This is a genomic window from Acidimicrobiia bacterium (assembly GCA_041394025.1).
GTDB lineage: Bacteria > Actinomycetota > Acidimicrobiia > IMCC26256 > JAOSJL01 > JAOSJL01.
In genome coordinates this window covers 690001-747671 of sequence record JAWKJA010000002.1, presented here as the reverse complement: position 1 = coordinate 747671, position 57671 = coordinate 690001, and the positions used below count along the sequence as shown (strand labels likewise).

At 70.7% G+C, this 57671-nt stretch carries 59 protein-coding genes and 1 pseudogene (1 of these 60 running past the window's edge); 55 read left to right on the top strand and 5 right to left on the bottom strand.

Annotated features, from left to right (window positions below; all coding sequences use genetic code 11):
* Window positions 1–9: 9 nt before the first annotated feature.
* The 35 genes and pseudogenes from aroC (at window position 10) to R3A49_03295 (ending at window position 31851) form a co-directional block, all read left to right on the top strand.
* Window positions 10–1161, top strand: coding sequence for a chorismate synthase (gene aroC / locus R3A49_03465; GenBank protein MEZ5169786.1), 1152 nt, complete (start codon window positions 10–12; stop codon window positions 1159–1161).
* Entirely contained in the window at window positions 1158–1712 is a 555-nt protein-coding gene (locus tag R3A49_03460; GenBank protein ID MEZ5169785.1) for a shikimate kinase, read from the top strand. The genes aroC and R3A49_03460 overlap by 4 nt, the downstream gene beginning before the upstream one ends.
* Window positions 1709–2821: a 3-dehydroquinate synthase gene (gene aroB, locus R3A49_03455; GenBank protein MEZ5169784.1), complete on the top strand. Its 1113-nt coding sequence runs from the start codon at window positions 1709–1711 to the stop codon at window positions 2819–2821. Before R3A49_03460 ends, aroB begins: the two co-directional genes overlap by 4 nt.
* A 30-nt stretch (window positions 2822–2851) precedes the next feature.
* Complete coding sequence (locus tag R3A49_03450; protein MEZ5169783.1) at window positions 2852–3298, top strand: type II 3-dehydroquinate dehydratase; 447 nt, start codon at window positions 2852–2854, stop codon at window positions 3296–3298.
* Window positions 3295–4422 carry a Xaa-Pro peptidase family protein gene (locus tag R3A49_03445; GenBank protein ID MEZ5169782.1) on the top strand — a complete coding sequence of 376 codons (1128 nt, stop codon included), beginning with the start codon at window positions 3295–3297 and terminating at the stop codon, window positions 4420–4422. Before R3A49_03450 ends, R3A49_03445 begins: the two co-directional genes overlap by 4 nt.
* Entirely contained in the window at window positions 4419–4979 is a 561-nt protein-coding gene (gene efp / locus R3A49_03440) for an elongation factor P (protein MEZ5169781.1), read from the top strand. The genes R3A49_03445 and efp overlap by 4 nt, the downstream gene beginning before the upstream one ends.
* Before the next feature lie 3 nt (window positions 4980–4982).
* Window positions 4983–5378 carry a transcription antitermination factor NusB gene (gene nusB, locus R3A49_03435; protein ID MEZ5169780.1) on the top strand — a complete coding sequence of 132 codons (396 nt, stop codon included), beginning with the start codon at window positions 4983–4985 and terminating at the stop codon, window positions 5376–5378.
* Window positions 5379–5440: 62 nt separating this feature from the next.
* On the top strand, window positions 5441–5725 hold the full coding sequence (clpS, locus tag R3A49_03430; GenBank protein MEZ5169779.1) for an ATP-dependent Clp protease adapter ClpS: 285 nt from the start codon (window positions 5441–5443) through the stop codon (window positions 5723–5725).
* A gap of 30 nt (window positions 5726–5755) precedes the next feature.
* Window positions 5756–6292, top strand: coding sequence for a DUF2017 family protein (locus tag R3A49_03425; protein MEZ5169778.1), 537 nt, complete (start codon window positions 5756–5758; stop codon window positions 6290–6292).
* An 89-nt stretch (window positions 6293–6381) separates the two neighbouring features.
* Window positions 6382–7281, top strand: coding sequence for an SDR family oxidoreductase (locus R3A49_03420; protein MEZ5169777.1), 900 nt, complete (start codon window positions 6382–6384; stop codon window positions 7279–7281).
* Window positions 7282–7342: 61 nt separating this feature from the next.
* Window positions 7343–7999: a bifunctional pyr operon transcriptional regulator/uracil phosphoribosyltransferase PyrR gene (gene pyrR / locus R3A49_03415; protein MEZ5169776.1), complete on the top strand. Its 657-nt coding sequence runs from the start codon at window positions 7343–7345 to the stop codon at window positions 7997–7999.
* Window positions 7996–8919: an aspartate carbamoyltransferase catalytic subunit gene (locus R3A49_03410; protein MEZ5169775.1), complete on the top strand. Its 924-nt coding sequence runs from the start codon at window positions 7996–7998 to the stop codon at window positions 8917–8919. The genes pyrR and R3A49_03410 overlap by 4 nt, the downstream gene beginning before the upstream one ends.
* Complete coding sequence (locus R3A49_03405) at window positions 8912–10240, top strand: dihydroorotase (protein ID MEZ5169774.1); 1329 nt, start codon at window positions 8912–8914, stop codon at window positions 10238–10240. Before R3A49_03410 ends, R3A49_03405 begins: the two co-directional genes overlap by 8 nt.
* A gap of 10 nt (window positions 10241–10250) precedes the next feature.
* Window positions 10251–11369, top strand: coding sequence for a glutamine-hydrolyzing carbamoyl-phosphate synthase small subunit (gene carA / locus R3A49_03400; protein MEZ5169773.1), 1119 nt, complete (start codon window positions 10251–10253; stop codon window positions 11367–11369).
* Between the two features lie 2 nt (window positions 11370–11371).
* Window positions 11372–14659 (top strand): carbamoyl-phosphate synthase large subunit, encoded by a 3288-nt coding sequence (carB, locus tag R3A49_03395; protein ID MEZ5169772.1) that lies wholly within the window; start codon window positions 11372–11374, stop codon window positions 14657–14659.
* 3 nt (window positions 14660–14662) lie between these two features.
* Window positions 14663–15661 carry a dihydroorotate dehydrogenase gene (locus R3A49_03390; GenBank protein MEZ5169771.1) on the top strand — a complete coding sequence of 333 codons (999 nt, stop codon included), beginning with the start codon at window positions 14663–14665 and terminating at the stop codon, window positions 15659–15661.
* Complete coding sequence (gene pyrF, locus R3A49_03385) at window positions 15658–16350, top strand: orotidine-5'-phosphate decarboxylase (protein MEZ5169770.1); 693 nt, start codon at window positions 15658–15660, stop codon at window positions 16348–16350. The genes R3A49_03390 and pyrF overlap by 4 nt, the downstream gene beginning before the upstream one ends.
* A gap of 39 nt (window positions 16351–16389) precedes the next feature.
* On the top strand, window positions 16390–16710 hold the full coding sequence (mihF, locus tag R3A49_03380) for an integration host factor, actinobacterial type (protein MEZ5169769.1): 321 nt from the start codon (window positions 16390–16392) through the stop codon (window positions 16708–16710).
* Window positions 16707–17318, top strand: coding sequence for a guanylate kinase (gmk, locus tag R3A49_03375; protein MEZ5169768.1), 612 nt, complete (start codon window positions 16707–16709; stop codon window positions 17316–17318). The genes mihF and gmk overlap by 4 nt, the downstream gene beginning before the upstream one ends.
* 88 nt (window positions 17319–17406) lie before the next feature.
* Window positions 17407–17640: pseudogene (gene rpoZ / locus R3A49_03370) on the top strand (DNA-directed RNA polymerase subunit omega).
* Between the two features lie 196 nt (window positions 17641–17836).
* Window positions 17837–19078: a bifunctional phosphopantothenoylcysteine decarboxylase/phosphopantothenate--cysteine ligase CoaBC gene (gene coaBC, locus R3A49_03365; protein MEZ5169767.1), complete on the top strand. Its 1242-nt coding sequence runs from the start codon at window positions 17837–17839 to the stop codon at window positions 19076–19078.
* A gap of 56 nt (window positions 19079–19134) precedes the next feature.
* Window positions 19135–20325 carry a methionine adenosyltransferase gene (gene metK / locus R3A49_03360; GenBank protein MEZ5169766.1) on the top strand — a complete coding sequence of 397 codons (1191 nt, stop codon included), beginning with the start codon at window positions 19135–19137 and terminating at the stop codon, window positions 20323–20325.
* The gene (locus R3A49_03355; GenBank protein ID MEZ5169765.1) at window positions 20274–22160 is read left to right on the top strand and encodes a hypothetical protein; all 1887 of its coding nucleotides are present in this window, start codon (window positions 20274–20276) and stop codon (window positions 22158–22160) included. Before metK ends, R3A49_03355 begins: the two co-directional genes overlap by 52 nt.
* 30 nt (window positions 22161–22190) lie before the next feature.
* Complete coding sequence (gene def, locus R3A49_03350) at window positions 22191–22712, top strand: peptide deformylase (protein ID MEZ5169764.1); 522 nt, start codon at window positions 22191–22193, stop codon at window positions 22710–22712.
* Window positions 22713–22730: 18 nt separating this feature from the next.
* A complete protein-coding gene (gene fmt, locus R3A49_03345; GenBank protein ID MEZ5169763.1) occupies window positions 22731–23633 on the top strand; it encodes a methionyl-tRNA formyltransferase in 903 nt (300 codons plus the stop codon).
* 87 nt (window positions 23634–23720) lie between these two features.
* The gene (locus tag R3A49_03340; GenBank protein MEZ5169762.1) at window positions 23721–25091 is read left to right on the top strand and encodes a transcription antitermination factor NusB; all 1371 of its coding nucleotides are present in this window, start codon (window positions 23721–23723) and stop codon (window positions 25089–25091) included.
* 4 nt (window positions 25092–25095) lie between these two features.
* Window positions 25096–25746, top strand: a complete 651-nt coding sequence (gene rpe / locus R3A49_03335; GenBank protein ID MEZ5169761.1) for a ribulose-phosphate 3-epimerase — start codon at window positions 25096–25098, stop codon at window positions 25744–25746.
* Window positions 25734–26666: a response regulator gene (locus R3A49_03330; GenBank protein MEZ5169760.1), complete on the top strand. Its 933-nt coding sequence runs from the start codon at window positions 25734–25736 to the stop codon at window positions 26664–26666. Before rpe ends, R3A49_03330 begins: the two co-directional genes overlap by 13 nt.
* Before the next feature lie 31 nt (window positions 26667–26697).
* Window positions 26698–27192 carry a MogA/MoaB family molybdenum cofactor biosynthesis protein gene (locus tag R3A49_03325; protein MEZ5169759.1) on the top strand — a complete coding sequence of 165 codons (495 nt, stop codon included), beginning with the start codon at window positions 26698–26700 and terminating at the stop codon, window positions 27190–27192.
* Window positions 27193–27285: 93 nt separating this feature from the next.
* Window positions 27286–28410: a bifunctional diaminohydroxyphosphoribosylaminopyrimidine deaminase/5-amino-6-(5-phosphoribosylamino)uracil reductase RibD gene (gene ribD / locus R3A49_03320; GenBank protein MEZ5169758.1), complete on the top strand. Its 1125-nt coding sequence runs from the start codon at window positions 27286–27288 to the stop codon at window positions 28408–28410.
* On the top strand, window positions 28410–29015 hold the full coding sequence (locus tag R3A49_03315) for a riboflavin synthase (protein MEZ5169757.1): 606 nt from the start codon (window positions 28410–28412) through the stop codon (window positions 29013–29015). The genes ribD and R3A49_03315 overlap by 1 nt, the downstream gene beginning before the upstream one ends.
* 1 nt (window position 29016) lies before the next feature.
* Entirely contained in the window at window positions 29017–30243 is a 1227-nt protein-coding gene (locus R3A49_03310) for a bifunctional 3,4-dihydroxy-2-butanone-4-phosphate synthase/GTP cyclohydrolase II (GenBank protein ID MEZ5169756.1), read from the top strand.
* Window positions 30244–30714: a 6,7-dimethyl-8-ribityllumazine synthase gene (gene ribH / locus R3A49_03305; protein ID MEZ5169755.1), complete on the top strand. Its 471-nt coding sequence runs from the start codon at window positions 30244–30246 to the stop codon at window positions 30712–30714.
* 31 nt (window positions 30715–30745) lie between these two features.
* Window positions 30746–31627, top strand: a complete 882-nt coding sequence (hisG, locus tag R3A49_03300) for an ATP phosphoribosyltransferase (protein ID MEZ5169754.1) — start codon at window positions 30746–30748, stop codon at window positions 31625–31627.
* On the top strand, window positions 31624–31851 hold the full coding sequence (locus R3A49_03295) for a cold-shock protein (GenBank protein MEZ5169753.1): 228 nt from the start codon (window positions 31624–31626) through the stop codon (window positions 31849–31851). The genes hisG and R3A49_03295 overlap by 4 nt, the downstream gene beginning before the upstream one ends.
* A gap of 59 nt (window positions 31852–31910) precedes the next feature.
* Here the strand turns inward: R3A49_03295 and R3A49_03290 are convergent, their stop codons facing one another.
* Window positions 31911–32564 carry a TetR/AcrR family transcriptional regulator gene (locus R3A49_03290; protein MEZ5169752.1) on the bottom strand — a complete coding sequence of 218 codons (654 nt, stop codon included), beginning with the start codon at window positions 32562–32564 and terminating at the stop codon, window positions 31911–31913.
* A gap of 17 nt (window positions 32565–32581) precedes the next feature.
* Here R3A49_03290 and R3A49_03285 point away from each other — a divergent pair, with 17 nt between their 5' ends.
* Genes R3A49_03285 through R3A49_03275 form a run of 3 tightly spaced genes read left to right on the top strand, consistent with a single transcriptional unit; the run spans window position 32582 to window position 33881 of the window.
* Complete coding sequence (locus R3A49_03285; GenBank protein ID MEZ5169751.1) at window positions 32582–32935, top strand: cupin domain-containing protein; 354 nt, start codon at window positions 32582–32584, stop codon at window positions 32933–32935.
* Window positions 32925–33278 carry a nuclear transport factor 2 family protein gene (locus R3A49_03280; protein MEZ5169750.1) on the top strand — a complete coding sequence of 118 codons (354 nt, stop codon included), beginning with the start codon at window positions 32925–32927 and terminating at the stop codon, window positions 33276–33278. Before R3A49_03285 ends, R3A49_03280 begins: the two co-directional genes overlap by 11 nt.
* Before the next feature lie 42 nt (window positions 33279–33320).
* A complete protein-coding gene (locus R3A49_03275) occupies window positions 33321–33881 on the top strand; it encodes a TIGR03086 family metal-binding protein (GenBank protein MEZ5169749.1) in 561 nt (186 codons plus the stop codon).
* A gap of 20 nt (window positions 33882–33901) precedes the next feature.
* Here the strand turns inward: R3A49_03275 and R3A49_03270 are convergent, their stop codons facing one another.
* Entirely contained in the window at window positions 33902–34342 is a 441-nt protein-coding gene (locus R3A49_03270; protein MEZ5169748.1) for a hypothetical protein, read from the bottom strand.
* A 284-nt stretch (window positions 34343–34626) separates the two neighbouring features.
* Here R3A49_03270 and infC point away from each other — a divergent pair, with 284 nt between their 5' ends.
* The 15 genes from infC (at window position 34627) to R3A49_03195 (ending at window position 49248) form a co-directional block, all read left to right on the top strand.
* Window positions 34627–35211 (top strand): translation initiation factor IF-3, encoded by a 585-nt coding sequence (gene infC / locus R3A49_03265; protein MEZ5169747.1) that lies wholly within the window; start codon window positions 34627–34629, stop codon window positions 35209–35211.
* The gene (gene rpmI / locus R3A49_03260; protein MEZ5169746.1) at window positions 35211–35405 is read left to right on the top strand and encodes a 50S ribosomal protein L35; all 195 of its coding nucleotides are present in this window, start codon (window positions 35211–35213) and stop codon (window positions 35403–35405) included. Before infC ends, rpmI begins: the two co-directional genes overlap by 1 nt.
* A 55-nt stretch (window positions 35406–35460) precedes the next feature.
* A complete protein-coding gene (gene rplT / locus R3A49_03255) occupies window positions 35461–35823 on the top strand; it encodes a 50S ribosomal protein L20 (protein ID MEZ5169745.1) in 363 nt (120 codons plus the stop codon).
* A gap of 40 nt (window positions 35824–35863) precedes the next feature.
* Complete coding sequence (locus R3A49_03250) at window positions 35864–36667, top strand: RNA methyltransferase (GenBank protein ID MEZ5169744.1); 804 nt, start codon at window positions 35864–35866, stop codon at window positions 36665–36667.
* Window positions 36664–37695 (top strand): phenylalanine--tRNA ligase subunit alpha, encoded by a 1032-nt coding sequence (pheS, locus tag R3A49_03245; protein ID MEZ5169743.1) that lies wholly within the window; start codon window positions 36664–36666, stop codon window positions 37693–37695. The genes R3A49_03250 and pheS overlap by 4 nt, the downstream gene beginning before the upstream one ends.
* Before the next feature lie 15 nt (window positions 37696–37710).
* On the top strand, window positions 37711–40104 hold the full coding sequence (gene pheT, locus R3A49_03240) for a phenylalanine--tRNA ligase subunit beta (GenBank protein ID MEZ5169742.1): 2394 nt from the start codon (window positions 37711–37713) through the stop codon (window positions 40102–40104).
* 70 nt (window positions 40105–40174) lie between these two features.
* On the top strand, window positions 40175–41212 hold the full coding sequence (gene argC / locus R3A49_03235; GenBank protein MEZ5169741.1) for an N-acetyl-gamma-glutamyl-phosphate reductase: 1038 nt from the start codon (window positions 40175–40177) through the stop codon (window positions 41210–41212).
* 28 nt (window positions 41213–41240) lie between these two features.
* Complete coding sequence (gene argJ, locus R3A49_03230) at window positions 41241–42437, top strand: bifunctional glutamate N-acetyltransferase/amino-acid acetyltransferase ArgJ (GenBank protein MEZ5169740.1); 1197 nt, start codon at window positions 41241–41243, stop codon at window positions 42435–42437.
* 86 nt (window positions 42438–42523) lie between these two features.
* Entirely contained in the window at window positions 42524–43333 is an 810-nt protein-coding gene (argB, locus tag R3A49_03225; GenBank protein ID MEZ5169739.1) for an acetylglutamate kinase, read from the top strand.
* A complete protein-coding gene (locus R3A49_03220; GenBank protein ID MEZ5169738.1) occupies window positions 43330–44565 on the top strand; it encodes an acetylornithine transaminase in 1236 nt (411 codons plus the stop codon). The genes argB and R3A49_03220 overlap by 4 nt, the downstream gene beginning before the upstream one ends.
* A complete protein-coding gene (argF, locus tag R3A49_03215) occupies window positions 44562–45512 on the top strand; it encodes an ornithine carbamoyltransferase (GenBank protein ID MEZ5169737.1) in 951 nt (316 codons plus the stop codon). The genes R3A49_03220 and argF overlap by 4 nt, the downstream gene beginning before the upstream one ends.
* Complete coding sequence (gene argR, locus R3A49_03210) at window positions 45512–45982, top strand: arginine repressor (GenBank protein MEZ5169736.1); 471 nt, start codon at window positions 45512–45514, stop codon at window positions 45980–45982. The genes argF and argR overlap by 1 nt, the downstream gene beginning before the upstream one ends.
* Before the next feature lie 19 nt (window positions 45983–46001).
* Window positions 46002–47237 (top strand): argininosuccinate synthase, encoded by a 1236-nt coding sequence (locus tag R3A49_03205; GenBank protein ID MEZ5169735.1) that lies wholly within the window; start codon window positions 46002–46004, stop codon window positions 47235–47237.
* A complete protein-coding gene (argH, locus tag R3A49_03200; protein MEZ5169734.1) occupies window positions 47234–48649 on the top strand; it encodes an argininosuccinate lyase in 1416 nt (471 codons plus the stop codon). The genes R3A49_03205 and argH overlap by 4 nt, the downstream gene beginning before the upstream one ends.
* On the top strand, window positions 48628–49248 hold the full coding sequence (locus R3A49_03195) for a DNA-3-methyladenine glycosylase (GenBank protein MEZ5169733.1): 621 nt from the start codon (window positions 48628–48630) through the stop codon (window positions 49246–49248). Before argH ends, R3A49_03195 begins: the two co-directional genes overlap by 22 nt.
* Before the next feature lie 61 nt (window positions 49249–49309).
* On the opposite strand, the gene R3A49_03190 is transcribed toward R3A49_03195, so the two are convergent.
* Window positions 49310–51547 (bottom strand): MMPL family transporter, encoded by a 2238-nt coding sequence (locus tag R3A49_03190; GenBank protein ID MEZ5169732.1) that lies wholly within the window; start codon window positions 51545–51547, stop codon window positions 49310–49312.
* A 217-nt stretch (window positions 51548–51764) separates the two neighbouring features.
* Between R3A49_03190 and R3A49_03185 the strand changes: the two genes are divergently transcribed.
* On the top strand, window positions 51765–52421 hold the full coding sequence (locus tag R3A49_03185) for a TetR family transcriptional regulator (GenBank protein ID MEZ5169731.1): 657 nt from the start codon (window positions 51765–51767) through the stop codon (window positions 52419–52421).
* Between the two features lie 123 nt (window positions 52422–52544).
* On the opposite strand, the gene R3A49_03180 is transcribed toward R3A49_03185, so the two are convergent.
* Both R3A49_03180 and R3A49_03175 read right to left on the bottom strand, forming a co-directional pair.
* Window positions 52545–54659, bottom strand: coding sequence for an FG-GAP-like repeat-containing protein (locus R3A49_03180; GenBank protein ID MEZ5169730.1), 2115 nt, complete (start codon window positions 54657–54659; stop codon window positions 52545–52547).
* Window positions 54660–54750: 91 nt separating this feature from the next.
* Window positions 54751–57036 (bottom strand): PBP1A family penicillin-binding protein, encoded by a 2286-nt coding sequence (locus R3A49_03175; GenBank protein MEZ5169729.1) that lies wholly within the window; start codon window positions 57034–57036, stop codon window positions 54751–54753.
* A 70-nt stretch (window positions 57037–57106) separates the two neighbouring features.
* Between R3A49_03175 and tyrS the strand changes: the two genes are divergently transcribed.
* Window positions 57107–57671: the 5' end (the start) of a tyrosine--tRNA ligase gene (gene tyrS, locus R3A49_03170; protein MEZ5169728.1), read on the top strand. It continues 662 nt past the right edge of the window; only the first 565 of its 1227 coding nucleotides appear in the window; the start codon lies at window positions 57107–57109; its stop codon lies off the right edge, out of view.

Below are 57671 nucleotides of genomic sequence, written 5' to 3'. Positions count from 1 at the left end.
GGAGGACCGGTGCTTCGATATCTGACCGCGGGTGAGTCGCACGGACCCGCCCTCACGGTGATCGTGGAGGGCCTCCCGGCAGGCCTGGGCGTGACGGTCGACGACATCGCCTCGGAGCTGGCGCGCCGTCGGCTCGGCTTCGGTCGCGGTCCCCGCATGCGCCTCGAGGCCGACGAGATCGAGCTCCTCGGCGGCCTCCGGCACGGTCGGACCCTCGGCTCGCCGGTGTCCGTCGTGGTCCGGAACACGGAGTGGCCGAAGTGGTCGGAGGAGATGTCACCGCACCCCGGTGCTCCGTCCCGGCGCGCCACCCAGCCCCGTCCGGGTCACGCCGACCTCGTCGGAATGCAGAAGTACGGCTTCGACGACGCGCGCGACGTTCTCGAGCGTGCCAGCGCCCGCGAGACGGCGGCGCGCGTCGTCGCCGGGACCTTCGCCAAGAAGCTCCTCGCCGAGGTCGGGACGACGGTCATCAGCCACGTCGTCGCCATCGGGGCGGCCGAGGCGAGCCGAGATGTCCGCCCGGGCCCCGACGATCTCGAGGCGGTCGACGCCTCCCCGGTCCGCTGCTTCTCGGCCGACGACGAGGCGGCGATGATCGCCGAGATCGAGACGGCGGCCGCCCAGGGCGACTCGCTCGGCGGCGTCCTCGAGGTCCTCGGCTTCGGCGTTCCCACGGGGCTCGGCTCCCACGTGCACGGCGACCGGCGGGTCGACTCGCTTCTCGCAGGCGCGCTCATGAGCATCCAGGCGATGAAGGGTGTCGAGATCGGCGACGGCTTCGCGGGAGCCGCGCGCCGGGGGTCCGAGGCCCACGATGAGATCGTGTGGGATCCCGACGACGCCGCGTACACGCGTGCCTCCTCGCGTGCCGGCGGCACCGAGGGTGGGATGACCACGGGCGGTCTCCTCGTCGCTCGCGTGGCCATGAAGCCGCTCTCGTCGCTCAACCGCCCGGTGCTGCGCACTGTCGACGTCGACACCAAGGAGGAGACGGTGGCATTCAAGGAGCGCACCGACGTCACAGCCGTCCCGGCCGCCGGCGTCGTGGCCGAGACGATGGTGGCCCTCGTCCTGGCCGACGAGGTGACACGGAAGTTCGGGGGCGACTCCGTGGCCGAGCTCACGACCAACCACCGTGCGTTCGTCGCCACGCTGTGACGACACCGCACGCACCGCACCTGCTCCTCGTCGGGCTCATGGGTGCCGGCAAGTCCACCGTCGGTGCCGCGTGCGCCAGGCGTCTCGGCCGTCGTTTCGTCGACGTCGACGACCTCGTCGAAGACGACGCGGGCATGAGCGTGGCGGAGATCTTCGAGCAGTTCGGTGAGGAGGACTTCCGCCGACGCGAGCGCGGGGCCCTTCACAGCGCCTGTTCGCTCGCCGAGCCCCTCGTCGTGGCCCCGGGAGGTGGAGCCGTCCTCGACCCCGTCAACCGGGAGACTCTCGGGGCCGCGGGGGTCGTCGTCTGGCTCCGGGCGCCGGTCTCGGTGCTGGCGCAACGGGTGGAGGGGAGCGGCTCCCGACCGCTCCTGGCCGACGGGGCGCTGCCCACGCTGACCCGTCTGGAGGAGGAGCGTGACGCCGCCTACGCCGACGTGGCGACGTGCACGGTGTCGTCGGGCGATCTCTCGGTCGCCGAGACCGTCGACGCGGTCCTCGACGCCTTCGAGCGTGCGGTGAGCGGACCATCAGGCCGGGCGGGCCGATGAGGTCGGTCACCGTCGCCGCCGCCACCGGTGCCTACGACGTCCTCATCGGCCCGGGCACGATGTCACGCGCAGCGGAGGTGCTCGGCGCCCGGGGACGTGTGGCGGTCGTCACCCAGGCCACCGTGGCACACGAGCATGCGGCCGTCCTCGAGCGCGCCCTCACGACCACGGGTGCCGACATCGGTGTCTTCGAGATCCCCGACGGCGAGGCTGCCAAGACACTCGACGTCGTCGGCGACCTCTGCCGTCGCTTCGCCCGCAGCGGGTTGCTCCGGGGCGACGCCGTGGTGGCGCTCGGCGGGGGAGTCGTCGGCGACACAGCGGGCTTCGCTGCGGCGATCTACCACCGGGGTGTCGACGTCCTCCAGATCCCGACGACGCTGCTCGCACAGGTCGACTCCTCGGTCGGGGGCAAGACCGCCGTGAACCTCCCCGAGGGCAAGAACCTCGTCGGCGCCTTCCACCCGCCCGTCGGGGTCCTCGCCGACACCGACACGCTGGCGACGCTTCCCACGGTGGAGTACCGGTCGGGTCTGGGGGAGGTGGCCAAGTACGCCTTCCTGGGCGACACCGCCGACGTCCGTGAGGTGGGCCGGATCCTCGACGACGAGCGCACGGCCGTGGTCGCCCGCGATCCGCACGTGCTCGAGCGACTCGTCCGCACCTGCGTCGCCGTCAAGGCCGAGGTGGTCGCTGCCGACGAGCAGGAGCGACACGGGGGTCGTGCAGTTCTCAACTACGGCCACACACTCGCCCACGCCCTGGAGGCCGAGGACGGATTCACGATCCGCCACGGCGAGGCCGTCGCCATCGGCCTGGTGTTCGCCGCCGAGCTGGCGCTCGCCCTCGGCCGAATCGGGGAGAGCGCACGCGATCGGCACCGGGAGCTGGTGAGCGCTCTGGGACTTCCCACCGAGGTCCCTCCCGGCGCCGAGGCGGGCCCCCTGGTGGCCCACATGAGGCGCGACAAGAAGGCCAGTGGCGGCCTCACCTTCGTCGTCGACGGGCCCGACGGCCCTGAGCTCCTGGACGACCCACCCGGCGAGGCGGTGGCACGGGCGTTCGCCGCCGTGGGTGTCCGGGCGACGCCACCGGTCGCGCGAGGCTGAGGACATACGACGCCGCATGGGACCGACACGATGACGATGATCCTGCTTCTCTCCGGACCGAACCTCAACCTGCTCGGAACGCGCGAGCCCGGTATCTACGGCCACGACGATCTCGACACGCTCGTCGACAGTGCCCGCTCGACGGCAGAGAGCCACGGGCACACGCTGGAACACCTCCAGTCGAACCACGAGGGCGACCTCGTGGAGGCCGTCCAGGGGGCACGGGGCCGCTGCGGCGCCCTCATCGTCAACCCGGGTGCACTCACCCACTACTCCTACGCGTTGGCCGACGCCCTGGCCGCGTACGACGGCGTGTCGGTGGAGCTCCACATCTCCAACCCGGCGGCCCGCGAGGAGTGGCGCCGCCGATCGGTGGTCGCGCCCCACGTCACGGGAACGGTGGCCGGGTTCGGGGCGGCGGGCTACCGGCTCGCCGTCGACGCCGTGGCGGCACTGCTCGCGTCACGCTCGTCGTGAGCGGCGACGGGCTGTCGGGCTTCCTCTCCGTACCCCTCGACATCGCGGCGCGCCTCGGGCGTCTCGAGGACGCCGTCACCGCCGCGGAGCTCGACGCGCTGGTCGTCACCCGTCTGCCGAACATCCGCTATCTCACGGGCTTCACCGGATCCGCTGCGACGCTCACGGTCGGCACCGATGGCGGATCGGTGCTCTGTACCGACGGCCGCTACACCGAACAGGCACGGGAGCAGATCGCCGCGTCGGGTGCGGCCACGCGGGTGGAGACCCGCGCCACGGCCGCCGACCGGCGTGAGGTCCTCACGGCCGCTCTCGGCGGTCGCCGACGCGTCGGCCTCGAGGCACACGGGGTGAGCTGGTCCCTCCAGCGCTCGTACGCGGAGGCATGGGGCGACGACCACGAGCTGGTCCCCACCGAGGGCCTCGTCGAGGGCCTGCGCCGTCGAAAGGACGCCGGGGAGGTCGCACGCATCGCCGCGGCCTGCTCCGTCGCCGACGACGCCTTCGGGGTCGTGAAGAATCGATTCTCCGACGGCCCGACCGAACGGGAGATCGCGCTCGACCTCGAGTTCGAGATGCGTCGCCGTGGAGCGAGCACCGTCAGTTTCGACCCGATCATCGCGTCGGGGCCCAACGGGGCGATGCCCCACGCACGGCCCGGCGACCGGGCGATCGCGCCGGGAGAGCTCGTCGTGTGCGACTTCGGATGCATCGTCGACGGCTACTGCTCCGACATGACGCGTACGGTGAGTGTGGGCGAGCCCTCCGCCGATGCCCGCGCGCTCGTCGATCTGGTGACCACGGCGCAGAGAGCAGGCGTCGCGGCGGTCCGCCCCGGCGCCGGCCTCGCCGCTGTCGACGCCGCCGCGCGCTCTCCCATCGACGAAGCCGGCCGCGGCGAGCTCTTCACCCACGGCACGGGTCACGGTGTCGGCATCGAGGTGCACGAGTCGCCACGGGTAGGGCGCAACGAGAGTGGTAGCTTGCAGGTCGGCGACGTCGTGACCGTCGAGCCCGGCGTCTACCTCCCGGGTGTCGGCGGCGTGCGCGTCGAAGACACCCTCGTCGTCACCGAGGAGGGCGCCGACACCCTCACCCACTCCACCAAGGAACTGGTCCTGTGAACGTCTCCACCAACGACCTCAAGAACGGCATGGTGCTCGACCTTCCGTCCGGGCTGATGAGCGTCGTCGAGTTCCAGCACGTCAAACCCGGCAAGGGTGGTGCCTTCGTGCGCACGAAGCTCAAGAACTTCCGCACGGGTGCCGTGATCGACAAGACCTTCCGGGCCGACGAGAAGGTCGAGAAGGCCGTCATCGACAAGCGCAGGATGCAGTACCTCTACCGCGACGGCACCGACCTCGTGTTCATGGACAACACGACCTACGACCAGATCCATGTCGACGCGGAGCGTGTGGGCGATGCCGTCAACTTCCTCAAGGAGGGTGACGACGCCGTGTTGCCGACCTACGAGGGCGAGGTGGTCGGCGTCGACCTTCCCGCCGCCGTGGTGCTCACGGTCACCGACACCGAGCCGGGGATACAGGGTGACCGGGTGTCGGGTGCGCGCAAGCCGGCCACGCTCCAGACCGGCCTGACGGTCCAGGTGCCCCTGTTCGTCGAGCCGGGCGAAGACGTCAAGGTCGACACCCGCACCGGCGACTACCTCGAGCGGGCCTGAGCGGTGGCCCCGAGGCGCGAGGCGCGTGAGCGCGCACTGAGCCTCGGCTACGAGGCGCAGCAGCGTGCCATGACTCTGGCCGACCTCCTCGACGAGCTTCCCACACGGCCCGAGGAGTACGCGGTCCAGCTGGCCGAGGGGGTGGACGCGCACCACGAGGAGATCGACGGGATGCTGCGCCGGTTCTCGGACCACTGGTCGCCGGAGCGGATGCCCGTCATCGACCGCGAGCTGCTGCGGCTCGGGACCTACGAGCTGCTGTACTGCCCCGACGTCCCGACCGCCGTCGTCATCACCGAGGCCGTCGAGCTCGCCAAGGAGTACTCCACCGAGGATTCCGGGCGGTTCGTCAACGGCCTCCTCAACCGGATCGCCTCGGAGACGCGCGCGGGAGTCTGATGGCGGCCGTGCGCGGAACCGTGACGCCCGAGACCGTCGAGCCCGAGATCGACGAGCCACCTCTGGGCGCCCCCGTGCCCGACGAGGTCGATCCCGACAAGGAGGTCGTGCCCGACACGCCGTGGCTCGTGATCGTCTGGAACGACCCCGTGAACCTGATGAGCTACGTCGTGTGGGTCCTGCGGAAGCTCTTCGGCTACTCGAAGGACAAGGCGACGAAACTCATGATGGACGTCCACACCAAGGGGAAGGCCGTCGTCTCGCACGGAACGCGCGAGAAGGCCGAGACCGACGTGGCCCGCCTCCACGCCCACGGCCTGTGGGCCACGATGCAGCGCGACCAGTGATCGCGGTCGGCCGATGAACGGCGTCGTCTGATGGGCGAGGCGTTCGAGCCCGACGCGTCGGGCGTCCGCGTGTGCCTCGACACGCACCAGGCCGCACTCCTCGACCAGGTGGTCCGCGAGCTGCTCGGGGTGCTCGAAGAGCCGGCAGAGGGCGTCGACGAGCTCGACCCGCACCGTCACGATCCGCCTGCCGCGCGCCGTCGGCTGTTCCCCCACGCTTACCTCGACCCCACCGAGGAGCAGGCGGAGGAGGAGTGGCAGCGGATGGTGCACCACGACCTCGTCGACGGCAAGCGTCGCAACGCCCGGACGCTGCTGGGTGGCCTGGAGGCCCTCACGCCGGCCGGCAGCGACCTCGCCGGGACGCTCGACCGGGACGACGCCGAGGCGTGGCTCGGCGCACTCAACGACACGAGACTGGTGCTGGGCACACGGCTCGAGATCAGCGACGAGGTCGACTACTCGGGCCTCGACCCGACGGACCCCGACGACGCTGCCATGCTCGCCTACGGGTTCCTGACCCACCTCACCGGAACGCTCCTCGAGGCGCTCACCGGGGACGGGTGACGCGTCGAGGGGCGCACGCGACGTGGCGTCCGATATGGTCGGATCGACCGACCGGTCCGACCGACCGACGCACGTGAAAGGGCATTGCCGTGGGCTATCTCGAGGGCAAGACGATCGCGATCACCGGAGCCGGCCGGGGAATCGGCAGGGCCGTGGCCATGCTGTGCGCCGAGAGCGGTGCCAACGTCGTCGTGAACGACTACGGCGTCAGCATGGACGGTAGGGATCCCTCGAGCGAGGTGGCCGACGCCGTGGTGGAGGAGATCACAGCGGCCGGCGGCAGAGCCGTGGCCGTGGCCGACACGGTCACCACCATGGAGGGTGGTCAGCGCATCGTGCAGGCCGCGCTCGACACCTATGGCGGCATCGACGGTGTCGTGTGCGTTGCGGGGATCCTGCGCGAGCGGATGCTCTTCAAGATGTCCGAGGAGGAGTGGGATCCGGTCATCGCCACCCACCTGAAGGGAACCTTCACGGTGTTCCGGGCGGCAGCACCCCTGATGCGTGAGCAGAAGTCGGGCACGCTGCTCGCCTTCACCTCCGGCGCCTTCGCCGGAAGTGTCGCCCAGGCCAACTACTCCGCTGCCAAGGGTGGGATCGTCTCGCTGGTGCGCAGCGCAGCGGCCGGTATGTACAAGTACGGCGTGACCTCCAACGCCATCGCCCCCGTGGCCAAGAGCCGACTGTCGGCCAACGTCCCCATGGAGATCGAGATGGGCGAGCCCGAGGACGTGGCGCCCATGGTCGCCTACCTGCTCGGCGACGACGCCCGCGACATCACCGGACAGGTCTACACGGCCGTCGGCGGCCGGGTGGCGGTGTGGAACCAGCCCGCCGAGGTGCGTGAGATGACCAAGGACGGGCGCTGGACCCCCGAGGAGCTGGCGCAGCGCCTCCCCGACGAGGTCGGCGTCGAGCCCCTGGGTCTCATCGAGCGCATCGAGCAGATGGCCGCCGCGGCGAAGTCGGGCGCCAAACCCAACGCGTGACCCTGCTACTCTCGTCGTGACCGTGAAGGGGGTCCCGTGAGGCCCTCACGGAAGGAGCCCAGTGGGCGCGCCCGACGCCGCCGATGAGGCGGCCGACAAGCCGAGTCGCGACACCTCCGGGGCCGACCTTTTCGTTCTCCGCACGAAGGTCCTCGACTCCGACGACCTCCGTCGCGCGCACACGCGTATCGCTCACGAGGTCGTCGAGCGCAACCACGGTGCCGACGACGTCGTGCTCGTCGGGCTCTACACGCGAGGTGTCGCGATCGCCCGCCGCCTCGCCGCGGCCATCGCGTCGTTCGAGGGCGTCGAGGTGCCGGTCGGCAGCCTCGATGTGAGCTTCTATCGCGACGACATCTCCCTTCGCCCGGTCCAGCCCGCGGGGCCCACAGAGGTGCCGGTCGACATCACCGGGCAGGTCGTCGTGCTCGTCGACGACGTTCTCTTCACCGGCCGGACTGTCCGTGCAGCGCTCGACGCCCTCACCGAGCTGGGCCGGCCCCGTGCGGTTCAGCTCGCCGTCCTCATCGACCGCGGGCATCGCGAGCTCCCGGTCCGAGCCGACTACGTCGGCAAGAACCTCCCCACCAGGGTCAGCGAGGACGTCCGGGTGCGGCTGAGCGAGACGGACGACAACGGCCCGGCCGACGACGCCATCGAGATCTGGGCGCCTCGGACGCAGGCGGCTCCGACCGAGGGCTCGGGTGACGGGTCGTGAAGCACCTCTTGTCGATCGACGACCTCGAGCGAACCGATGTCGACGAGCTCATGGAGCTGGCCGACTCGTTCGTCGAGGTGTCGCGTCGCGAGATCGCCAAGGTTCCCGCGCTTCGGGGCCGCACCGTCGTGTCGCTCTTCTACGAGGACTCGACGCGCACGAGGATCTCCTTCGAGACCGCCGCCAAGCGCCTGTCGGCCGACACCATGACGTTCGGGGTGAAGGGGTCGTCTGCGGCGAAGGGTGAGTCTCTACGCGACACCGTGCGCACGATCGAGGCGATGGGCATCGACGCCGTGGTCGTCCGCCATGCAGGCGCGGGCGCCCCGCACCGGGTGGCGACCTGGGTCGACGCCGGCGTCGTCAACGCCGGCGACGGTCGTCACGAGCACCCCACCCAGGCCCTCCTCGACTGCTACACGCTCCTGCGCCACCGCGGTCCCTCGCTCGAGGGGGCTCGTGTTGCCGTGGTCGGCGACGTCGCCAACTCCCGGGTCGCAGGCAGCGATGTGCGGGCACTCCACCTCCTGGGCGCACAGGTCACGCTGGTGGCACCACCGACGCTCCTGCCGTCCTCGCTGGCGGGATGGCCCGTCGACGTGTCATACGACCTCGATGCCGTCCTCCCGGACCTCGATGTGGTCATCCTGCTGCGTCTCCAACGGGAGCGGCAGTCGGAGGCGCTGTTCCCGAGCCTGCGGGAGTACGCGTTGCGGTTCGGGATGACAGCCGATCGCGCCCGACGGCTCCCCGCCGACGCCCTCGTCATGCATCCGGGGCCGATGAACCGCGGCATCGAGATCGACGCCGAGGTCGCCGACGGTCCCCGTTCCACCGTCACGGAGCAGGTGGGCAACGGTGTCGCGGTGCGCATGGCCGTCCTGTACCGCATGCTCGCTGCGGGGGGCTCCGATGCCTGACGTGTCACACCACCCCGTTCTCGATGCGCGCGAGTTGCTGATCGTCGGCGGCGAGATCGTCGACAGCACCGGACGGCGCCACGCCGACGTGCGGGTCGCCGGCGGGGAGGTCGCCGAGGTGGGGGCCGGCCTCGATCCCGACAGCGCCGACCTGGTCGTCGACGCGGCAGGCTGTCTCGTCGCACCGGGGCTCGTCGACCTCCACACGCACCTGCGCGAGCCGGGCGACGAACTGGCGGAGACCATCGAGACAGGTGCCCGGGCGGCAGCGATCGGTGGTTACACGGCGGTCGTGGCCATGCCCAACACCCGCCCGGCTCTCGACGACGCCACCGTGGTCGGCTCCGTGCTCGCCCGCGGTGCCCGCAGCATCTGCGACGTGGCGTCTGCAGCGACCATCACGAAGGAGCGGGGTGGTCGTGAGCTGTCGCCGATGGGGGAGCTCTACGACCTCGGCGTGCGGATCTTCACCGACGACGGGGACTGCATCGACGATGCGGGCGTGATGCGCAACGCCATGGCCTACTCCACGGCGCTACCCGGGGCCGTGATCGCGCAGCACGCGGAGGATGCGGCGCTCGCACGCGGTGGGCACATGCACGAAGGGGAGTGGTCGAGCCGTCTCGGGATCCCGGGGCGTCCGTCGGCCGCCGAGTCGGTGGTCGTCGCTCGCGACATCGAGCTCGCGAAGCTCACGGGGGCACGTCTCCACGTGCTGCACTGCTCCACGGCGGAGTCAGTGCAGCTGATCCGCGAGGCGAAGTCCGCAGGTGTCCCCGTGACGGCGGAGGTGGCGCCACACCACTTCACGCTCACCGACGCCGAGTGCGCCACCTTCGACCCGCTGTTCAAGGTGCATCCTCCGTTGCGGACCGACGCCGACATCGCCGCCCTGATCGCGGGGCTCGTCGACGGCACGATCGACGCCATCGCCACCGACCACGCCCCACACCCGGCGGAGGCCAAGGACCAGCCCTTCGAGGAGGCACCACCCGGGATGCTCGGTCTCGAGACGGCGCTCGCACTCACGTTCACGGAGCTCGTCGAGCCGGGCCACCTCACGGTCGAGGAGGCCTTCGGCCTGCTCTCGTGGAATCCGGCGCGGATCGCCGGCCTGGAGGACCACGGCCAGCCGGTCGGGCCCGGTTCGCCCGCCAACCTGTGCGTGGTCGACCCCGAGGCCTCCTGGGAGGTCGACCCGGCCGGGCTGGCGAGTCGGTCGCGCAACACTCCCTACGTCGGACGGAAGCTGAACGGGCGGGTGCGTCACACGGTGCTGAGAGGAGAGGCCGTCGTCATCGACGGAGAGGCACAGCGGTGAGGGGGCGGCGATGAGAACGCGGCGCGAAGCGGCTCCCGCCCGTCTGGTCCTCACCGACGGCGAGGTGTTCGAGGGTGAAGCGGTGGGGCACGTGCCCGCCGACGGCGTCGCCGCGGGCGAAGTCGTGTTCAACACGGCGCTGTCGGGATACCAGGAGATTCTCACCGACCCTTCCTACGCCGGTCAGATCGTCGCGTTCACGTACCCCCACATCGGAAACTACGGCGTGAACGACGCCGACAACCAGAGCACCCGGCCGCACGCCCGAGGCATGATCGTGCGCGACCTCGCCGTACACGCATCGAACTGGCAGTCGACCGGAACGCTCGAGACGTGGATGGTCGACCACCGGATCCCCGGCATCGCCGGCGTCGACACACGCCGCCTCACCCGGCACCTGCGCGACGCGGGCGCGGTCCCCGGTGCCTTCGGGAGCGCCGATGTCGCGACGCTGAGGGCGGCAGCAATCGCCGACGGCGGGACCCTCGGGCGCGACCTCGTGGCTGAGGTCACCACGACCGAGCCCTACCGCCACGGCGACCCCGACGCGCCGTTCCACGTCGTGGCGCTCGACTACGGGGTGAAGCGCACCATCCTCGACGACCTGGCGTCGTCGGGGTGTTTCGTGGAGGTCGTGCCCGCCTCCACGCCGGCAGCCGACGTCCTGGCGCGCAGCCCCGACGGGGTCTTCCTGTCCAACGGCCCGGGCGACCCGGCGGCCGTCAGGGGAGCCGACGGGGTCAGCGCCTCCTCGGTCGTGGCCGAGCTCCTCGGCGAGATCCCCGTCTTCGGTATCTGCCTCGGTCACCAGATCCTGTCCCGGGCCGTCGGTGCCGACACCTACAAGCTCCCTTTCGGCCACCACGGGGCCAACCACCCCGTCCAGGGCGCCGAGGGCGGCCGCGTCGAGATCACGAGCCAGAACCACAACTACGCGACCGGGCGCGACGCCCTGCCGACCGGCGTGACGGTCACACACATCAATCTCAACGACGGCGTGGTCGAGGGCATCGCCGTGGAGTCCGAACGTGCGCTGTCGGTGCAGTACCACCCCGAGGCCGCCCCGGGGCCCCACGACGCCGGCCACCACTTCGACCGGTTCACCGAGCTCATGGACCGGAGCCGGTAGCCGTGCCACGTCGCAACGACATCGAATCCATCCTCGTCCTGGGCAGCGGCCCGATCGTGATCGGCCAGGCCTGCGAGTTCGACTACTCCGGGACACAGGCGTGCAAGGTGCTGCGCCAGGAGGGCTACCGGGTCGTGCTCGTGAACTCCAACCCCGCCACGATCATGACCGACCCCGAGTTCGCGGACGCGACCTACGTCGAACCACTCGACGTCCCGTCGATCTCGAAGGTGATCGAGCGCGAGCGACCCGACGCGCTGCTCCCCACCATCGGTGGTCAGACCGCCCTCAACCTCGCCGTGGCCCTGGAGGAGGACGGCGTCCTCGACCGACACGGGGTCGAGATGATCGGAGCCGACACGGAGGCGATCCACACGGCCGAGAACCGTCAGCGGTTCAAGGCGGCGATGACCGAGATCGGGCTCGCCACCCCGCCGTCGGGGTTCGCCTACAGCGTCGACGAGGCTCTCGGGGTCGGTCGCGAGGTCGGCTTCCCGGTGATCGTCCGCCCGTCGTTCATCCTCGGTGGAGGAGGCACGGGCATCGCTCACGACACCGACTCCCTCCGCGGTGTGGCGGGGCGCGGCCTCGACGCCAGTCCCATCCACGAGATCCTGATCGAACGCTCGGTGCTCGGTTGGAAGGAGTACGAGCTCGAGGTGATGCGCGACGGCGCCGACAACGCCGTCGTCGTGTGCGCGATCGAGAACCTCGACCCGATGGGAGTGCACACGGGCGAGTCGATCACGGTCGCGCCTGCGCAAACGCTCACCGACGTCGAGTACCAGCGGATGCGCGACGCCGCGTTCGCGTGTATCCGTCGCATCGGCGTCGACACCGGTGGCTCCAACATCCAGTTCGCCGTGAACCCCGACGACGGCACGCAGGTCGTCATCGAGATGAACCCGCGTGTCTCGCGCTCCAGCGCATTGGCGAGCAAGGCCACGGGTTTTCCGATCGCCAAGATCGCCGCCCGTCTCGCCGTCGGCTACCGGCTCGACGAGGTGATGAACGACATCACGGGGGAGACGCCCGCCTCGTTCGAGCCCACGATCGACTACGTCGTCACCAAGATCCCCCGCTGGGCCTTCGAGAAGCTCCCTGGTGCCGCGCCGGTGCTGGGCACCGTCATGCAGTCGGTGGGCGAGGTGATGGCCATCGGCCGAACCTTCCCCGAGTCGCTCCAGAAAGGCCTGCGTTCCCTCGAGATCGGTCGCGAGGGGCTCAACGGCGATCCGGCGGAGCGCCGGCTCGACGCCCTCGACGACGACGAGCTCGTCCGCGCCGCCGCAACCCCCACACCCGAGCGGATCTTTCACCTCGAGGCGGCGCTGCGTCGCGGAGCGAGCGTCGACCGGCTCCACGGGGCCACCGGCGTCGATCCATGGTTCCTCCACCAGATCGACGACATCGCCGCCGAGCGGCAGCGCCTGGAGGCCGCGGGCGGCGACCTCGACGTGCACGGGTGGCGACGGGCGAAGCGCCTCGGCTTCTCCGACGCCCAGTTGGCCCACCTGTGGGGGACCGACGCCATGACGGTCCGCCGACAACGGCTTGCCGCGGGCGTGGGGGTCACGTTCAAGACCGTCGACACGTGCGGTGCGGAGTTCGAGGCGCACACGCCCTACCACTACGGCACCTACGAGGACTCCGACGAGGTGGCGCCGTCCGACAGGCCTGTGGTCGTCATCCTCGGCAGTGGCCCGAACCGCATCGGGCAGGGTGTGGAGTTCGACTACTGCTGTGTGCACGCGGCGTTCGCATTGTCGGATGCAGGCTTCGAGACCGTCATGGTGAACTGCAATCCCGAGACCGTCTCCACCGACTACGACACGAGCGACCGACTCTTCTTCGAGCCCCTCACCGCCGAGGACGTCCTGAACGTCACCGACCGGCTCCGACCGCACGGTGTCGTGGTCGGCCTCGGTGGTCAGACCCCGCTGAAGCTGGCGCACGTCCTGGAGGATGCGGGGGTCCCCGTGCTCGGGACACCGCCCGACGCCATCGACCTCGCCGAAGACCGCGAGCGGTTCAACGCCCTCTGTGGGGAGCTCGGGATCCCCCAGCCCGCGGGCGCCACGGCGTCATCGGTCGACGAGGCCGTCGGCGTGGCCGCCGACATCGGCTACCCGGTGCTCGTGCGTCCCTCCTACGTCCTGGGTGGGCGTGCCATGGAGATCGTGTGGGACGAGGACGGCCTGCGCCGCGCGATGGCGGAGCTGGCCGAGTCGGGCAGCCTCGGACGCGAGGGCGGGCTCTCGGCCGATCGCCCCGCACTGGTCGACAGGTTCCTCGAGGACGCCACCGAGGTCGACGTCGACGCCGTGCGCGACGTGTCGGGCGAGGTGCTGGTCGGCGGCATCATGGAGCACATCGAGGAGGCGGGGGTGCACTCGGGCGACTCGGCGTGCGCCATCCCGCCGCCCACTCTCGACGCCGGTGTCATCGACACGATCGAGGCACACACACGGGCCCTCGCCGACGCGTTGGGCGTGCAGGGGCTCCTGAACGTCCAGTTCGCCGTGAAGGACGGGTCCGTCTCGGTCATCGAGGCCAACCCGCGCGCGTCGCGCACCGTTCCGTTCGTCAGCAAGGCCACGGGTGTCCCGCTGGCGAAGGTCGCCGCGCGCGTGATGCTGGGCGCGACTCTGGCCGACCTGCGGGAGGAGGGTCTGCTCCGGCCTCCGGCCGAGGGTGGGCACGTCGCCGTCAAGGAGGCCGTGCTGCCCTTCGCACGCTTTCCCGACGTCGACTCGGTCCTCGGTCCCGAGATGCGCTCCACGGGAGAGGTCATGGGTGTCGACCGCTCCTTCGGTCTGGCCTTCGCCAAGAGCCAGGCCGGCGCCGGAAGCGCCCTTCCCGCACGGGGAACCGTGTTCCTGTCGCTCGCCGACCGGGACAAGGCGGCGGGGATGGTGGCCGCACGGCGCTTCGCCGACCTCGGCATGTCCCTCGTCGCCACTGCCGGGACCGCCGCCGCCCTCGAGGCCGAGGGTCTGGCCGTCACGGCGGTCGTTGCCAAGGTCGGTGACGCCTCGGGTGAGGACGCCGTGACGCTCATCTCCGATGAGAAGATCGACCTGGTGGTCAACACCCCGCGCGGTCGCGGCCCCCGTGCCGACGGTGCACACATTCGCCGTGCGGCGCTCACCTCTGGGGTGCCGTGCCTCACCACCGTGTCGGCGGCCGTGGCCGCTGCCGGCGGGATGGCCGAGGCCGTGGAGCGGGAGGCCCAGGTCCGGTCCCTCCAGGAGTACCACCGCGATCCGCAGCTCCGGCTCGAGGTCTGAGTGGTGTCGCCGTTGCGCAGAGCCCGGCGCCGGGGCCCGGCGCCCCCGGTCGACCTCACGACCATCCTCGTGCCGGGCGCCGGCGATTCAGCCGTCGGGAATGCAGCCGTGCTCCCGAACCCGGTCGTGGCGGCCTCGGGCACCTTCGGGCTGGGCGACGAGCTGGGTGAGCTCGTCGACCCCTCCGAACCGGGTGCGGTCACGGTGAAGTCGCTGTCCGCGCAACCGTGGCCGGGAAATCCCCCGATCCGCGTGGCTCCGTGCGACTCAGGGATGGTCAACTCGGTCGGGCTCCAGAACCCGGGTGTCGACGCGTGGTGCGGTGACGGCCTCCGGGCGCTGCGCACGTCGGGCGCGCGGGTCATCTGCTCCGTGTGGGGCCGTACGGTCGACGAGTTCGAAACGGTCGCGTCACGACTCGCCACGGTCTCCGACGAGCTGACAGCGCTCGAGATCAACGTGAGTTGCCCGAACCTGCACGCCGACTCGGAGATCTTCGCCCACGACGCGTCGGCCACGGCGGAGGTCGTCGCTGCGGTCACCGCCGCGGTCGGTGGCCTCCCGGTGTTCACGAAGCTGTCACCCAACACGACCGAGCTCGTGGCGGTGGCGCGCGCCGCTGTCGATGCCGGGTCGACCGGTCTGACACTTGTCAACACGCTCTCGGGTATGGCCATCGACGCCGCGACGCGTCGCCCGCGTCTGGGGGCGGTCACGGGCGGGCTCTCGGGACCGGCCATCCGACCGGTTGCGCTGCGCTGCGTGTGGCAGGTCGCGCGAGAGCTTCCCGGCGTCCCGATCATCGGCACCGGTGGCGTCGCCACCGGTGAGCACGCCGTCGAGATGCTGCTGGCCGGTGCCACGGCGGTGGGCGTGGGGACGGCGACCTTCGAGGACCCCCGTGCCACCGTCCGGGTGCGCGACGAGCTGGCCGGCTGGTGCGCCGCGCACGGCGTGAGCTCCGTGGCGGAGCTGGTGGGTGCGCTGGAGGTCCCGGAATGACAGGGATCCCTGCGGTCCGGGACCATCTGGCCCTGGCCCTCGACGTGGGCGACCCCACCGGGGCCCTCGAGCTCGCCCGGCGCCACAGCGCCACCTTCGGGGTCGCCAAGGTCGGCCTCGAGCTGTGGGCCGCCGGCGGGCCGGCCGTCGTCGAGGAGGTCGCGACCACCGGGATGGACGTGTTCCTCGACCTGAAGCTGCACGACATCCCCACGACCGTCGGTAGGGCGGTCACGGCATTGGGGCGACTCCCGATCCGGTATCTCACGGTTCACGCGTCGGGCGGTCCGGCGATGTGCAGCGCGGCCGTCGAGGGCCTCGCCGCGTCCCGCGAGGGCGGCTCCCGCGTCACGGTTCTCGGTGTCACGGTGCTCACGAGTGATGCCGACACGGGTGCCTTCGACGATCGCCTGCGGGTCGCGTCGCAGACATGTGGGGGAGTGGTCTGCTCGGTGCACGAGGCGAGCCGGGTGCGTGCGGCGGCACCCGACCTCACGATCGTCACCCCGGGGATACGCCTCGGGGGGACCGCCAGTCACGACCAGGCGCGCGTCGCCGACCCGCGCGCCGCTCTGGAGGCAGGATCGGACCTGCTCGTCGTCGGGCGAACGGTCACAGCGGCCACGGATCCCGATGCGGCAGCGGCGGCTGTCGCCCGCCAGGTCGCCGACGTGCTCGGCGTCTCCTGAGCGGTTGCGGCGCGCCGGTTCGTCCGTATACTGGCGGCGATGCCGCTCCCTCCGTCGCTCACCGACGATCAGCGTGCCGCCGCTCTCGAGAAGGCTGCCGCCGCGCGCCGCGCACGCGCCGAGGTGAAGGAGAAGCTCAAGGTCGGCGCGCTGTCGCTCGAAGAGCTGTTCGCCCTCGGCGACAACGACGAGATGATCGCGAAGCTGAAGGTCGTCGCCGCTCTGGAGTCGCTACCGGGTCTGGGCAAGGTGCGCGCCCGCCGGGTGATGGAGGACCTCGACATCTCCGAGAGCCGTCGTCTCCGTGGTGTCGGGGCCAAGCAGCGCCGGGCGCTCCTCGAGCGCTTCGACGGCGACTGACTGTTCCCGCCGCCCGACCCGAAGGTCGACCACTGGCCGTTCTGTGTGTCATCGCCGGTCCCTCCGGAGTGGGGAAGGGGACGATCGTCGACGCCCTGCGCGCCCGGCACCCCGAGCTCTGGTACTCCGTGTCGGCCACCACCCGGGAGCCCCGACCCGGTGAGGCCGACGGCCGCGACTACCACTTCCTCGATCGTGGTGAGTTCGAGCGACGGGCGGAGGCCGGTGAGTTCCTGGAGTACTTCGAGGTGTACGGGGAGCTGAAAGGCACCCCGAAAGTGCCCATCTCGCAACGGCTCGACGCCGGCGACGACGTGCTCCTCGAACTCGACGTCCAGGGTGCCCTGGCGGTGCGGGCGTCGTTCCCCGATGCCCTCCTGATCTTCGTGCGCCCACCCAGCCGCAGCGACCAGCGGGCGCGCCTCGAGGCCCGGGGCCACGATGCCCCCGACGACCTGGAGCGCCGTTTGGCAGAGGCCGACGCCGAGGAGGCACACGTCGACGCGTTCGACGCGGTGGTCGTCAACGACGACGTGGATCGTGCCACAGCGGAGATCGCTGGTATCCTGGCCGCGCGGCGTTCCCGGCCCGACGAGCCCGGGTCCTGAACTGCCCGGCCACGCTCATCCCGGCTCCGTGCCGCGGGACCGGCCGGTACGCCACCCGCAACGCCTCACCGTAGGGAGACACGCCACGATGACCGAACGCCGGAACACCCTCATGGAGCCCCGGGTCGAAGACCTCCTGGAGTCGGTGGACTCGAAGTTCACCCTCGTCACGCTCGCCGCGCGACGCGCACGGGAGATCAACGACTACTACGCGCAGCTCGGCCACGGGGTGGGCCGGGTCGTCCCGCCACAGGTCACGTCCGTGTCGTCGAAGCCGCTCTCCATCGCCCTCGAGGAGATCGACGAGGGAAAGATCACCGCCCGTCGCCTCACCGACGAGGAGATGAGCGGGCTCGACCACGACGAGGAGCAGGCCGCCCGGGCCGCTCTCGAGGTCTCCGAGGACGCCGGCGACGCCCCGAAGGGCGCCGACGACTCCGGCGACTCCTCCGGTGACGACGCCGGTGACGACGCCGACGACGACTCCGGCGACGAGGCCGGCTGACGCCCTCGTCGCCATGAGCACACGCCCCGGGCCCGACGTCGCCGCCGGGCGACACCTGGCGGGCCGCACGATCGTGCTCGGTGTCTCGGGGGGCATCGCCGCCTACAAGGCCGTCGAGGTGTGTCGCCGGCTCTGTGACGCGGGCGCCACGGTCCTGCCCGTGATGACGCGCGACGCCCGTCGGTTCGTCGGCGACGTCACCTTCTCCGCGCTGGCCTCCGAGCCCGCCCGCTGCGACCTCTTCGGTACCGACGACCCCATCCCGCACACCACACTGGGCCGTCGGGCCGACCTCGTGCTCGTCGCGCCTGCCACCGCCAATCTCCTGGGCAGGTACGCGGCAGGGATTTCCGACGACCTGCTCACGGCGACGCTTCTCGCCACCCGTGCCCCCGTGCTCGTCGCACCCGCCATGCACACCGAGATGTGGGAGCACCCGGCGGTCCGGGAGAACCTCGACACGCTCCGCCGCCGTGGCGTCCACGTCGCCGACCCCGGCACGGGCCGCCTCGCGGGCGGTGACGAGGGAGCGGGTCGGCTGGCCGAGCCCGCCGATCTCGTGGCAGCGGCCGCGACGGTGTTGGCGGGCTCGGGCACACTGGCGGGCCGGCGCGTCCTGGTGACCGCCGGCGGGACGCGCGAGCCGATCGACGCCGTGCGCGTCATCACCAACCGGTCATCGGGAAAGATGGGATACGCGCTGGCCGCGCAGGCGCGCCGCATGGGTGCCGCCGTCACGCTCGTCTCGACCGTGTCGCGCGTCGCTCCGGCGGGGGTCGACGTCGTCGGGGTCGAGACGGCACAGGAGATGGAACAGGCCGTCATGTCCCGTTCGGCGAACTGTGACGTCATCGTCATGGCGGCGGCCGTCGCCGACTTCCGTCCGAAGGAACCCGCGGCGGGGAAGAGGAAGAAGGAGGACGGCCCGCCGGAGATCCTCCTCGAGCCCACCCACGACTTCCTCGTCGACCTCGGCGCCACGAAGCCCTCCCACCAGGTCCTGGTGGGATTCGCGGCCGAGACCGACGACGTCGTGGCACACGCGACCGCGAAGCTACGGCGCAAGAACCTGGACCTGATCGTCGCCAACGACGTCTCCGAGGTCGACGCCGGCTTCGACGTCGACACCAACCGGGCCGTCATCCTCGACGCCCGAGGCGGGACCGAGGAGGTACCGCTCATGGCGAAGGACGAACTGGCGGAGCGGATTCTCGACCGAGTAGCGACGGTGCTCGGCGACCGGCCAGACTCGTAGCCCTCCGGGGCCACCGTCCGGTCCGCGCCCCGAACCCGGAAAGCACAGGAGTTCCCGTGAGTCAGACCCACGTCTTCACCTCCGAGTCGGTGACGGAAGGGCATCCCGACAAGATGTCCGACCAGATCAGCGACAGCGTCCTCGACGCGCTGCTCGAGGCAGACCCGAACAGCCGAGTCGCCTGCGAGACGCTGTGCACGACCGGGCTCGTGGTCGTGGCGGGGGAGATCTCCACGACCGGCTACGTCGACATCCCGAGGGTCGTGCGCGACCGCGTCAAGGCCATCGGCTACGACAACGACGACTACGGCATCGACGGCAACACGTGCGGCGTGATCACGTCGATCGACGAGCAGTCACCCGACATCGCCCAGGGGGTCGACAAGGCGCTCGAGCAGCGTGGCGGCGACACCGACCACTACGCCGAAACCGGTGCGGGCGACCAGGGCATGATGTTCGGCTACGCGTGCGACGAGACCGACGACCTCATGCCGCTGCCCATCTGGCTGGCGCACCGCCTGGCGCACCGCCTCGCCGAGGTCCGCAAGGCAGGCGTGCTCTCCTACCTGCGCCCCGACGGCAAGACGCAGGTGTCGATCGAGTACGACGACGGCCGCCCGACACGGCTCGGCACCGTGCTCATCTCCACCCAGCACGACCCGGGCATCGACTACGAGACGCTTCTCAAGCCCGACCTGGTCGAGCACGTCATCCAGCCGCTGCTCCCCGCCTCGCTCGACACCGACGACTACGAGTTCATCTGCAACCCCACCGGCGCCTTCGAGCTCGGTGGGCCCCACGCCGACGCGGGGCTCACGGGTCGGAAGATCATCGTCGACACCTACGGGGGGATGGCCCGCCACGGCGGTGGGGCCTTCAGCGGGAAGGACCCCACCAAGGTCGACCGCTCGGCCGCCTACGCCACCCGTCAGGTGGCCAAGGCGATCGTGGCCGCCGGCCTGGCGAAGCGAGCCGAGATCCAGGTGGCCTACGCCATCGGCCGGGCGCGTCCCGTGTCGGTGATGGTCGACACCTTCGGCACCGGTGAGGCCGACGAGGCGAAGATGGCCGACGTCGTCAACGAGATCTTCGACCTCCGACCCGCGGCCATCATCGACCGGCTCGACCTCCGGCGCCCGATCTTCGCCAACACGGCCGCGTACGGCCACTTCGGGCGCCCCGACAAGGACTTCACCTGGGAGAACGTGGAGCCCTACGCCGACGAGCTCCGCCGGGCACTCGCCTGAGCCCAAGCACCCACACCGGCGAGCGGGTCTGCCGCGTCCTCCCGGACGTACCCGCCGTCAGCCGGGCGTTCGACTACGGCGTCCCAGAGCACCTCGGCGACCGGATCGAGGTCGGGTCCGTCGTTCGCGTACGCCTGCACGGTCGCCGTGTCCGCGGTTTCGTGCTCGCTGTCGACGTCGAGCCCGAGGCCGATCGGAGCAGGTTGTTGCCGGTCGACAGGCTGTCGTCGGTGGGTCCCACACCGGAGCTCGTCCACCTGACGGCGTGGGCCTCGTGGCGCTGGGTCGGGCCACGCGTCACCTTTCTGCGCGCGGCCTGCCCCCCGAACAACGTCGCACCCGGGAGCGCCGCACGCGACGAGGGCACTCCTGGCGACCGTCCACCCACCGTGCAGTCCGTCGACCCGCCGGGGGCGACCGTTGTCCGCTGGCCCCCCGCACGTGACCGACGTGCGCTCGTCCTCGAGCGTGTCGCCGGCAGCGGTTCGACGATCGTCTGTACGCCGGAGCCGGGCCGTGCCGGTGGCCTCACCACCGCCCTGGGCCGTGCCGGTCACGATGTCGTGGTGTTCGACCCCGACGACGGCGCCGCGGAACGCACACGGGCGTGGCGCCGTGCCCGGTCCGGAGGTGTCGTCGTCGTCGGCTCCCGCTCGGCGTCGCTCGCGCCCGTTCCCGACCTCCGGAGTGCTCTGGTTCTCGACGAGGGCGACGACGCCTTCGCGTCGGAGCGGGCACCGACCTGGAACGCACGGGAGCTGCTCGTGGAGCGCGCGCGACGCTGTGGTGCTCCTGTCAGCCTCGTCGCGTCCGCACCGAGCCTGGAGGCGCTGGCTCTGGCGGGTGGTCGGGTCGTGGCTCCGCCTCCCGGTGTCGAGCGGGCGGGCTGGCCGCCCCTCGAGATCGTCGACCGCCGCGAGCAGCCACCCGGCGAGGGGATCTTCTCGGCCCCCCTCGCCGACGCACTGCACGCGACCGTCGGTGCGGGGAACAGCGCATGGTGTGTCCTCAATCGCAAAGGCCGCGCCAGGATGCTCGTGTGCCGCCGGTGCGGCACCATCGCCTCGTGCGAGGCATGTGGCGCAGCGGTGGCGGAGGCGACCATCGACGGCGCCGACGGCCTGGAGTGCCCGCGCTGTTCCACGACCCGGCCCCGCGTCTGTGCGGTGTGCTTCTCCACGGATCTCCGCCGGCTGCGCAGCGGTGTCACCCGGCTCCGTGAGGAGCTGGGCGCCCTGCTGCCGCGGACCCCTGTGGGGCTCGTCGACGCCGGGCACGTCGACACCACGTCGGCGCCCGTTCTCATCGGCACGGAGGCCCTGTTCCACGCCGATCTCCCGGCGCCGGCGCTCGTGGCCTTCCTCGACATCGACCAGGAGCTCCTCGCGGGCCGCTACCGCGCGGGTGAGCAGGCGATGACCCTCCTCGCCCGCGCCGCCCGGGCCGTCGGCCTCCGTGGGCGCGGACGGCTTCTCGTGCAGACCCGGGTGCCCGGTCACGAGGTCCTGCGGGCGGTCATATCGGCGCGACCGACGGTCGCGTCCGAGGTCGAGGAGGAGCGACGACGCGACCTCGGCTATCCACCCTTCGGCGGGCTCGCGGAGATCCGGGGACACGACGACGCCGTCTCCGGTGCCGCGACCCGGTTGGCTGCCGAGGAGGATGTCCGTGTCGACGGCCCCGTCCCGGTGGGTCATCGCGCGGGGGTCGCCGTGGTGTCGGCTCTCGTGCGCGCTCCCACGGTGGAGGAGTTGGCCGACGCATTCCACCGCTGCGACGTGTCGGCGTCCGGTCCCGACGGCGTGCGTGTCGAGATCGACCCGCGCCGCGTCTGAGTTTCGGGGACCGCTGGTACGCTCGGGATCGTGAGCACCCAGGACATCCGGCTGTTCGGCGACCCCGTCCTGACCCAGCGTGCCCGTGAGGTCACCGAGGTCGACGGGGCGCTCGCGCGCCTCTCGAGCGCCATGGTCGACACCATGTACGCCGCACCGGGTGCCGGCCTGGCCGCCCCACAGGTCGGTGTGCAGCGGCGGATGTTCGTCTACGACATCGGTGACGGCCCGCAGACGATCGTCAATCCCGAGGTGGTCGAGACCCGCGACACCTGGACCTTCGAGGAGGGCTGTCTCTCGGTCCCCGGTGTGTTCTTCGACATCGAACGGCCGAAGGTCGTCACGATCACAGGCCTCGACCTCGACGGCCGCGAGATCGTGCTCGAGGGCGACGAGCTGCTCGGTCGCGTCTTCCTCCACGAAATGGATCATCTCGACGGTGTTCTCCTGTTCGACCGCCTCGAGCCCGACCGCCGCAAGGTGGCGCTCCGTGAGCTGCGCGAGCAGGTGATGGTGCCCCGGGCACCCTCGGACGCCCACGGCGTTCTCTGAGTTCGGGTTCCCGTTCGGGTGCGACTCGTCTTCCTGGGCTCGCCCTCGGATGCGGTGCCGATGCTCGAGGCGCTGGTCGGGGCCGGCCACGAGGTGGCCCTCGTCGTCACGCAGCCCGACCGTCGCCACCGCCGGCGCGCGGAACCGGAACCCACCCCGGTACGGGAGGCTGCCGAGACGCTCGGCTTGCCGGTACTCACGCCGCAGCGGTCCGCAGAGATCGTCGACGACGTGGCGTCGAGCGGTGCGACGCTCGGTGTGGCCGTGGCCTTCGGTCAGCTGCTACCCCCGGATCTGCTCGACGCCCTGCCCAACGGCTACGTGAACGTGCACTTCTCGCTGCTGCCGGCCTGGCGTGGCGCAGCACCGGTGGAGCGCGCTCTGTTGGCAGGCGACACCGAGACCGGTGTGTCGTTGATGCGCATCGAGGCGGGCCTCGACTCGGGCCCCGTCTACGCGCGTGCGACCACACCGATCGGCCGCACCGACACGGCGGGTGATCTCCACGAGCGCCTCGTCGAGTTGGGCACGGGCCTGCTCCTGGACAACCTCGGGTCGGTTCCCGGCGCGACGCCCGAACCACAGACCGGTGAGGCCTCGTATGCCGACAAGCTCACGACCGCCGAGTTCGAGCTCGACTGGAGCCGGCCGGCTGCCGTGCTCGATCGCTGGGTTCGGGCGGGGAATCCGCGACCGGGCGCCTGGACCACCGACCGCGGCAGCCGCCTGAAGATCTGGTGCGCGTCCGTCGTCGACGATCGGTCACCGGGTGAGCCGGGTGTGCTGCGCCCCGACGGAACAGTCGTCACCGGCGATGGGCTCCTGGCCCTCCACGAGGTCCAACCGCAGGACCGACGCGTCATGGACGCCTCCGCCTGGCTGGCCGGGCGTCGCTCCCGAGCGGAGCAGCTCGGGACGTGAGCGCGGGAGAAGTGGTGGGGCTGTCATGACGCTCGGTGTGTCGCACGCCGGATGAGGAAGGGCACGACACGAGGAACGAGCCGGTCCGTGGCCCTCGACGCCCTGCTCGAGGTCGCGTCCGGCGCGCACTCCAACGTCGTGACACCGGAGCTGTTGCGATCGTCGTCGCTCGGTCCACGCGACCGGGCGTTCGTCACCGAGTTGGTGAACGGTACGCTCCGATGGCGACGACTCCTCGACCACGCGCTGGCGCCGTTGTCGAAGCGCCCGCTTCACGACCTCGACGCGCCGGTGCTGGAGGGGCTGCGCCTGGGTGCCCATCAGCTGCGCATCGGGGTCAGGCCGCACGCAGCGGTGAGTGAGACCGTCGACGCCGTCGCACAACGAGCCGCGCAGGCGCGCGGGCTCGTGAACGCCGTCCTCCGCCGTCTTGCCGATCAGGGGTCGTGGCCGGTGCCCACAGGCGGGTCGGACCGTGCCGTGGGCGTCCGAACGTCCCATCCCGACTGGATCGTCCGGGGCTTCCGGGAGTCGTTCGGACCCGATGTCGCACAGCGCATTCTCGACCTCGACAACGAGGCACCGCGGATGGTGCTGCGGGCCAATCCGGCCCGCACCGATGCATCCGAGCTGTGCCGGGAGCTCGAGGCAGCGGGTGGTGAGGTGGTGCCCGGGCGCCTCGTGCCGGGGGCGGTCGCCGTCTCGGGCCTGGGCGACCCCGCTGCCCTCGACGCCGTGTCCGCCGGACGCGCCACACCACAGGACGAGGCCAGCCAGGTGGTCGCCGCCGCCGTGCCTCTTCCCGACTCGGGTGCCGTGCTCGACGTGGCCGCGGCGCCGGGCGGGAAGTCGACCGCACTGGGGGAGCGGGTCGCCACCGCCGGGTACGCCGAGGGGCGCGCTCCCGTCGTCGTGGCCTCCGACATCGACGGCCGACGCCTCACGCGCGTGGGTGAGGCCGCCGAGCGCCTGGGTCTCGGCGGTGTGGCCCGGATGGTGGCCGACGGTCGGCAGCTGCCTTTCGCCGACGGTGCGGCTCCGGTCGTGCTCGTGGACGCGCCGTGCTCCGGGCTGGGAGTGCTCCGTCGCAGGCCCGAGGCCCGGTGGCGTGTCACCCACACCGACATCGGGGGCATGGTGGCGGTCCAGCGCCGACTGCTCGACGAGGCCGAGCGGGTCGTCTCGGTCGGTGGCCATGTCGTCTACTCGGTGTGCACGCTCACCGATGAGGAGACTCTCGGCGTCGACGCGTGGCTCGCGCAGAGGCACCCCATGCTCGTCGCCGTGGATGGTGTCGCCGTCGACGACGTCGTACCCGACGCCGCGCGACGTGGTCGTGCGGCGTCGCCGTGGATGCGTCACGGCCGTGGCGTGCTCCTGTTGCCCACGGCCGTGGGCAGCGACGGTATGTTCGCCATCGTGCTCCGGAAGGAGCAGAACAGGCAGCGGGTAGCCTGACCCCATGAAGATCGCACCGTCGATTCTGTCGGCCGACTTCGCCGCGTTGGCCCGCGACATCGAACGGGTCCGGCCTGCCGCCGACCTGCTCCACGTCGACTGCATGGACGGTCACTTCGTCCCGAATCTCACGATCGGCCCACCGGTGGTGTCGTCGCTTCGCGCCCACACCGACCTCTACCTCGACTGCCACCTGATGGTGGAGAACCCCCGTGATCTCCTCGAGGACTTCGCCGACGCCGGCGCCGACCGCTGTGAGATCCACATCGAGCTGGGGGACCCCCGCCCGGCCTTCGAGGAGATGCGGGCGCTGGACCTGGACGTCGGGCTCACACTGAGCCCCGACACGCCCGTCGACGCCGTGGTGCCGTTCCTCGGCGAGATCGACCTCCTCCTCGTGATGAGCGTCCACCCCGGGTTCGGGGGTCAGGCGTTCATCCCCGGGGTGCTCGAGAAGGTGCGGGAGGCCCGCAAGCTCATCGAGGAGGACGACCTCGACGTGGAGATCGAGATCGACGGGGGCATCAGCGTCGACAACGCCGCGGAGGCCGCGCAGGCCGGCGTCGACGTCCTGGTGGCCGGAAGCGCCATCTTCGGGGCCGACGACCCTGCGACGGCGGCCCGTGGAATCCGGGATGCGGCATGGCCCACGTGATCGTCGTCGCCGATGACGACCCCGACGTCGCCGGCGCCATCGAGGTCAACCTGAGTCTCGAGGGGTACGAGGTGCACGTGGTCTCCGACGGCGTCGAGGCCCTCGACGCCGCCTTCACCCTCGAACCCGACCTCATCGTCCTGGACTGGCTGATGCCGCGCAAGGACGGCCTCGAGGTCTGCCGTGAACTGCGCTCCGATCCCCGCACCGCCGACGTACCCGTGGTCCTGCTGACCGCGAAGAGCCAGGCCGACGACAAGGTCGAGGGGCTCACCTCCGGCGCCGACGACTACATCGTCAAGCCGTTCGAGCCGAGTGAGCTCGTGGCCCGGGTCGCCGGGCTGCTGCGCCGTTCCTCGCAGATGCGCGACCTGTCGCCGCTCACGCGGCTCCCCGGCAACTTCCGGATCGCCGCGGAGCTCGAAGCGCTCGTGAAGGACCCTGAGAACCGTTTCGCCGTCCTGTACGCCGACCTCAACGACTTCAAGTCGTTCAACGACCACTACGGGTTCCTGCGCGGCGACGAGGTGATCAAGTTCACAGCACGGGTCATCACCGAGACGCTCTCGGCGCACCCCTCGACCCCACAGTTCGCGGGTCACGTCGGGGGTGACGACTTCGTCATCATCGTGTCTCCCGAGGTAGCCGTCGACGTGGCAGAGGGGATCATCGAGCGATTCGACGCCGGGATCGGCAGGCTCTACGACGCCGAGGACGCCGCACGAGGCTCCATCGATGTCGTCTCGCGCCAGGGGGAACGGACAGCCCACGCCCTCGTGGGCATCGCCATCGGAATCGTGTCGACCGACACACGGGCGCTCGCAACCCAGTGGGAGGCGTCGGCTCTGGCGACCGAGATGAAGGCCCACGCCAAGCGGCACCCACGCTCCGCCTACGAGATCGATCGTCGGGGCGCGTGAGCACCGGCGCCGGGTGGGAGGAACGCGACGAGTGGGGGGGCGCACGACGATGAACGCCGCCAAGGTCCTGACCGTCTCCGACGGGGTCGTGGCCGGCACGCGTGAAGACCGCTCGGGCGACGCCCTCGTGCAGCATCTCGCGTCCGCCGGCTTCGACGTGTGCGACCGTCGGGTCGTCGCCGACGGTGTCGCCCCGGTCGCCGAAGCGCTGCGCGACATGACGGAGGGCTTCGCGGGCCTCGTCCTCACGACCGGTGGGACGGGTTTCGGCCCACGCGACCTCACCCCGGAAGGGACGGCCCGGGTCGTGGACAGGGAGGCGCCCGGCCTGGCCGAGGCGATGCGTCGCGCCAGTGACGGGCAGCGCCCTCTCGGGATGCTCACACGCGGCGTCTGCGGCAGCGTGGGCGCCGCCCTCGTCTGCAACCTCCCGGGGTCGGCCTCGGGAGCGGTGGAGTGCCTCGAGGTGGTGCTGCCCGCCGTGCCCCACGCCCTCGAACTGCTGGCCGGAGGACGCCCGCACTGAGCCGGGCCACTTCCAAAATAGAACGTGTTATAATTCTGGTGTCGTCGAGGAGGCGGGCCCGCCGGAGTGGCCCGCGGGCCGGAGGCCCCGACCGTGGCACCTGCACCGCCCTTCCGGGACACGTCCCTGTCGGAGGCGATCGCCCGGGCCGTCGCCCTCGGTGAGTCCGCCCGAGCCGTGTCGCCGCCCAACCCCTGGGTGGGGTGCGTCCTCCTGCGTGGGGGCCGGGCCGTCGGGGAGGGAAGCACGGCGGCACCGGGAGGCCCCCACGCCGAGGTGGCCGCCGTGGCCGAGGCCGGCGACGACGCACGGGGGGCGACCGCCGTCGTCACGCTCGAACCGTGCTCCCACCACGGGCGGACCCCACCGTGCGCCGATCTCCTCGTCGACGCCGGCGTCTCCCGGGTGGTCGTGGCGCTCGAGGACCCCGACCCCCACGTCGCGGGCCGGGGCATCGCCCGCCTCCGCGCCGCCGGTGTCGACGTCGACGTGGGTGCGGGAGCCGACGACGCCGCACGATCCCTCGCCCCCTACCTGACGCACCGGCGGGCCGGGCGCTCGTTCGCCGTCGCCAAGGTCGCCCAGAGCCTCGACGGCCGGGTCGCCGGGGCCGACGGTTCCTCCCGGTGGGTGACGGGGGAGCGCGCACGTGCCGACGGGCACCGGCTCCGTGCCGAGTCCCAGGCCGTGATGGTCGGCTCGGGCACGGCGCTCGCCGACAGCCCTGCGCTGACCGTTCGCCACGGAGCAGTACCGGCCACACCGCCACTGCGTGTCCTGCTCGACGGCCGCGGCCGTGTCCCGGCCGGCGGGCCGCTGTTCGACGTCGATGATGCTCCCACCCTCGTCTTCACCACAGCGGGAACACCCGGAGCCGTCGTGGACGGGTGGCGATCCGCGGGCGCCGAGGTCGAGATCCTCGACGTTGCGCCCGGCGGCGACGGCGTCGATGCGCGCACCGTTCTGGAGACGCTCGCGGCACGCGGTGTGCTCCAGGTGCTGCTCGAAGGCGGCCCGGAGGTCTTCGGGGGTTTTCTGCGGGCAGGGTGTGTCGACCGTGTCGTCGTCTACGTGGCTCCCGTTCTGCTCGGGCGCGATGCTGTTCCCATGCTCGGTGGTCGTGGACCCGATGGTCTCGGGGATGCTCCGCGGCTCATACCCACGGGTGTGCGGCGCCTGGGTGGCGACCTGCGCCTCGACTTCGACGTGGTGACCTGATGTTCACCGGGATCGTCCAGGAGATGGGCACCGTCGTCGACGTAGCCCCCGCTTCGGGTGGTTCGCTGCTACGCATCGGCTCACCGGAGACGGCGAGGGATCTCGATGACGGCGCCTCGGTGGCGGTCAACGGCTGCTGTCTGACCGTGACTTCGTGTGACGGCGACACCTGGGCCGCCCAGGCCGTCATCGAGACGCTCGACCGCACGACACTCGGGAGACTGGTGCCGGGGGACCGCGTGAACCTCGAGCGCCCGGTCCGTGCCGACGGCCTCCTCGACGGGCACGTCGTGTCAGGCCACGTCGACGGTGTCGGAACCGTGGCCGAGCGAACATCGCTGCCCGACGGTTCGACACACCTCACCGTGGAGGTTCCCGACGGCCTGTCCCGCTACATCGTCACGAAGGGGTCGATCGCCGTCGACGGTGTGAGCCTCACGGTCACCGGCGTGGCGGGCCCTCCGGAGGCCTTCGGCGTGGCCGTCATCCCGCACACGGCCGCGGTGACGACCCTCGGTGGGCGCAACGAGGGTGACACAGTGAACATCGAAGTCGATGTCCTGGCCAAGTACGTCGAGCGCCTGCTCGACCGATCGGAGAGCTGACATGGGATTCCGGCACATCGAAGAGGCCATCGCCGCCATCGCTCGCGGCGAGATGGTGATCGTCGTCGACGACGCCGACCGTGAGAACGAGGGCGATCTCATCATGGCGGCCGAGAGTGTGACGCCCGAGGCGCTCGGGTTCATGGTCCGGCACACCAGCGGCGTCGTGTGCATGTCGACGACGGCGGACCGACTCGATCAGCTGCGGCTACCCCAGATGGTCGCCGACAACACCGAGGGGCAGCGTACGGCGTTCACCGTCTCGGTCGACGCCAAGCAGGGAACGACCACCGGGATCTCCGCGGCCGACCGCTGCACGACGATCCGCGCGCTCATCGACCACTCGACCCGGCCCGAGGACCTGGCCCGGCCCGGTCACATCTTCCCGTTGCGCTACCGCGAGGGAGGTGTGTTGAAGCGAGCGGGTCACACCGAGGCCGCCGTCGACCTGGCGCGCCTGGCCGGGATGGAGCCGGCCGGCGTTCTCTCCGAGGTCGTGAACGACGACGGCACCATGTCGCGACTGGACCAACTGGAGGCCTTCGCATCCCGCTACGGCCTCATCCTGATCTCCATCGCCGACCTGATCCGCTACAGGCGCCGGCAGGAGAAGCTCGTGCGGCGCGTGAGCGAGGCCCGGATCCCCACCCGCCACGGCGACTTCACCGCCTACGTGTTCGAGTCACTGCTCGACGGCGCAGAGCACATGGCGTTCGTGCGCGGTGATGTCGCGGGGAAGCCGAACATCCTCGTCCGGGTCCACTCCGAGTGCCTCACGGGCGACGTGTTCGGTTCGATGCGCTGCGACTGTGGCTACCAACTCGACCTCGCCATGGCGCAGATCGCCGCCGAGGGCCAGGGGATCGTCGTGTACCTTCGGGGGCACGAGGGCCGCGGGATCGGGCTCGGGCACAAGCTGCGCGCCTACTCACTCCAGGACGAGGGCCGCGACACGGTCGAGGCCAACATCGAGCTCGGCTTTCCCGTCGACTCGCGCGAGTACGGCATCGGTGCCCAGATCCTGGTCGATCTCGGTGTCACCACGATGCGCCTCATGACCAACAATCCGTCCAAGTACGGCGGCATCGACGGCTACGGTCTCGAGATCGTGGAGCGGGTCCCGCTGGCGGCGGAGCCCAACGACGAGAACATCGCCTATCTCCGCACGAAGCAGCAGAAGATGGGGCACCTCCTCGAGATCGAGGACGAGGGCCACGGAGGGAGCTGAGTGGGAACGTACGCGCAGCACGAGGGTCGTCTCGTGGCCGGCGACGCCCGCTTCGCCGTCGTGGCCAGCCGCTTCAACCGGCACATCACCGAGAAGCTCCTCGACGGGGCCCTGGCTGCCTTGTCCGAGCACGGCGTCGCCGACGACCACGTCGAGGTGCTCTGGGTTCCCGGTGCCTTCGAACTCCCTCTCGTCGCCCGGCGCTGCGCGTCCTCGGACCGCTTCGATGCCGTCGTGTGCGTCGGCGCGGTCATCCGGGGCGGAACACCACACTTCGACTACGTCGCCGGCGCCACGGCCCAGGGAGTGATGACCGCGGGCCTCGAGACCGACACTCCCGTGATCCTCGGTGTCCTCACGACCGACGATGAGGAGCAGGCGCTGGCCCGCGCCGGCGGCGCCGAGGGCAACAAGGGCGAGGAGGCGGCCGTGACGGCCCTCGAGATGACCGACCTGCTGGCGGGCCTGTGATCGCCGCCGCACCCACGGAGAGGGAGACGACATGAGCAAGCTCCGGCTGGTCCTGCCGAAGGGATCCCTGGAGAAGGCCACGTTCACCGTGTTCGAGGACGCCGACCTGGCCGTCCGACGCTCCAGCGACGTCGACTACCGGGCGACCATCGACGATCCGCGGATCTCCGAGGTGCGCATCCTCCGACCCCAGGAGATCCCGCGCTACGTCGCCGACGGCCTGTTCGACCTCGGTATCACGGGGCGCGACTGGGTCGAGGAGACAGGCGCGGAGGTCACGACCATCACCGAGCTCCACTACTCCAAGGCGACCGCCCGGCCCATCCGCGTCGTGCTCGCCGTGGCGGACGAGTCGACGGTCACGTCGCCGGGCGATCTCGCTGACGGTGTGCGGGTCCACACCGAGTACCCCGGCCTCACCCGCCGCTACTTCGAGAGACAGGGGATCGAGGCCGACGTCACGTTGTCATACGGCGCCACCGAGGCGAAGGTGCCCGAGATCGCCGACGCCGTCGTCGAGATCACCGAGACCGGCCGGGCGCTGCGGGCGGCAGGACTGCGCGTCATCGACGATGTGCTCGTGTCGTACACGGAGCTGATCGCCAACCCGGAGGCCCACGCGGATCCCGAGCGCCGACGTGCCATGGAGCAGATCGAGACGCTCCTCACCGGAACCCTCGAGGCACGCGGGCGGGTCCTGGTGAAGCTGAACGTCGACCGGGCCGACCTGGACGAGGTCACCGGTCTGCTGCCCGCGCTGCGTGCCCCGACGGTGAACGAGCTCGCCGGCGGCGATGCGTTCGCCGTGGAGTCGGTCGTCCCGAAGGCGACGATCAACACCCTGATTCCTGCACTGAGCGAAGCAGGCGCCTCGGGCATCATCGAGCTCCCGATCTCCAAGATCGTGCATTGACGCCAACCCACCACGCGGCCGAACAGGGCACGGTCGTGACCTTCGACGGGCACCGCGGCCTGGGTGTGGTCGAGGACCGCACCGGGACCCGCTACGACTTCCACTGCACCGCCATCGAGGGCTCACGCACGATCGCCGGCGGAACACGCGTTCTCTTCAACGTGGTGCCCGGTCACCTCGGTCGTGTCGAGGCGACCACTCTCCGCCCCCTGATGCGTCGGTGACGCGCGCAGAGGGCGCGGGTGGCCTCACGGACGCATCGGTCGACCCTCTCGATGGATGGCTACCCCCGCCGACGGGAAGGGCGAAGCGCGTCGACAATGCGTTCGGCGTCGTCCTCGAAGCGCGAAGCATCGTCTTGAAGGCGTGCGATGAGCATGGATCCTTGGAGTTCGGTGACCACCGTGCGGGCCACCTCCTCGGCCCGCCCGTCGAAGGTGAGCGATCCCTCCTGCCGCCCTCGACCTAGGGTGGCAGCGAGCCAGCGTTCGTTGTCATCGAAGAAATGTACGACGGCACGTTGCATCGGTTCGGGGAGCGTCGGGTACTCGGCGGCGAGCATCCCACAGAGGCACATGCGTTGGCCGCGGACCACTTCCACGTAGAGCAGGACGTAGGCGGCCAGCTGTGCGGCGGCGTCGGTACGCGTGCGCTCAGCTGCAGTGAGGGCTGCGCCAAACGTCTCCGCGTAGCGGTCGACCAACGCCTTACCGAGCTTCGCCTTTGTTGCGAAGTGGTAGTGGAGAGCGGCTTTCGTCACACCGACCTCGGCGGCGACGTCGGCGTAGCTGAAGCCGTTGTAGCCGCGTGTCTGCACGAGACGCTCGGCGACGTCGAGGATCTGCGTCGCTGTGTCGACGTCTGCTGCCGCGCCGTCACGCACGAAAACCTCCACGGAGCCCTTGACAGACTGACTTACTAGTAAGATAGTACGCATGAACAGGGGGTGGAGCAATGCAACAGACTGAACACCGCAGCTTCGATGACGCCGATGACGTCCGGGAGTTCCCGCAGGGGCGTGCCGAGATACTCAAAGTGTGCGGCGGCGAGGTCGGCCGGCTCGTGTTCGAGCCCGGATGGCGCTGGTCCGACCACGTGAAGCCGATCGCCGGGACCGAGAGCTGTGAGGCACCGCACTTCCAGTACCACGTGAGCGGCCGGCTCGCCGTCCAGATGGATGACGGTACCGAGATCGAGGCCGGCCCGGGTGACGTGACGTCGCTTCCGAGCGGGCACGATGCGTGGGTGGTCGGCGACGACCCGGTCGTTGTCATTGACTGGTTCGGCGCGAGCAACTATGCACGGTGACCTGCGTGGACCCGTCGCGGTCGTCGAGACCTTCGGTGCCGCGTGGGCAGCGAAGGATCTCGACGCGGCGCTTGTCCGCTGCACCGCCGACTGCGTCTTCGAGGCCACGGGTCCGGCGCCCGACGGGGCGTGCCACACCGGACGGGCTGAGCTGCGCGATGCGTGGGTTCCGATCTTCGGGGACCCAGTGAGCCGCTTCGACATCGAGGAGACGTTCGCGACGGGAGACCGCGTCGTACAGCGGTGGCGGTACTCATGGGACGATGGGCACGTCAGGGGTGTCGACCTGTTCCGGGTGCGGGACGGCGCGGTCGCCGAGAAGCTCTCGTATGTCAAGGGGTGACACATCGTGGATGGCGCAGCGACAACTATCGACATTGCGTCCGTGCACCGGCGCGCTCTCGGGGCGACTCGGGAGTTCGTCGCAGGAATCACACCAGAACAGTGGGGCTCGTCGACACCCTGCGCGGACTGGGACGTGCGCGATCTCGTGAACCACGTCGTCGTGGGGAATCTGTGGGCGGCCGAACTAGCCAGCGGCTCGACGATCGAGGCCGTCGGGGACCGCTTCGACGGCGACCAACTCGGCGTGGACGCGGTCGGCGCCTTCGACGCATCGGCCGAGGTCGCAGCGGCGGCGTTCGAGGCGCCCGGGGCGCTCGACGCGCCGTGCGCGGTGTCGTACGGTCCGGTTCCCGGGTCCGTGTACGCCGGCCACCGTCTCATCGATGTCCTCGTCCACGGATGGGACGTCGCCGTGGCGACGGGTCAGCCCGCGGTCCTCGAAGCCGATCTCGTTGCGGCGTGTGCCGAGGTCATCCAGCCGCAGATCGAGATCCTTCGCGCGAGTGGAATGTTCGGACCCGAGCCCGATGGTCGGCTACCGGAAGATCCGCAGGCGCGCCTCCTCGTGGTGCTCGGACGGGATCCCGAGGCGTCCGGGTAGGCCGAACAGGAACGGCGTTTCTAGCCGGCGTCGCCTCCGGACCCGCCGGACACGTCGACGTAGGCGGTCTGGATCTGGGCGAGGACGTCGCGAAGGTCGTTTTCGTGCTCGCCGAGATCCGGGCCGAGGCCCACGAGGGCGGCCACGGCGTCGATGGCGATCCGAGCCGATTCCAGATCGCGCTCTCCGGTGGCCTCGGGGTCGCAGTGCAGCATCGCCAGCTGTGCCAGGCCGATGGCGTGCCGGACGATGATGTCCTCGACGGGTGTCTGCGACAGCTCCTCGCGGAGCTTCCGCAGCTGCTCCTCGGCCTCGGCGATCTGGGGGTCGTCGTCGGCGCCCGGCCCGGGAGCCCCGGGTGCGCCCTGCGGTGCCGCATCCGGCGCGCCGGGAGCCCCGGCGGGCTGTGCGTCCCCCTGTGATGGCTGATGCTCGCCCGAAGGCGTCCAGAGACTGCTCACGCTGGTATCCTCACTGCTCGAACACGTGTTGACAACACATCAGGGAAGTGGAGACCGCCCCGGCACCCTAGCCGCGGGCCGGTTCTCCCACCCGGCCGCCGCCCGAGTCGGAGGCGTGCGCGGCGGGTCCGTCACCTACCCGGCACACGGCGTGCCCCACCGTCGTCGAGAGGCGGAGGGGGAGCGCCGGTGCCGATCTGCGGCGGGCGTGCCACGCGTCCGCCGCCGACGCGTCGGGCGACGGGTTCCCGCACGAGACAGCCCGCCGAACACGAGGTGACGACATAGCTTCCACCGACGCCAGGATCAACGACCGCATCCGCGCGCGCCAGGTCCGCCTGGTGGCTGCCGACGGGGAGCAGCTGGGAATCCGCCCGCTGCCCGAGGCCCTCACGATCGCCATCGACACGGGGCTCGACCTCGTGGAGGTGGCCCCCGACGCCGACCCGCCCGTGTGCCGGATCATGGACTTCGGCAAGTTCAAGTACGAGCAGGACCAGCGGCGCAAGGAATCGCGCAAGAAGGCCAGCAACGTCGTCGTCAAGGAGATGAAGTTCCGGCCCAAGATCAGCGGTGGCGACTACGACACGAAGATGCGCCACGTGGAGCGCTTCCTGAAGGAGGGATCCAAGGTCAAGGTCACGATCATGTTCCGTGGCCGCGAACAGGCGCATCCCGAGCTCGGACTGCGGATACTCAACCGCATCGCCGAGGAGGTCGACGAGATCGCCGCGGTCGACCAGGCACCCAAGCAGGACGGGCGGAACATGACGATGGTTCTCAACCCGCACAAGAAACCGAAGCAGACGAAGAAGAGCCCGGAGCCTGCCGCCCAGGCCCCTTCTTCGGGTGACACAGGAGTCGGCTGATGCCGAAAATGAAGACACACCGTGGCGCGGCCAAGCGCTACCAGGTCACGGGCTCGGGGAAGATCCGGCGCCGCAAGCCCAACCGGGCGCACCTTCTCAAGCACAAGTCGAGCCGTCGCAAGCGCCGTCTCGGCCGTCCCGCCGAGCTCACCGGCGGCGACCGCAAGCACGCACAGCGCCTGCTCGGACGCTGAACAGGCCCCGGGCGGTCCCCGTCCGCCACGCCACCCACACCCAGGAGACACCGTCATGGCCAGAACGAAACGGGCCGTGCCCTCGAAACGGCACCGCAGCAAGGTCCTCGACCAGGCGAAGGGCTACACGGGCGCGCGTTCGCGCAGCTACCGCAAGGCCAACGAGCAGGTGCTCCACTCGCTGCGCTACGCCTACCGCGACCGCCGGGCGCGCAAGGGCGAGTTCCGCCGCCTGTGGATCGTGCGCATCAACGCGGCCTGTCGCAGTCACGACATGTCGTACTCACGGTTCATCGCCGGCCTGAAGAAGGCCGATGTCGACGTCGACCGCAAGATCCTGGCCGACGTGGCGGTCCACGACGACGAAACCTTCGGGGCCCTCGTCGACATCGCGCGCGAGGCCCTCGAAGCGGCCTGAGGCCGGCGGCGTCCTCCTCGTCGGCTCGGGGGTCTTCCCGGTGCTCACCGCCCGGAGTGCGGAGATCCGTCGCCTGCGGCGCCTCACGCGGAGCTCCGACGAGCGACGTTCCCGCTCGGTCGTCGTCCTCGAGGGGGCACGCGTTCTCGACGCCGCCCTCCAGCGGGGTGCAACGGTTCGCGACGTCTACGCCGACGTCGAGGAGCGCACTCGCTACACCGACGTGCTCGAGCGCGCTGCGACAGCCGGTTCACACATCCACCCCGTCGAGCGCGGCGTCCTCGACCGCGTCCGCGACGTCGTCACGAGCCCGGGGATCATCGGTGTCGCGGACTTCACGATCACGGCCCTGCGCCCGGCTCTCTCCGGCGCGACGCTCGTCCTCGTCGCGGTCGATGTGTCCGACCCGGGCAACGCAGGAACCCTGATCCGCAGTGCCGAAGCGTTCGCCGCTTCGGCGGTAGTGTTCTGCGGGACCTCGGTCGACGTGAGAAATCCCAAGGTGACACGTGCCTCCGCTGGGGCATGCTTCGGTGTCCCCGTGGTGGAGGAAGACGATCCCATGCAGACACTCGAGGCGGTCGGACACGCCGGTCTGCGACGCCTCGCCGCCGTGAGCCACGGCGGAGCCGCTCCCGAGGACCTGCCGCTGCGCGAGCCCGTGGCGTGGGTGGTGGGCAGCGAGGCCCACGGTCTCGCCACCGATGTCGTGGGCCGTGCCGAGGCGACGGTCTCCATCCCGATGGCCTCCCCGAGCGAGTCGCTGAACGTGGGGGTCGCGGCGTCGGTGCTCCTCTACACCACGGTACGCAGCCGACGCACGGTCACGGACGACCCGGCGTGAGCGTCGCCGACCTCACCGACCTCCTCGACGGCGCGCTGCGCGACCTCGCGGCCCGGGCGGACGGCGCCGACCTCGACACTGTCGCGGACCTGCGGCGTCACTTCCTGGGCAAGCGCTCACCGGCCGCGCGCGCCCGCGAGTCCATCAAGACGCTCGAGCCCGACGAGCGCCCGCGGGCCGGCAAGGCCCTGGGCGACTATCGCGCCGAGGCCGAGCGGCTACTCGCCACGGCGGAGGCCCGCGCGGCCACCGACACCGGCCCGGTGTCGGCCCTCGATCTCACGCTGGGCGGCCACGGTGCACGGCGTGGCCACCTCCACCTGATCACACAGGTACGCCGTGAGCTCGAAGACATCTTCGTCGGCCTCGGCTACACGGTCGCCGAGGGCCCCGAGGTCGAAACCGACTGGTATAACTTCGAGGCGCTCAACATGCCACCGGCGCACCCCGCGCGGTCCATGTTCGACACGCTCTACGTCCGGCTCGGCGCACCCGACCAGGTGCTGCTGCGGACCCACACGTCGCCGGTGCAGATCCGGGTCATGGAGTCCACCGAGCCGCCGATCTACTCGGTCATGCCCGGGCGCACGTTCCGGCGTGACACCCTCGACGCCCGGCACTCACCCGTTTTCCACCAGATCGAGGGCCTGGTCGTCGACCGGGGTATCACGTTCGGCGACCTGGCCGGCACGATCGAGACCTTCACGCGGGCGCTGTTCGGTGAGGGCCACACAGCCCGCCTCCGACCGTCGTTCTTCCCGTTCACGGAGCCGTCGGCCGAGTTCGAGGTCACGTGCATCTTCTGCGACGGTGACGGCTGCGGCGTGTGCTCGGGCACCGGTTGGATCGAACTCGGCGGGTGCGGGATGGTCGACCCCGCCGTGTTCGGGGCCGTGGGCTACGACCCGGAGGTCTACACGGGCTTCGCCTTCGGGTTCGGGCTCGAGCGCATGGCGCAGATGCGCTTCGGCATCGACCACGTGAAGACGTTCTTCGAGAACGACGTCCGATTCCTGGCCCAGTTCTGAGACGGAGCAGTCCTGATGCGCGTCCCCCTGTCCTGGCTCCGCGAGTTCGCCGACATCCCCGGTGCACCCGCCGACATCGCCGCAGCGCTCGACGACCTCGGCCTCGTCGTCGACGCACTCGAGCAACCCGGGAACGACATCACGGGCGTGGTCACGGCCACGGTGCTCGACGTCGTCGACCACCCCAACGCCGACCGGCTCACCCTCGTCGACGTCGACCGCGGCGGCGCGACGGTTCGTGTCGTCTGCGGCGCGAAGAACCTGGCATCGGGCGACGTCGTGCCCTACGCGCCCGTGGGCGCCGTGCTTCCCGGTGGTGTCGCGTTGGAGCGCCGAACGATCCGCGGCGAGGTCTCCGAGGGGATGCTGTGCTCCGCTTCCGAGCTCGGCATCGGCGACGACCACTCCGGCATCCTCCACCTCGGCACGGACACGCCGCCGGGTGTCGACGCCGTCGAGGCGCTCGGTCTCGACGATGTCGTCTTCGACGTCGACGTCACCCCCAACCGGGCCGACGCCATGTGTGTCGTCGGCGTGGCGCGTGATCTCGCCGCCCACACGGGTGCCGAGTTCTCCCTGCCCACTCCCGACGTGCCGACATCGGGCGACCCGGGTGCCACGGAGGTCTCGGTCACCGTCGAGGAGCCGGAGCGCTGCACACGGTTCACCGCACGCGTCATCGAGGTCGGTCCCGGGCCCTCACCCGCGTGGATGGCGCAGCGTCTCCGACTGGCGGGCATGCGCCCGATCTCGAACATCGTCGACGTCACCAACTACGCCATGCTCGAGCGCGGCCAGCCGCTCCACGCCTTCGACCTCGATCTCCTGGCGGGTCCCGGAATCGTGGTGCGCTGCGCCGAGCCCGGTGAGGCCCTGACGACCCTCGACGGCGTCGAGCGCACACTGACCGACGAGGACCTGCTCGTGTGCGACGCCGACCGTGTGGGTCAGGCGGTGGCCGGGGTGATGGGCGGGGGTGCCACGGAGGTCTCCGATTCGACGATGCGGATCCTGCTGGAGGCGGCCCACTTCGAGGCGAGCGGGATCGCCCGGACCTCGCACCGCCTCGGGCTCCGCTCCGAGGCCAGCGCCCGCTTCGAGCGCGGCGTCGATCCCGATGGAGTCCTGAGAGGCTCCGACCGCGCGGCCGAGCTGTTGGCGGAGGTGGCCGGCGCCCACCCGGTCCCCGACCCCGTCGACCACTATCCGGTCCCCGCCGAGCGCCCCCGCATCCGCGTGCGGGCGCCGAGGGTCTCCGATCTCCTCGGGATCGAGCGAAGCGCCGGGGAGATCGCGACGTTGCTCGAACCCCTCGGGATCAGTGCCGATGTCAGCGGCGACGACCCGACGGATCTCGACGTACGCCCGCCCACGTTCCGCCCCGATCTCGGCCGTGAGATCGACATCATCGAGGAGGTGGCGCGCCGCATCGGCTACAACGCCATCGAGCGCACGACCCCCGTGTCGCCCGGCCACGCGGGTGGTCTGAGCCCCGACCAGCGCGACAGGCGTCTCGTCGCCGACGCCCTGGCGGGTGCCGGCTGCGACGAGGCCGTCACGCTCAGCTTCCTGGCACCCTCCGACCTGGAAGCGGCCGGCCTCCCGCCCGAGGGGGTCGAGGTGGAGAACCCGCTGCGGGCCGAGGAGTCGCTGCTCCGACCGCGCCTGCTTCCCGGCCTTCTGGCCGTGGCGCGGCTCAACGGCGGGCGTCAGCTTCCCGACGTGTCGTTGTTCGAGACGGGCCGGGTGTTCGGGCCGCCCCCCGAGGGGCAGGTGCTTCCCGACGAGCGCGACGCCGTTGCCGGGCTCCTCGTCGGATCCCGGCGTCCCGGCCCGCACACACCGACCCGTGACGTCGACGTCTACGACATCGTCGACGTGTGGAGCGCCGTGCTCGAGGCCTTGGCACTGTCCGATCACCGCCTGGAGCCGGGTGACTCACCGGGCCTCCGTCCCGGCCGTTCGGCGTACATCGTTCTCGACGGGACGCCGGTCGGGTCGCTCGGAGAGGTCGCAGCGCCCGTCATCGAGGCCTTCTCGCTCTCCGGCGTCGCCGTGGCGTTCGAGGCCGACCTCGACGCCGTTCTCGCTGCGTCGCGGCGCTCCCGTACGCTCCACCGGCCCTCGCGCTTCCCGATGTCGTCGATCGATCTGGCCTTCGTCGTGGCGTCCGATGTTCCCGCGGCCGCGCTCGCCCGCACGATGCACGGCGCCGACGACCTGGTGGAATCGGTCCGCTGCTTCGACGAGTACACCGGCGACGAGCTGGGGGAGGGTCGCCGCAGCCTGGCCTACGCCGTCGCCCTCCGGGCCGACGACCGCACCCTCACCGACGCCGAGGTGGGTGAGGCCCGGGCACGGCTCATCGAGGCCGTGGAGACAGCACACGGAGCGACGCTTCGCGCCTGATCCAGTGGCAGCGTGGACGTACGGGAAGCGTGGACTTGCAGCTATGCACGCGCGTGAATAGGATGTCCCGATGGCGTACAGGACAGCCGTCGTGGGCGGCTCCGGCTACACGGGCGGGGAGCTACTGCGCCTCGTGGCGGGCCACCCCGCCCTCGAGGCCACCGTCACCACCGCGTCCTCCAACGTCGGCCAGGCGGTGGCCGACCTGCACCCGGGGCTTCGCGGGGCGTACCCCGACACCGTCTTCGAGGCGGCCGACCCTGCGTCCCTGGCTGGTCTCGACGTGGTGTTCCTGGCGCTTCCCCACGGCGCGTCGCAGGAGATCGTCCCGTCGCTCATGGGGACCGTCGGGCACATCGTCGATCTCGGGGCCGACTACCGCACGCCGGCCGCCGACTACGCGCAATGGTACGGGTCGCCGCACGGCACACCCGAGCTCCTCGACGACTTCTCCTACGGGCTGCCGGAGCTCTTCCGCGACGAGGTGGCCGCCGGCACACACGTCGCGGTTCCGGGCTGCTACCCGACGGCGGCCGCCCTCGCGCTCGCGCCGCTCGTCGAGGCCGCGACGGTCGAGAGCGAACGGATCGTTGTCGACGCCGCCTCGGGCGTCTCCGGTCGCGGCCGGGGCCTCTCCGCTCCGAGCCTCTACAGCGAGGCCGCCGACAGCATGTCGGCCTACGGCCTCGTGGGGCACCGTCACACCGGCGAGATGGAGTACGCACTCGGGCGTGTGGCCGGTGGCGACGTCACGGTGCTCTTCACACCGCACCTTGCGCCCATGCCGCGGGGGATTCTCGCCACCTGCTACGCCCAACCGTCCGGTGCACTCCCCACGACCGGGGAGCTCCTCGCCCTGTTCCGCTCCTTCTACGCCGGGGAGCGCTTCGTGCAGGTGGTCGATGAGCCCCCGTCCACGAAGGCGACGCTGCTCTCCAACGCCGTCCACATCACAGCGCGTGCCGACGCGCGCACAGACACGATCCTGGTCGTGGCCGCCGAGGACAATCTCGTCAAGGGCGCAGCCGGGCAGGCCCTCCAGTGCGCCAACCTGCTCCTCGGTTTGGAGGAAGCCACCGGCCTCAGCGCGCTCGGGGCGGCACCGTGACGGGCCTCCACGGTCCGGGGGCCACGTCGTGAGCGTGACGGCCCCGAAGGGCTTCGTGGCCGCCGGGACGGCGTGCGGCCTCAAGGGTGGCGGGGCCCCCGACCTGGCGCTCGTGGCCACGACCGCCGGTCGTGCCGTGCCCGCTGCGGGTGTGTTCACCACGAACAGGGTGGCGGCGGCACCGGTCGTGGTCAGCCGCGGGCATCTCGACGACCCGCACGCCGCCGCGGTCGTTCTCAACTCGGGAAACGCCAACGCGGCGACCGGGGCAGCCGGCCGCACCGCTGCCCTCGCCACAGCCGACGCCGTGGCAGATTCGATCGGAGTCGACCCCACCGACGTTCTCGTGTGCTCGACCGGGCTCATCGGTATCCCGTTCCCGGCCGATGTGGTCGTCCGTGCCGTTCCCGGCCTGACGGCCGCGCTCGACGACACGCCGGAGGCGGGTGCTGTGGCGGCCGGTGCGATCCTTACCACCGACACGGTGAGCAAGGAGGCCGTGGCCGGCGTGCAGATCGGCGGTCGTGCCGTCACGGTGGGCGGGATGGCGAAGGGAGCCGGGATGCTCGCACCGGCGCACGCCACGATGCTCGCCGTGCTGACGACCGACGCTGTCGTCGGGCCCGGCGATCTCCAGGCGATGCTCGCCGGTGCCGTCGACGTGACGTTCGACAGAATGACCGTCGACGGAGCACAGTCCACCAACGACACCGTCCTGGTCCTGGCGTCCGGTGACGCGGGAGGTGGGGAGATCACGGCCGGGTCCGCGGACGGACGTGCCCTCGCCGGCGCTGTGGAAGCCGTGTGCAGCTCCCTGGCGGAGCAGATGGCCCGCGACGCCGAGGGGGCCACCAAGGTCGTCCACGTGACCGTCACCGGTGCGAGCGATGACGGGCAGGCGCTGCGCGCCGCGCGTCAGGTCGCCGAGAGCCAGCTCGTGAAGTGCTCGTGGTACGGGGAGAACGCCTACTGGGGGCGGGTGCTCTCGGAGCTCGGCGTGAGCGGCGCCGATCTCGATCCCGAGGCCGTCGACATCTCCTACGGTGGGATCACGGTGTGTCGCGACGGCGTCGCCGCCGTGCACGACGAGGCAGCCGTCGACGCCGTCATGTCGGCCGCCGAGATCGAGATCGATTGCGACCTCCACCATGGCAGCGGTACGGCGACCGTGCTCACGACGGACCTCTCGCACGCCTACGTCGACGAGAACATGGGGAAGTCGTGAGCGCGACGGGGGCGGAGGACCAGGCCGACGAACCGACCGATCTTCTCGAGGCGGCAGGGGAGAAGGCGGCGGTTCTCGCCGAGGCGATGCCCTACATCCGGGAGTTCGCCGGCAAGGTCGTGGTCATCAAGTACGGCGGCCACGCCATGGACGACCCGGCGCTGGCCGACCTCTTCGCCACCGACGTCGTGCTCATGAGGCTCGTGGGGATCCACCCGGTCGTCGTCCACGGTGGTGGGCCGCAGATCAGCGAGCTCATGCGCCGCTTCGGCAAGGAGCCCGACTTCGTCGACGGCCAGCGTGTCACCGACGCCGAGACGGTCGACATCGTGCGCCTGGCCCTGGTCGGACAGGTCAACCGTGACGTCGTGGCGGCCGTCAACCGCCACGGCTCCTACGCCGTCGGGCTGTCGGGGGAGGACGCCGGCCTGATCCGGGCGCGGCAGCGCGACGAGTCGCTCGGGTTCGTCGGCGACGTCGACCGCATCGAGCCCGAGATCCTCCACAGCCTGTTCCGTGACGACCTCATCCCGGTGGTGGCGACGATCGGGGTCGACGGAGCCGGCCAGCACTACAACATCAACGCTGATGCCGTGGCCGGCGCCGTGGCCGAGGCACTCGGCGCCGAGAAGCTCGTCTACCTCACCGACGTCCACGGCCTGTACCGCGACCTCGACGACCCGGGCTCGCTCATCTCGACCATCGACGCCCGCGCGCTCGACGATCTCTGCGCGGGTGGAGCGGTGGGGGAGGGCATGATCCCGAAGTTGGCGTCGTGCCTGTCGGCGGTGCGGCACGGGGTGGGCCGGGCCCACATCCTCGACGGGCGCATCCCCCACGCCCTTCTCCTGGAGTTCTTCACCCGCGAAGGCATCGGCACGATGGTGACGCTGTGAGCACCGCACGCACAGAGCCCGGCAGCCGAACACAGGCTCTCGACGCGCACCACGTCATGGCCACCTACGCACGTCAACCGGTCGTGTTCACCCGCGGCGAGGGATCTCTCCTCTGGGACGAGGACGGGCGCGAGTACCTCGACTTCCTCGGTGGACTGGCCGTCACGTCGCTCGGCCACGCCCACCCGGCGGTGGCGGCCGCCATCGGCGAGCAGGCCCGGCGCCTCCTCCACGTGTCGAACCTCTTCCACACCGAGGTACAACCGCGCCTGGCCCGGAAGGTCGACGGCCTGCTCCATGCCGCGTCCGGCCGGCACGGCCGGACCTTCTTCGCCAACTCGGGAGCCGAGGCCAATGAGGCCGCCATCAAGCTCGCGCGCCGTATCGGCCAGCGTGACGGCGGCCCGTCGCGCCACGGGATCGTGTCGGCACTGCGCTCCTTCCACGGCCGCACCCTCACGACCCTGGCGGCCACCGGCCAGCCGGAGAAGCAGGAGATCTTCGCGCCGCTCCCCACCGGCTTCACGCAGACGGCCTTCGGCGACATCGACTCTCTGCGGGCCACGGTCGACGACACCACGTGTGCGGTCATGCTGGAGGTCATCCAGGCCGAAGGGGGCGTGAACGTGGCGCCACCGGGCTACCTCGCAGCGGTGCGGGAGCTCTGCGACGACCACGGCGCCCTTCTCATCCTCGACGAGGTCCAGACGGGGCTGGGTCGAACCGGGACCTGGTTCGCCTTCGAGCACGACGGTGTGTCGCCCGACATCGTCACGCTGGCCAAGGCCCTCGGGAACGGGGTTCCGATCGGCGCCTGCTGGGCGCATGAGGACGTCGCCGCGGGCTTCTCGCCCGGCGACCACGCCACGACGTTCGGGGGCCAGCCGCTCGCCGCCCGGGCCGCTCTCGAGGTCCTGAGCGTCATGGAGGCCGAAGACGTCCCCGCACGGGCGGCCAGGGCGGGGATCCGGCTCTCCGAGGGTCTGGAGGCGCTGAGCGCTGTCACCGGGGTCCGCGGGCGAGGCCTGCTCCTGGCGGCCGAGCTGGAGCCCGGACTCGACGCTCCCGTTGTCGTGGCGCGGTGCCTGTCGGCCGGGCTGGTGGTCAACGCCGTCACACCGTCCGCCATCCGGCTCACACCGTCGCTGCTGGTCACCGACGACGAGATCCAGTGTGCCGTGTCGGTCCTCGCCGACGTCCTCGCCGGGATGCAGCCGGAGGCCGCGACATGAGACCCGGTATGGCGACACGGTGCCTGGAGGTCGACGACCTCACACCGGGTGAGCTCCGGAGCATCCTCGACGACGCCGTCGCGTGGAAGAGCGATCCGGGGAACGTCCCCGATCTGCTCACAGGCCGTGGTGCCGTGGCCCTCTTCGAGAAGCCGTCGGCCCGGACACGCACCGCCTTCGAGATGGCCGTCGTCGGGCTGGGTGGCCACCCGATCCAGGTCCGGGGCGAGGACGTCGGTATCGGTGTACGCGAGAGCGCAGCCGACGTGGCGCGAACCTTCGCCGCCTTCTGCGACGTCATTGCCGCCCGAGTCTTCGACCACGACGTCCTGCGGGTGATGGCGGAGGCGACCGACACGCCCGTCGTGAACCTCCTCTCCGACAGCGCCCACCCGACCCAGGCGTTGGCCGACGTGCTCACGCTACGCGAGCAGTTCGGCGACCTCGAGGGGCGGCGAGTGGCGTACGTCGGTGACGGCAACAACGTGGCGGCGTCGCTCGCATTCGCTGCCGCCCTGTGTGGGCTCGAGATGACCGTGTCCTCTCCGGCGGGCTACGAGCTCGACGAGGAGGTGGTCGAGCGCGCGCGCAACCTCGGTGGTTCCGTCACGCCGGTGCCGGACCCCCACGAGGCGGTCCACGGTGTCGACGCCGTCTACACCGACGTCTGGGCGTCGATGGGCCAGGAATCCGAGGCGGCGCAGCGACGCAAGGCCTTCGACGGCTACACGGTCGACACCACTCTGATGGAGCGGGCGGGCGACGACGCCGTGTTCCTCCACTGCCTCCCGGCGCACCGCGGCGAGGAGGTCGCCGCCGAGGTGATCGACGGAGAGCACTCACGTGTGTGGCAGCAGGCCGAGAACCGCATGCACGCCCTCCGGGCGCTGCTCGCCCACCTCGTCGCCGGCGCCGGGGCCACGCCCACGACGATGGGAGACGCCTGATGACGACGATGGGCAAGCCGCAACGCCAGCACCGGATCGCACGCCTGCTCGAGGAGCAGGCCGTGTCGTCGCAGCACCAGCTCGTGGAACTCCTGGCCGCCGACGGCGTCGAGGCCACCCAGGCCACCGTGAGCCGCGATCTCGAGGACCTCGGTGCGGTGAAGGTGCGGATCCCCGGCGGCACGATGGCCTACGCCGTGCCGGAGTACGGCAAGGAGCCCACCGCCCCCGATGACCAGCTACGCCGTGCGATGGGGGAGTTCGTCGTCGAGGTCGCCGCCAGCCACAATCTCGTGGTCCTGCGGACGGGGCCGGGCCAGGCGCACGTGGTGGCCGGCGCGCTCGACCGCTCCGTGATGCCCGACATCCTGGGAACCGTCGCCGGCGACGACACGATCGTGGTCGTCTGCGCCGAGACCGCCACGGGCGGCGACGTCGCACGGCAGTTCGAGGCACTGGCAGGCCTGTGAGACCGAGAGGAGACATGCTGTGACCGATCCCGTGAAGCCCGACGTCAGGCGGGTCGTACTCGCCTACTCCGGTGGGCTCGACACGTCGGTGGCGGTGCGGTGGATGGTCGAGGAGTGGGGTGCCGAGGTCGTTGCCGTCGCCGTCGACGTCGGACAGGGCGCGAGCGACACCGAGGTCCTCCGTGAGCGTGCCCTCGCCGCCGGTGCCGTCGAGGCCGTCGTCGTCGACGCGCGCGCGGAGTACGCCACTGAGTTCATCGCACCGGCGATCCGGGCGAATGCTCTCTACGAGGGGAAGTACCCGCTGCTGTCGGCCCTGTCGCGACCCGTCATCGCGCGCCACCTCGTGAAGGCCGCCCGTGAGTTCGGTGCCGACGCCGTGGCGCACGGCTGCACGGGCAAGGGGAACGACCAGATCCGCTTCGAGGTCGGCCTGCGCACACTGGCACCCGATCTCGAGGTCCTGGCGCCCGTGCGCGTCTGGGGGTTCACCCGCGACGACTCGATGGACTACGCCGACACGTACGACATCCCGGTCACGAGCACCCGGGAGAAGCCGTACTCGATCGACGCCAACCTCGTCGGGCGCGCCATCGAGTGTGGCGCCCTGGAGGACCCGTGGGCCGCGCCACCCGAAGGGATCTTCGAGCTCGTCGGAGACGTGGCCGACGCCCCGCGTGAGCCGACCGATGTCATCGTGGGATTCGAGGAAGGCGTACCCGTCAGCCTCGACGCACAGAAGCTCCCGCTGCACGAGATGCTCCCGGCGCTCGATACCATCGTCGGCCGCTATGGCTGGGGCCGACTCGACATGGTCGAGAACCGCCGGGTGGGCATCAAGGCCCGCGAGACCTACGAGTGCCCGGGAGCGCTCGCCCTGTTGCTCGCGCACGCCGACCTGGAGTCGGTCACGGTGGAACGCGACCTCGCCCGCGAGAAGGCGCGTCTCGAGCCCCGCTGGGCCGACCTCGTCTACGACGGCCACTGGTACTCGCCGCTGCGTGAGGCCCTCGACGCGTTCATCGACGTGTCGCAGCGCCACGTGTCCGGTGAGGTGCGCCTCCGCCTGGAGACCGGGCGCTGCTTCGTGAGCGGACGTCGGGCCGACCGTGGGCTCTACGACCACGACCTCGCCACCTACGACGCCACCGACTCCTTCCGCCACGAGGACGCTGCCGGCTTCGTCCGCCTGTGGGGCCTGTCGCTGGAGACGTGGTCGCGTCGACTCGGACCGGGCTCGGAGGAGGGACCATGAGCGGCTCCGGAAACGCCGACAGCCCCGAACCCGGCGCGCCCCTGTGGCACGGCCGACTCGGTCACGACCCGGCCGGGGAGCTGTGGGAGTTCACGACGAGCCTGCCCTTCGACGTCCGGCTCGCCGCCGACGACGTGGAGGGCTCGCTCGCCCATGTGGGGATGCTGGCGCAGGTGGGGCTCCTCGACGCGTCGGAGCAGGAGTCGGTCGAGACGGCGCTGCGTCGGGTCGGCGACGAGTTGGCCGACGGCACCTTCGTGTTCGCCCCGACCGACGAGGACATCCACACGGCCGTGGAACGCCGGGTCACCGAGCTCGCCGGGCCGGCAGGGGCCAAACTCCACACGGGGCGGAGCCGCAACGACCAGGTGGCGCTCGACCTGCGCCTCTACCTGCGCCGGGAGGGCCGCGGGGTCGCCGCAGCCGTCCACGCGCTCCAGGAGGTGCTCGTGCGCCGTGCAACCGACGCCGGCGAGGCGGCACTGCCCGGCTACACCCACCTCCAGCGCGCGCAGCCCGTGCTGCTGGCACACCACCTCCTGGCGCACTTCTGGGCGCTGGCGCGCGATCTCGACCGCTGGCGCGACGCACTGGAGCGCATGGACGTCTCGCCGCTCGGTGCCGGCGCGCTGGCGGGCTCCAGTCTGCCGGTCGACCCGGCGATCAGCGCCGCGTCGTTGGGGTTCCCCGCCACGTTCGACAACTCGCTGGATGCAGTGTCCGACCGCGATTTCGTGGCCGAGGCACTGTTCGTCCTGGCCCTCACCCAGGTGCACCTCTCCCGGCTCGGTGAGGAAATCGTGCTCTGGTCGAGTGCGGAGTTCGGGTTCCTGCACCTCGCCGACGAGCATGCCACCGGCTCGTCGATGCTCCCCCAGAAGAAGAACCCCGACACCGCCGAGCTCGCCCGCGGGCGCACCGGACGCCTCATCGGGAACCTCACGGCCGTCCTCGTCATGCTCAAGGGGCTTCCGCTTGCCTACAACCGCGACCTCCAGGACGACAAGGAGCCCCTGTTCGACTCGCTCGACGGCTGCCACCTGGCGCTCTCGGCACTCACCGGCCTGCTCGACACCTGCACCTTCGACACCGACCGCATGGCCGACGCCTCCGGCGACCCTCTGGGTGTGGCCACCGACCTCGCCGAGCACCTCGTCCGTGGCGGCATGCCGTTCCGCGAGGCGCACGCCGTCGTGGGAGAGCTCGTGCGGCGGAGCCTCGAGACCGGAACGCCGCTGGCGGAGCTGGCGGCGGCCGACGATCGCCTCGCCGGAACCGAGTCTCTCTTCGAGCCCGGGGCGGGAGTTCGGGCCCGAACATCTCCGGGAGGTGCCGGTCCCGAGCCGGTCGCGGTCCAGCTCGCGGCCGCGGGAGCACGTCTCGATGAGCAGTGGGCCTGGCTCGAGGGGTGAGTCGTCGGGGTCGGCCGCTCCCTGTCGCCTTTTACCGCCGCGACCCACTGGAGGTGGCGCCCGACGCCCTCAACAAGGTTCTCGAGTCGAGCGTCGGCAATGACATCGTCCGGGTGCGGATCGTGGAGGTGGAAGCGTACCGGGGCTCCCACGACCCGGCGAGCCACGCGTACCGGGGCGAGACACCGCGCAACACCTCGATGTTCGGCCCTCCGGGCCGGCTGTACGTGTACTTCACCTACGGGATGCACTGGTGTGCCAATGTCGTGTGCGACCGTGAGGGCATCGGCCACGCCGTGTTGCTCCGTGCGGCCGCGCCGCTTGCCGGTCTCGACGTGATCCGGCAGCGGCGCGGGCCGAAGCATCGGGACCGGGATCTCCTGGCGGGGCCCGCACGTCTGACCCAGGCACTCGGGATCACCGGCGACCTCGACGGCACCGACCTGCGCCGGCGGCCTCTCCGCCTGCTCGACGACGGTGTGCCCCCGCCGGAGAGGCCCGCCACAGGGCGACGCGTCGGGATCTCGGTCGCCGTCGACGAGCCGTGGCGCTACTGCGTTCCGGGCGACCCCAACCTCAGCCGCCCCCGCGCGTTCTAGTACCCGTGGTCGTGCGTTGGTACGACCCGCGGCGCGATCCCGCCCTGGTCGACCTCCCCGTCTACGGGCTCCCGGCTCCGGCACCGACGAGCTCAGGCGGTTCTGACGGCGGTGGTCCGTCGGATCCGTGACTGTCTTCGTACTCGGGTTCGGGCAGTGCCGCCTCGCCCTCGATGTCGAGGTTCGGCAGGATCCTGTCGAGCCAGCCGGGAAGCCACCAGTTCGCCCTGCCCATGACGGCCATCACCGCGGGGACGAGCACCATGCGGATGATGGTGGCGTCGAGCAGGATCGCGGTGGCGAGGCCGATCCCCATCATCTTCACCTCGACCTCGTCGCCGAGCGCGAAGCTGCCGAACACGCTGATCATGATGATCGCGGCCGCCGTGATCACCCGGGCGGTGCCGGCGATGCCGGCCGCGACGCTGGCGTTGTTGTCACCGGTCTTGAGGTACTCCTCCCGGATACGGGACATCAGGAACACCTCGTAGTCCATCGACAGCCCGAACAGGATGGCGAACATCAGCATGGGCAGGAACGAGACGATGGGAACCGTCTCCTCGAGACCGACGAGGTTCATGCCCCAGCCCCACTGGAAGATGGCGACGACGACACCGTACGCGGCGCCGATTCCGAGCAGGTTGACGACAGCGGCCTTGAGGGGCACGAAGAGCGATCGGAACACGAGGAGCAACAACAGGAACGACATCACCAGAACGGCGCCGATGAACAACGGGAGTCGGCCGCCGAGCTTCTCGGAGAAGTCGATGAAGACCGCCGGGGTTCCCGCGACGTAGACGGCGGCGTCCTCACCGACAACGGTCGGGATCACCTCGTCGCGGAGACGGTGGACGGTGGTGGTCGTCGCGGCGTCCTGCGGTGATGTTTCGGGGAATGCGATGATCAACGCGGTGTCGGCCTCGGAGGGGTTCTCGCTGTTCAGGCGCGTCTGGCCGACCCGGGCGATCCCCTCGTCGGCAGCGATGGCGTCCTGGAGGCCGGCGAGACCCTCCTGGCCGGTGTCGTCGAGGTCCACCACGATGTGGAGTGGTCCGTTGAACCCCGGACCGAAGCCTTCGGCGAGCAGGTCGTAGGACTGCCGGAGCGTCGTGGACGGCGGGCTCGTGCCCGCGTCGGTCACGCCGAGGCGCATGGAGAAGAGGGGGATCACCAGAGCGACCAGCAGCAGGGTACTGCCGACGAGGTACGGCCACGGCCGGCCCGACACGCGGCGCGACCAACGCGCCCAGAGCCCGTCGTGGCCGTCGGCGGCCACCGGCCGCATGCCCGGAACGCGGAGTTTGTCGATCCTGTGACCGACCAGGCCGAGGAGCGCGGGCAGCAGCGTGATGGCCGTGAGGACGGCGCTCCCGACGACGATCGCCGCCGCGGTTCCGAGTGTGGCGACGAAGGGAATCCCGATGAACTGGAGCCCGAGGATGGCGATGACGACCGTGACGCCGGCAAAGACGACGGCCTGGCCCGCGGTGGCGGTGGCGCGCGCTGCCGATTCCGCGACGGTCATGCCCTCGTGCAGGTGCTCCCGGTGTCGCGTGACGATGAACAGGGCGTAGTCGATCCCGACTCCGAGCCCGATCATCGTTGCGATGATGGGTGCAACCGTTCCGATGTCGAGGAAGTTGGCGCTGAGAGTGACGATCGACAGGCCGAGGCCGAGACCGATCAGTGCGGTGATCAGGGGTAGTCCCATGGCCACGACGGAGCCGAAGGCGAAGAGGAGCACGATGACGGCGACGCCCAGGCCGATGAGCTCCGCGGTGCCTCCGAACTCGCCGCCCTCGTTGAACTGAACCACGTCACCTCCGAGCTCCACCCGCAGCCCGGCCTCAGTCGCAGGAGCCGTCGCCTCTTCGAGGTCTTCGACGGCGCCTGCTCCGAGTTCCGTCGCCGTCTCGTCGTAGGTGACGGTGGCGAACCTGACCGTGCCGTCGGGCGACGTCTGCTCGTCGGGCGCAGCCACATCGACCACGTGGGGCAGGTCCCGCACATCGGCAACCGTGGCGTCGATGGCCGCGGCGGCGTCCGGATCGGAGAGTTGGCCGTCGTCGGTGGCGAACACGACCTGTGCGGTGTCGCCCGACTGATCGGGGAAGCGCTCCTCCAGGAGGTCCAGGGCCTGTTGCGTCTCGGTGCCCGGCAGCGTGAAGTTGTCGCTCGTCTCCCCGCCCACGGTGCCCACCGCGAACGCCGCCGCCACGAACGCGGCGATCCACACGGCGATGACCCGCCACCGGTGGGTGGCGGCGAAGTGGCCGAGGCGGTACAGGGCGCGGGACATACGAAGCGGACTCCTCCGGGAGGACAGCCCGTAGTATCCGGCAGTGAGTGCCAGTTGGCAAGTCATGCATCACGACGAGCGTGGGATCTGCTGCCCATATCTGCGATGAACCCCCGAAAACTCAAGGACCGCCGGGTGTGCGAGAAGACCGGTAAATCGACTGTCGCTGCCACATGGCATTGACTGTCAGGAATCGGTCCGTGTATCGTCCCGTGACATGACCAGGTCCGCGACCGCCTCGACGCCGACACCGGCGGTGCTACTCCCCGGCGCCGCCGGAGCAGGCACGCCGGGGCGCCGTGAACGGCACAAGGCACGCACGAGACGCTCGCTCGAGGAGGCGGCGCTGCGGTTGTTCGCACGGCGGGGTTTCGACGACACGACGATCGAGGACATCACCGATGCGGCCGACGTGTCACCCCGGACGTTCTTCCGGTACTTCGCGTCCAAGGAGGACGTGCTCTTCGCCGACCACGCGCAACAGATCCAGCGCTTCGCCGATGCCCTGTCGACACGACCGGCCGACGAGCCGGTTCTGGCTTCCATCACCGAGGCGCTGTTGACCCTCGCCGACGACTACGAGGAGAAGCGGGAGCGGTACCTGCTCCGCTTCCGGCTTCTCGCCTCGGCGCCGGGCGTTGCGGCCCACGGCATGGAACTCCAGGTGAAGATCGTCGACGTCGTGGCGAGTTTCGTCGCCGAGCGTCTCGGCCTCGATCCGAGTGGCGACCTGCGGCCCGTTCTGGTGGGGCAGGTCACGGTCGGGGCCCTGGCCGCCGCGACCAACATCTGGTCGACGGGAACCTCGGACCGCTCCCTCCCCGAGCTCGTGCGCCAGTCGCTGGAGCTCACCGCCCACGGTCTGGGCGTCTGACTGCACGGTCGCAGAGTCACGTGAACCGGAAACGGACCTGATCATCGTCGAGAGGGTCCGCGAGTGTCCTCGGTCTCGGTGCCGAACAGAGTGAGGTCACTCGTCAGGACCGGGAGCGTCGGCTCAGAGATTCGTGTACAGCGCCGTCTGTGCCAACGGCCCCGAAGCCGACCACCAGAGGTAGTCCACGGCGCGCCCCGGCGCGTACCAGTGGATGTCGCCTGCCCCGTCGCCGTCGAAGTCGCCTGCGACCGGCGTGTAGAAACCGAGTACCTGGTGAGTTGACGTCACAGCGAAAGCCGGACCGGGCGCGCCGGACCAGAGGGTCTCGCGTCCGGAGCCGGGGGCGTACCAGAGGATGTCGTCGAAACCGTCGGCGTCGTAGTCGCCCACGACAGGTGTGTAGGTCCCGTTGATCGAACGGACCGACTCGTCGACGAATCCCCCGCCGGTCGTACCTCTCCACATGTACTCGGGTGCTGTGCCGGGTGCGTACCAGAAGATGTCGTCGAGACCGTCGCCGTCGAAGTCACCGGCGACGGGTCGGTACCACCCGTTGACGCTGTGTGGACCGTGGTGGGTGAACGTCCCTGCTCCGGCACCCGACCACACAGAGTCGGGTGCTGTGCCGGGTACGTACCAGAAGATGTCGTCGAGACCGTCGCCGTCGAAGTCGCCCACGAGCGGGGTGTACGTCCCGTTGACACTCGGCGGGTCGACAGCCGTCGGATGCCGCTGCTCGTCGCCGAGCACGAGCAACTCGGGACCCGAGCCGGTCCGCGCCATCAGGAGGTCCGTGGCGCGGTGGCCGTCGAAGGCCCCGGCCGCGAGCATCGCGGGTGAGCCGTGAGGCTCGCCCACGGGCACGGTGTGGACCACGGGAACTGTCGTGGCGGGCCCCGCGGCGACTGCGGTGCCATCGGGACGTCGCACGACACCGACGACACTGAGGTCGTAGTCGCGGAAAGTCGTGTACCGACCGCGGAGCCAGAGAGTCGCGTGCGCACCTGATGCGTGTGCTGTCAGAACAGGGCGAATGTTGTCGGCCGTGGAGTCGGCGGTGAGGGGGAGCCAGGCCACCGCACCGTCATTGCCGACGCGGCCGGCGAACAGCTCGTGGTGACGGAGTCCGTCGGTGCCCGACACGAGTGGTGTGCCGGTGGCGGGATCGACGTCGGTGGAGATCACGGCCAGATCGGGCTCCTCGGGATCCAGCGACACGAGACCCGTGTAGTCGATCTCCGGCTCGTACAGGGCGGAGCCCGCGTAGGCGATCTCGTGGGCGCTCCATGACGTACCGTTCCAGCGGGCGTGCCAGTATCGGTGGTCCTCGGGGGTGTGGCGCACCGAGAACGCCGCCACGGGGTTCCCCGTCACAGGGTCGAGCGCCACGTCAGCGGTCCACGCTCGCTGGTTGCCCACGGCGCTCCAGACAGGTGTGAGCGCCGTCACCGGCACTGCCGATCCGACCGCACCGAGGTCGTTTCCCGCCGAGTCATGGAGTCGACCCCCCGAGATGAACCCGTGGTAGATCGATGTGGTGTCGTTGCCGGGATGTTGCTCGGTGGCGATGAGATCGATCCTCCCTGCCCCGTCAGACGTGTAGTTCACGTACGGTCGCCCGAAGACGTCGTCGTCGGGGTCACGCAGGAGGCGGCCCAGGTTGGTCCACGTCCGTCCCAGATCGTCGGAACGGAGGATCGACGGGTCCCAGCGTTCGCCCCGGTAGAAGTCGTAGAGCGAAGTGGCGGGATCCTCCGGGACCGTGGCCTCGAACAGATTGCTGTAGGTCGCCGGGGAGCCGGTGTCGATCCGAGGAATCGCGAGCCAGCTCCCGTCGGTCCGTCGACGGTGGGTGTGAATGAAGGTGTCCTTGTTGTGTCGGGCCCACGACGTGAGGATTTCGCCACCGGGCGTCTCCCAGATCGCGGCGCTGTTGTGGTCGTCGGCTTCGGTGCGGCCGAGGTCGACGAAGCGACGTTTCCCCGACGCGAGATCGAGCTCCACGAGCGCAACTGTGCCGGGTGGGGGGACCGCGGAGCTCTCGCCGACGACCGCCGACACGGCGAGCAGCGTTCCGTCGTGGGACAGGATCGCCCTCTCGTTCTCGAACCAACTCCATGCGCCGTCGTCGAGCAGGGTCGTCGTTCCGTCCGGTTCGGTCGGAGCGCTCCGAGCGACCGCCGGGGAGACGACACCCAGAGCCGCCGTGGCCCACACCACCAGGATGGCTGTCACAGAGACACGACGCCCGATGACCATGGGGAACGAAACTACGGCATCTGGCGGTCCTGCCTTGACACCCGGATGACGGGCGGTAACGGATCCGTCATCCAGTGGGATTGACCGTCACGTGGACCTCGGCGCCCTCGTCGATCGATTCTCCTGCCGCCGGCGACTGCTTCCACACACGGCCGATCCGTGCGGGGTCGCCGGGCGGCGGTTCGGCCTGCGCGTCGATGACCGCGATCAGGCCCGCCCCCTCGATCCAGAAGGTGGCCTCGTCGGCACGTAGCCCGAGAACGGAGGGAACCGTCGTCTCGGCGGCGTCACCGCCGGCGAGGACGAGACGGATCTCGCTCCCCGGGTCGGCGGGTGTGCGCGCGGCGGGCGACTGCTCGAGAACGGTGCCCGGCGGGTAGTCGCTGTCGGGTCGCTCCTCGAGCACCACCGTGTACCCCGCGTCGCTCAGCAGTGTGGCTGCCTCGTCGCCGCGCATTCCCACCACGGGCGGGACGGGTTCCGGGCCGGGCGCCGTTCCTCCGGATGTTGCGAACTCCGTGATGGGAGCGTCGGCGAGGGCCGCGCCCTGGTAGAGCTGCCAGATCCGCGCCGGCCATTCACCCCCGGTCACCGTGACACGGGTGGTCGGCGGGACCATGGGCTCGGGCGCGTCCGGGAAACCGACCCACACCGCGGTCACGAGCTCAGGTGTGTAGCCCACCCACCACGCGTCCCCGAAGTCCTCGGTCGTTCCGGTCTTGCCGGCGATGGGGCGCCCGATGCGGGCGTTGACGCCCGTGCCGCGCTCGGGCACCTGACGGAGAACGCCCGTCACGGTGGCCGCGACCTGCTCGTCGAGCACCTGCTCGGTGGCGTGGTCGGACTCGCGGAGCACGCGCCCGTCGGCGGCGGTCACCCGCGTGACGAACACCGGATCGGTGTGCGAGCCCTCCGCGGCCAGCGTCGCGTACGCCGAGGCCATGTCGAGGGTGGTCACGCCGTTCGTGCCGAGGGCGGCCGACGCCACCGGTTCCAGCGGGGACTCCACCCCGAGGCGCGCGGCGGCCTCCACGACCGCGTCGGCGCCCACATCCTGGGTGAGTTGGGCGTAGACGGTGTTCACCGACTGGACGGTGGCCTCCACGAGGTCGAGGTCGCCACCCCCGCGGTCGTCGTAGTTGTGGACCTCCCACGGGTCCTGGGGTGGGGGAAGGGGAATCGTGAGCTCGGCGGGGGCCGGGTAGGTACGGTCGGTCGTCAGGCCCGCTTCGAGTGCCGCGACGAGCGCGAACGGCTTGAACGCCGAACCCGCCTGGCGCAGGCCCTGCCCCGCCAGGTCGAACTGCGCGTCGGGGGCCTCCCCGAAGTAGTCGGAGCCCCCGACGTAGGCGACGACGTCGCCCGATGCCGGGTCGATCGACACGAGGGCGGCTGCCGGGTCCGTGGTGGGCTCGGAGAGAACCCGACGGACAGCGCCCTCCGCGAGCGCCTGGCGCTCGAGGAGGAGGCCCGTCTCGATCGTGAGCCCACCGGTGTAGAGCATGGTGCGCCGTTCCTCCACCGTGTCGCCGAAGGCCTCGTCGGCCAGGATCGTGTCGATGACACGGTCGACGAAGTGGGGAGCCGGGTAGGCCTCGCCATCGGTACCCGACGTGTCGAGCGTGAGTTCCTCGGAGACCGCTGCGTCGTGCTCGACACGGTCGATCATCCCCTGGTCGAGCATCTTGTCGAGCACGGTGTCGCGGCGCCCGAGCGCCGCGTCGGGGTCGACGTAGGGGTTGTAGTCCTCGGGGGCCTGGAGCAGCCCGGCGAGCAACGCGCTCTGGGCGAGGGTGAGCTCCGCGGCACTCGTGTCGAAGTAGTGCCGGGCGGCGGCCTCGGCGCCGTACGCGCCGTCGCCGAAGTACACGGCGTTGAGGTAGCGCTCGAGGATCTCGTCCTTGTCGAGCCGGCGCTCCAACTGCCACGCCAACACCGCCTCGCGCACCTTGCGGTTCACGGTCCGGTCGGGGTCGAGCAACGCGGTGCGCACATACTGCTGGGTGATCGTGGACCCACCCTCCACGGCACCGCCCGACCCGAGGTCGTGGACCAGGGCGCGCCCCACGGCCTGGGCGTCGACGCCACCGTGGGAGTAGAAGCGCTCGTCCTCGATGGCCACCACGGCGTCGCGCAGCGCCGGGGCGATCTCGTCGAGCGTGACGGGCTCACGGTCCTCACCGGCGTGGAGGGTGGTGATGACGCTGCCGTCGGCGGCGAGGATCACCGAGGAGGCGGGGTCCCGGTCGGGCTCGCTGAGATCCGTCGTGTAACTGCACGCCGGCACCACGACCAGGAGCGCTCCGGCGGCCACGAGGGCGCGCCACACCCCGGTTCGTCCCACCAGCCACATGGACAACATTGTCCCTCACCAGGAACAGGGGAGTGGTGCACCCCCGCCTGTTGGCTAGGTTGGCGGCAGCATGGCAGCCGACACGACGGTCGACGAACAGGTCCGGATCCTCACCGCGGGCGCCGTCGACGTGGTCGACGAGGCCGATCTGAGGCGGAAGCTCGATCGGGACCGGCCCCTGCGGGTGAAGCTCGGCATCGACCCCACCGCGTCGGACCTCCACCTGGGGTTCGCCGTGGTCCTCCAGAAGCTGCGCCAGTTCCAGGACCTCGGGCACGTCGCGGTGCTCATCATCGGCGACTTCACGGCTCGGGTCGGCGACCCGTCGGGGCGGTCCAGGACCCGTCCGCCACTGTCGGCCGACGAGGTGGAGGCCCACGCCCGCACCTACCTCGACCAGGTGACGGGGATCCTCGATCCGTCGCCGGAACGCCTGGAAGTGCGCCACAACGCCGACTGGCTGGGGAACCTCGACCTGGCAAGGGTCCTCGAACTGGCGGGCTCGGTGACGGTGGCCCAGATCCTGGAGCGCAACGACTTCTCCCGGCGCTACGCAGAGGGCTCACCCATCGCTCTCAGTGAGCTCCTGTACCCGCTGCTCCAGGGCCGTGACTCCGTGGAGGTGCATGCCGACG

What these genes read in the sequence shown, in the direction of transcription:
- R3A49_03330 (MEZ5169760.1), top strand. Translation starts at nt 25,734, where the DNA reads ATGGCCCACGTGATCGTCGTCGCCGATGACGACCCCGACGTCGCCGGC.
- R3A49_03310 (MEZ5169756.1), top strand. Translation starts at nt 29,017, where the DNA reads ATGGGATTCCGGCACATCGAAGAGGCCATCGCCGCCATCGCTCGCGGC.
- argH (MEZ5169734.1), top strand. Translation starts at nt 47,234, where the DNA reads ATGAGCGGCTCCGGAAACGCCGACAGCCCCGAACCCGGCGCGCCCCTG.
- R3A49_03405 (MEZ5169774.1), top strand. Translation starts at nt 8,912, where the DNA reads ATGCCTGACGTGTCACACCACCCCGTTCTCGATGCGCGCGAGTTGCTG.
- rplT (MEZ5169745.1), top strand. Translation starts at nt 35,461, where the DNA reads ATGGCCAGAACGAAACGGGCCGTGCCCTCGAAACGGCACCGCAGCAAG.
- argB (MEZ5169739.1), top strand. Translation starts at nt 42,524, where the DNA reads ATGCCCTACATCCGGGAGTTCGCCGGCAAGGTCGTGGTCATCAAGTAC.
- mihF (MEZ5169769.1), top strand. Translation starts at nt 16,390, where the DNA reads ATGCCGCTCCCTCCGTCGCTCACCGACGATCAGCGTGCCGCCGCTCTC.
- R3A49_03285 (MEZ5169751.1), top strand. Translation starts at nt 32,582, where the DNA reads ATGCAACAGACTGAACACCGCAGCTTCGATGACGCCGATGACGTCCGG.
- coaBC (MEZ5169767.1), top strand. Translation starts at nt 17,837, where the DNA reads ATGAGCACACGCCCCGGGCCCGACGTCGCCGCCGGGCGACACCTGGCG.
- R3A49_03425 (MEZ5169778.1), top strand. Translation starts at nt 5,756, where the DNA reads ATGGGCGAGGCGTTCGAGCCCGACGCGTCGGGCGTCCGCGTGTGCCTC.
- pheT (MEZ5169742.1), top strand. Translation starts at nt 37,711, where the DNA reads ATGCGCGTCCCCCTGTCCTGGCTCCGCGAGTTCGCCGACATCCCCGGT.
- R3A49_03190 (MEZ5169732.1), bottom strand. Translation starts at nt 51,547, where the DNA reads ATGTCCCGCGCCCTGTACCGCCTCGGCCACTTCGCCGCCACCCACCGG.
- aroB (MEZ5169784.1), top strand. Translation starts at nt 1,709, where the DNA reads ATGAGGTCGGTCACCGTCGCCGCCGCCACCGGTGCCTACGACGTCCTC.
- hisG (MEZ5169754.1), top strand. Translation starts at nt 30,746, where the DNA reads ATGAGCAAGCTCCGGCTGGTCCTGCCGAAGGGATCCCTGGAGAAGGCC.
- carA (MEZ5169773.1), top strand. Translation starts at nt 10,251, where the DNA reads ATGAGAACGCGGCGCGAAGCGGCTCCCGCCCGTCTGGTCCTCACCGAC.
- R3A49_03315 (MEZ5169757.1), top strand. Translation starts at nt 28,410, where the DNA reads ATGTTCACCGGGATCGTCCAGGAGATGGGCACCGTCGTCGACGTAGCC.
- R3A49_03280 (MEZ5169750.1), top strand. Translation starts at nt 32,925, where the DNA reads ATGCACGGTGACCTGCGTGGACCCGTCGCGGTCGTCGAGACCTTCGGT.
- rpmI (MEZ5169746.1), top strand. Translation starts at nt 35,211, where the DNA reads ATGCCGAAAATGAAGACACACCGTGGCGCGGCCAAGCGCTACCAGGTC.
- argR (MEZ5169736.1), top strand. Translation starts at nt 45,512, where the DNA reads ATGACGACGATGGGCAAGCCGCAACGCCAGCACCGGATCGCACGCCTG.
- pyrF (MEZ5169770.1), top strand. Translation starts at nt 15,658, where the DNA reads ATGACAGGGATCCCTGCGGTCCGGGACCATCTGGCCCTGGCCCTCGAC.
- rpe (MEZ5169761.1), top strand. Translation starts at nt 25,096, where the DNA reads ATGAAGATCGCACCGTCGATTCTGTCGGCCGACTTCGCCGCGTTGGCC.
- R3A49_03185 (MEZ5169731.1), top strand. Translation starts at nt 51,765, where the DNA reads ATGACCAGGTCCGCGACCGCCTCGACGCCGACACCGGCGGTGCTACTC.
- argF (MEZ5169737.1), top strand. Translation starts at nt 44,562, where the DNA reads ATGAGACCCGGTATGGCGACACGGTGCCTGGAGGTCGACGACCTCACA.
- R3A49_03290 (MEZ5169752.1), bottom strand. Translation starts at nt 32,564, where the DNA reads ATGCGTACTATCTTACTAGTAAGTCAGTCTGTCAAGGGCTCCGTGGAG.
- argC (MEZ5169741.1), top strand. Translation starts at nt 40,175, where the DNA reads ATGGCGTACAGGACAGCCGTCGTGGGCGGCTCCGGCTACACGGGCGGG.
- R3A49_03450 (MEZ5169783.1), top strand. Translation starts at nt 2,852, where the DNA reads ATGACGATGATCCTGCTTCTCTCCGGACCGAACCTCAACCTGCTCGGA.
- R3A49_03175 (MEZ5169729.1), bottom strand. Translation starts at nt 57,036, where the DNA reads ATGTGGCTGGTGGGACGAACCGGGGTGTGGCGCGCCCTCGTGGCCGCC.